Origin of the sequence: Mucilaginibacter rivuli (assembly GCF_019391655.1) — a bacterium.
In the GTDB taxonomy this organism is placed as follows: Bacteria; Bacteroidota; Bacteroidia; order Sphingobacteriales; family Sphingobacteriaceae; genus Mucilaginibacter; species Mucilaginibacter rivuli.
Genome location: NZ_JAHXPQ010000010.1, coordinates 1 through 57,671 on the forward strand (window position 1 = coordinate 1; position 57,671 = coordinate 57,671).

Annotated in this window: 56 protein-coding genes, 2 tRNA genes and 1 other RNA gene (1 of these 59 running past the window's edge); 44 read left to right on the forward strand and 15 right to left on the reverse strand. The window is 43.4% G+C overall.

Annotated features, from left to right (window positions below; genetic code table 11):
• Positions 1-150: 150 nt before the first annotated feature.
• From KXQ82_RS19005 to KXQ82_RS19030, 6 genes are all read right to left on the reverse strand, one after another.
• On the reverse strand, positions 151-1,251 hold the full coding sequence (locus KXQ82_RS19005; protein ID WP_219490249.1) for a bile acid:sodium symporter family protein: 1,101 nt from the start codon (positions 1,249-1,251) through the stop codon (positions 151-153).
• Positions 1,252-1,332: 81 nt separating this feature from the next.
• Positions 1,333-2,247 carry an AEC family transporter gene (locus KXQ82_RS19010; protein ID WP_369412491.1) on the reverse strand — a complete coding sequence of 305 codons (915 nt, stop codon included), beginning with the start codon at positions 2,245-2,247 and terminating at the stop codon, positions 1,333-1,335.
• A 164-nt stretch (positions 2,248-2,411) separates the two neighbouring features.
• Complete coding sequence (locus tag KXQ82_RS19015; protein ID WP_219490251.1) at positions 2,412-2,996, reverse strand: LOG family protein; 585 nt, start codon at positions 2,994-2,996, stop codon at positions 2,412-2,414.
• Between the two features lie 65 nt (positions 2,997-3,061).
• Positions 3,062-3,208, reverse strand: coding sequence for a lmo0937 family membrane protein (locus KXQ82_RS19020; protein WP_219490253.1), 147 nt, complete (start codon positions 3,206-3,208; stop codon positions 3,062-3,064).
• Positions 3,209-3,373: 165 nt separating this feature from the next.
• A complete protein-coding gene (locus tag KXQ82_RS19025; protein ID WP_002996718.1) occupies positions 3,374-3,595 on the reverse strand; it encodes a DUF2795 domain-containing protein in 222 nt (73 codons plus the stop codon).
• A gap of 87 nt (positions 3,596-3,682) precedes the next feature.
• Entirely contained in the window at positions 3,683-4,231 is a 549-nt protein-coding gene (locus tag KXQ82_RS19030) for a cob(I)yrinic acid a,c-diamide adenosyltransferase (RefSeq protein WP_219490255.1), read from the reverse strand.
• Between the two features lie 132 nt (positions 4,232-4,363).
• On the opposite strand from KXQ82_RS19030, the gene KXQ82_RS19035 reads away from it, so the two are divergent.
• The 15 genes from KXQ82_RS19035 (at position 4,364) to KXQ82_RS19105 (ending at position 20,556) form a co-directional block, all read left to right on the forward strand.
• Positions 4,364-5,353, forward strand: coding sequence for a chitinase (locus KXQ82_RS19035; RefSeq protein ID WP_219490258.1), 990 nt, complete (start codon positions 4,364-4,366; stop codon positions 5,351-5,353).
• A 61-nt stretch (positions 5,354-5,414) separates the two neighbouring features.
• A complete protein-coding gene (gene rnr, locus KXQ82_RS19040; protein ID WP_219490260.1) occupies positions 5,415-7,550 on the forward strand; it encodes a ribonuclease R in 2,136 nt (711 codons plus the stop codon).
• Positions 7,551-7,572: 22 nt separating this feature from the next.
• Positions 7,573-8,547, forward strand: a complete 975-nt coding sequence (locus tag KXQ82_RS19045; RefSeq protein ID WP_219490261.1) for a polyprenyl synthetase family protein — start codon at positions 7,573-7,575, stop codon at positions 8,545-8,547.
• Between the two features lie 598 nt (positions 8,548-9,145).
• Entirely contained in the window at positions 9,146-9,655 is a 510-nt protein-coding gene (locus KXQ82_RS19050) for a hypothetical protein (RefSeq protein WP_219490263.1), read from the forward strand.
• Positions 9,656-9,744: 89 nt separating this feature from the next.
• Positions 9,745-11,160 carry an FAD binding domain-containing protein gene (locus KXQ82_RS19055; RefSeq protein ID WP_219490264.1) on the forward strand — a complete coding sequence of 472 codons (1,416 nt, stop codon included), beginning with the start codon at positions 9,745-9,747 and terminating at the stop codon, positions 11,158-11,160.
• Positions 11,157-13,469 (forward strand): xanthine dehydrogenase molybdopterin binding subunit, encoded by a 2,313-nt coding sequence (locus KXQ82_RS19060; protein ID WP_219490266.1) that lies wholly within the window; start codon positions 11,157-11,159, stop codon positions 13,467-13,469. Before KXQ82_RS19055 ends, KXQ82_RS19060 begins: the two co-directional genes overlap by 4 nt.
• Positions 13,429-14,397: an XdhC family protein gene (locus tag KXQ82_RS19065; protein WP_219490268.1), complete on the forward strand. Its 969-nt coding sequence runs from the start codon at positions 13,429-13,431 to the stop codon at positions 14,395-14,397. The genes KXQ82_RS19060 and KXQ82_RS19065 overlap by 41 nt, the downstream gene beginning before the upstream one ends.
• 44 nt (positions 14,398-14,441) lie before the next feature.
• Positions 14,442-14,744, forward strand: coding sequence for an urease subunit gamma (gene ureA / locus KXQ82_RS19070; protein WP_219490270.1), 303 nt, complete (start codon positions 14,442-14,444; stop codon positions 14,742-14,744).
• A 178-nt stretch (positions 14,745-14,922) separates the two neighbouring features.
• The gene (locus tag KXQ82_RS19075; protein WP_255563741.1) at positions 14,923-15,303 is read left to right on the forward strand and encodes an urease subunit beta; all 381 of its coding nucleotides are present in this window, start codon (positions 14,923-14,925) and stop codon (positions 15,301-15,303) included.
• Complete coding sequence (ureC, locus tag KXQ82_RS19080) at positions 15,300-17,015, forward strand: urease subunit alpha (RefSeq protein WP_219490272.1); 1,716 nt, start codon at positions 15,300-15,302, stop codon at positions 17,013-17,015. Before KXQ82_RS19075 ends, ureC begins: the two co-directional genes overlap by 4 nt.
• Positions 17,016-17,054: 39 nt before the next feature.
• Entirely contained in the window at positions 17,055-17,567 is a 513-nt protein-coding gene (ureE, locus tag KXQ82_RS19085; RefSeq protein WP_219490274.1) for an urease accessory protein UreE, read from the forward strand.
• Complete coding sequence (locus KXQ82_RS19090) at positions 17,564-18,250, forward strand: urease accessory protein UreF (RefSeq protein WP_219490276.1); 687 nt, start codon at positions 17,564-17,566, stop codon at positions 18,248-18,250. Before ureE ends, KXQ82_RS19090 begins: the two co-directional genes overlap by 4 nt.
• A gap of 197 nt (positions 18,251-18,447) precedes the next feature.
• Entirely contained in the window at positions 18,448-19,086 is a 639-nt protein-coding gene (gene ureG, locus KXQ82_RS19095) for an urease accessory protein UreG (RefSeq protein WP_219490278.1), read from the forward strand.
• Positions 19,083-19,865: an urease accessory protein UreD gene (locus KXQ82_RS19100; protein ID WP_219490281.1), complete on the forward strand. Its 783-nt coding sequence runs from the start codon at positions 19,083-19,085 to the stop codon at positions 19,863-19,865. Before ureG ends, KXQ82_RS19100 begins: the two co-directional genes overlap by 4 nt.
• A 13-nt stretch (positions 19,866-19,878) precedes the next feature.
• On the forward strand, positions 19,879-20,556 hold the full coding sequence (locus tag KXQ82_RS19105) for a hypothetical protein (RefSeq protein ID WP_255563742.1): 678 nt from the start codon (positions 19,879-19,881) through the stop codon (positions 20,554-20,556).
• 192 nt (positions 20,557-20,748) lie between these two features.
• On the opposite strand, the gene pucL is transcribed toward KXQ82_RS19105, so the two are convergent.
• On the reverse strand, positions 20,749-21,594 hold the full coding sequence (gene pucL, locus KXQ82_RS19110; protein ID WP_219490287.1) for a factor-independent urate hydroxylase: 846 nt from the start codon (positions 21,592-21,594) through the stop codon (positions 20,749-20,751).
• A 97-nt stretch (positions 21,595-21,691) separates the two neighbouring features.
• On the opposite strand from pucL, the gene allB reads away from it, so the two are divergent.
• The 9 genes from allB (at position 21,692) to KXQ82_RS19155 (ending at position 30,406) form a co-directional block, all read left to right on the forward strand.
• Positions 21,692-23,026: an allantoinase AllB gene (gene allB / locus KXQ82_RS19115; RefSeq protein ID WP_219490289.1), complete on the forward strand. Its 1,335-nt coding sequence runs from the start codon at positions 21,692-21,694 to the stop codon at positions 23,024-23,026.
• The gene (locus KXQ82_RS19120) at positions 23,019-24,263 is read left to right on the forward strand and encodes a M20 family metallo-hydrolase (RefSeq protein WP_219490290.1); all 1,245 of its coding nucleotides are present in this window, start codon (positions 23,019-23,021) and stop codon (positions 24,261-24,263) included. The genes allB and KXQ82_RS19120 overlap by 8 nt, the downstream gene beginning before the upstream one ends.
• Positions 24,264-24,267: 4 nt before the next feature.
• Entirely contained in the window at positions 24,268-25,014 is a 747-nt protein-coding gene (gene allE, locus KXQ82_RS19125) for a (S)-ureidoglycine aminohydrolase (RefSeq protein ID WP_219490291.1), read from the forward strand.
• A 1-nt stretch (position 25,015) separates the two neighbouring features.
• Positions 25,016-25,519, forward strand: a complete 504-nt coding sequence (uraD, locus tag KXQ82_RS19130) for a 2-oxo-4-hydroxy-4-carboxy-5-ureidoimidazoline decarboxylase (RefSeq protein ID WP_219490294.1) — start codon at positions 25,016-25,018, stop codon at positions 25,517-25,519.
• Positions 25,516-25,857, forward strand: a complete 342-nt coding sequence (gene uraH / locus KXQ82_RS19135; RefSeq protein WP_219490296.1) for a hydroxyisourate hydrolase — start codon at positions 25,516-25,518, stop codon at positions 25,855-25,857. The genes uraD and uraH overlap by 4 nt, the downstream gene beginning before the upstream one ends.
• 26 nt (positions 25,858-25,883) lie before the next feature.
• Positions 25,884-27,314, forward strand: coding sequence for a DUF6986 family protein (locus tag KXQ82_RS19140; protein WP_219490298.1), 1,431 nt, complete (start codon positions 25,884-25,886; stop codon positions 27,312-27,314).
• A 77-nt stretch (positions 27,315-27,391) separates the two neighbouring features.
• Positions 27,392-29,023, forward strand: a complete 1,632-nt coding sequence (gene ade / locus KXQ82_RS19145; protein WP_219490300.1) for an adenine deaminase — start codon at positions 27,392-27,394, stop codon at positions 29,021-29,023.
• A 139-nt stretch (positions 29,024-29,162) separates the two neighbouring features.
• Positions 29,163-29,681, forward strand: a complete 519-nt coding sequence (locus KXQ82_RS19150; RefSeq protein ID WP_219490302.1) for a YceI family protein — start codon at positions 29,163-29,165, stop codon at positions 29,679-29,681.
• Between the two features lie 104 nt (positions 29,682-29,785).
• Entirely contained in the window at positions 29,786-30,406 is a 621-nt protein-coding gene (locus KXQ82_RS19155; RefSeq protein WP_219490304.1) for an L-threonylcarbamoyladenylate synthase, read from the forward strand.
• A 21-nt stretch (positions 30,407-30,427) separates the two neighbouring features.
• On the opposite strand, the gene KXQ82_RS19160 is transcribed toward KXQ82_RS19155, so the two are convergent.
• Genes KXQ82_RS19160 through recR form a run of 4 tightly spaced genes read right to left on the reverse strand, consistent with a single transcriptional unit; the run spans position 30,428 to position 33,418 of the window.
• Positions 30,428-31,159 carry a DUF4184 family protein gene (locus KXQ82_RS19160; protein ID WP_219490306.1) on the reverse strand — a complete coding sequence of 244 codons (732 nt, stop codon included), beginning with the start codon at positions 31,157-31,159 and terminating at the stop codon, positions 30,428-30,430.
• A gap of 1 nt (position 31,160) precedes the next feature.
• A complete protein-coding gene (locus tag KXQ82_RS19165; protein WP_219490308.1) occupies positions 31,161-31,976 on the reverse strand; it encodes an SDR family oxidoreductase in 816 nt (271 codons plus the stop codon).
• A complete protein-coding gene (locus tag KXQ82_RS19170; RefSeq protein WP_219490310.1) occupies positions 31,973-32,797 on the reverse strand; it encodes a glycosyltransferase family 2 protein in 825 nt (274 codons plus the stop codon). Before KXQ82_RS19170 ends, KXQ82_RS19165 begins: the two co-directional genes overlap by 4 nt.
• A gap of 3 nt (positions 32,798-32,800) precedes the next feature.
• Positions 32,801-33,418, reverse strand: coding sequence for a recombination mediator RecR (gene recR / locus KXQ82_RS19175; protein ID WP_219490312.1), 618 nt, complete (start codon positions 33,416-33,418; stop codon positions 32,801-32,803).
• 209 nt (positions 33,419-33,627) lie between these two features.
• Here recR and KXQ82_RS19180 point away from each other — a divergent pair, with 209 nt between their 5' ends.
• From KXQ82_RS19180 to KXQ82_RS19240, 13 genes are all read left to right on the forward strand, one after another.
• Positions 33,628-34,098 (forward strand): helix-hairpin-helix domain-containing protein, encoded by a 471-nt coding sequence (locus KXQ82_RS19180; RefSeq protein WP_219490314.1) that lies wholly within the window; start codon positions 33,628-33,630, stop codon positions 34,096-34,098.
• A gap of 60 nt (positions 34,099-34,158) precedes the next feature.
• Positions 34,159-34,608, forward strand: a complete 450-nt coding sequence (locus KXQ82_RS19185; protein ID WP_219490316.1) for a DinB family protein — start codon at positions 34,159-34,161, stop codon at positions 34,606-34,608.
• 50 nt (positions 34,609-34,658) lie between these two features.
• The gene (locus KXQ82_RS19190; protein WP_219490318.1) at positions 34,659-35,069 is read left to right on the forward strand and encodes a hypothetical protein; all 411 of its coding nucleotides are present in this window, start codon (positions 34,659-34,661) and stop codon (positions 35,067-35,069) included.
• The gene (locus KXQ82_RS19195) at positions 35,069-35,704 is read left to right on the forward strand and encodes an SCO family protein (RefSeq protein ID WP_219490320.1); all 636 of its coding nucleotides are present in this window, start codon (positions 35,069-35,071) and stop codon (positions 35,702-35,704) included. Before KXQ82_RS19190 ends, KXQ82_RS19195 begins: the two co-directional genes overlap by 1 nt.
• A gap of 1 nt (position 35,705) precedes the next feature.
• Positions 35,706-36,131: a c-type cytochrome gene (locus KXQ82_RS19200; RefSeq protein WP_219490322.1), complete on the forward strand. Its 426-nt coding sequence runs from the start codon at positions 35,706-35,708 to the stop codon at positions 36,129-36,131.
• A 58-nt stretch (positions 36,132-36,189) separates the two neighbouring features.
• Positions 36,190-36,576: RNase P RNA component class A (gene rnpB, locus KXQ82_RS19205), an RNA gene on the forward strand.
• Between the two features lie 141 nt (positions 36,577-36,717).
• Positions 36,718-38,091, forward strand: a complete 1,374-nt coding sequence (locus KXQ82_RS19210) for a sigma-54-dependent transcriptional regulator (RefSeq protein WP_219490323.1) — start codon at positions 36,718-36,720, stop codon at positions 38,089-38,091.
• Between the two features lie 194 nt (positions 38,092-38,285).
• On the forward strand, positions 38,286-39,053 hold the full coding sequence (locus KXQ82_RS19215; RefSeq protein ID WP_219490325.1) for a PASTA domain-containing protein: 768 nt from the start codon (positions 38,286-38,288) through the stop codon (positions 39,051-39,053).
• 8 nt (positions 39,054-39,061) lie between these two features.
• Positions 39,062-39,367, forward strand: coding sequence for a rhodanese-like domain-containing protein (locus KXQ82_RS19220; protein WP_219490328.1), 306 nt, complete (start codon positions 39,062-39,064; stop codon positions 39,365-39,367).
• 1 nt (position 39,368) lies between these two features.
• Complete coding sequence (gene mltG / locus KXQ82_RS19225; RefSeq protein WP_219490330.1) at positions 39,369-40,427, forward strand: endolytic transglycosylase MltG; 1,059 nt, start codon at positions 39,369-39,371, stop codon at positions 40,425-40,427.
• Complete coding sequence (locus KXQ82_RS19230) at positions 40,427-40,840, forward strand: acyl-CoA thioesterase (protein ID WP_219490332.1); 414 nt, start codon at positions 40,427-40,429, stop codon at positions 40,838-40,840. The genes mltG and KXQ82_RS19230 overlap by 1 nt, the downstream gene beginning before the upstream one ends.
• Before the next feature lie 54 nt (positions 40,841-40,894).
• Positions 40,895-41,890: a YihY/virulence factor BrkB family protein gene (locus KXQ82_RS19235; RefSeq protein ID WP_219490334.1), complete on the forward strand. Its 996-nt coding sequence runs from the start codon at positions 40,895-40,897 to the stop codon at positions 41,888-41,890.
• 89 nt (positions 41,891-41,979) lie between these two features.
• Positions 41,980-42,067 (forward strand) — tRNA-Ser (locus KXQ82_RS19240).
• A 51-nt stretch (positions 42,068-42,118) separates the two neighbouring features.
• On the opposite strand, the gene KXQ82_RS19245 is transcribed toward KXQ82_RS19240, so the two are convergent.
• Positions 42,119-42,571 (reverse strand): VOC family protein, encoded by a 453-nt coding sequence (locus KXQ82_RS19245; RefSeq protein ID WP_219490335.1) that lies wholly within the window; start codon positions 42,569-42,571, stop codon positions 42,119-42,121.
• A 255-nt stretch (positions 42,572-42,826) separates the two neighbouring features.
• On the opposite strand from KXQ82_RS19245, the gene KXQ82_RS19250 reads away from it, so the two are divergent.
• Entirely contained in the window at positions 42,827-45,805 is a 2,979-nt protein-coding gene (locus KXQ82_RS19250; protein ID WP_219490337.1) for a DUF8487 domain-containing protein, read from the forward strand.
• Positions 45,806-45,880: 75 nt separating this feature from the next.
• On the opposite strand, the gene KXQ82_RS19255 is transcribed toward KXQ82_RS19250, so the two are convergent.
• Positions 45,881-46,222: a YciI family protein gene (locus tag KXQ82_RS19255; RefSeq protein ID WP_219490340.1), complete on the reverse strand. Its 342-nt coding sequence runs from the start codon at positions 46,220-46,222 to the stop codon at positions 45,881-45,883.
• Between the two features lie 58 nt (positions 46,223-46,280).
• The gene (locus tag KXQ82_RS19260; protein WP_219490342.1) at positions 46,281-46,736 is read right to left on the reverse strand and encodes a carboxymuconolactone decarboxylase family protein; all 456 of its coding nucleotides are present in this window, start codon (positions 46,734-46,736) and stop codon (positions 46,281-46,283) included.
• Positions 46,737-46,968: 232 nt separating this feature from the next.
• Here KXQ82_RS19260 and KXQ82_RS19265 point away from each other — a divergent pair.
• From KXQ82_RS19265 to KXQ82_RS19280, 4 genes are all read left to right on the forward strand, one after another.
• Positions 46,969-47,055 (forward strand) — tRNA-Ser (locus KXQ82_RS19265).
• A 148-nt stretch (positions 47,056-47,203) separates the two neighbouring features.
• The gene (locus KXQ82_RS19270; RefSeq protein WP_219490343.1) at positions 47,204-47,527 is read left to right on the forward strand and encodes an ArsR/SmtB family transcription factor; all 324 of its coding nucleotides are present in this window, start codon (positions 47,204-47,206) and stop codon (positions 47,525-47,527) included.
• Positions 47,528-47,567: 40 nt separating this feature from the next.
• Complete coding sequence (locus KXQ82_RS19275; protein WP_219490345.1) at positions 47,568-48,059, forward strand: SRPBCC family protein; 492 nt, start codon at positions 47,568-47,570, stop codon at positions 48,057-48,059.
• A gap of 43 nt (positions 48,060-48,102) precedes the next feature.
• Positions 48,103-48,537 (forward strand): VOC family protein, encoded by a 435-nt coding sequence (locus KXQ82_RS19280; RefSeq protein ID WP_219490347.1) that lies wholly within the window; start codon positions 48,103-48,105, stop codon positions 48,535-48,537.
• Between the two features lie 238 nt (positions 48,538-48,775).
• Here the strand turns inward: KXQ82_RS19280 and KXQ82_RS19285 are convergent, their stop codons facing one another.
• Positions 48,776-53,215, reverse strand: coding sequence for a hybrid sensor histidine kinase/response regulator transcription factor (locus tag KXQ82_RS19285; protein WP_219490350.1), 4,440 nt, complete (start codon positions 53,213-53,215; stop codon positions 48,776-48,778).
• A 485-nt stretch (positions 53,216-53,700) separates the two neighbouring features.
• On the opposite strand from KXQ82_RS19285, the gene KXQ82_RS19290 reads away from it, so the two are divergent.
• On the forward strand, positions 53,701-56,865 hold the full coding sequence (locus KXQ82_RS19290; protein ID WP_219490352.1) for a SusC/RagA family TonB-linked outer membrane protein: 3,165 nt from the start codon (positions 53,701-53,703) through the stop codon (positions 56,863-56,865).
• Positions 56,866-56,883: 18 nt separating this feature from the next.
• On the forward strand, positions 56,884-57,671 hold the 5' portion of the coding sequence (locus KXQ82_RS19295) for a RagB/SusD family nutrient uptake outer membrane protein (RefSeq protein WP_219490354.1). The gene runs 1,078 nt beyond the window's last position; the window shows 788 of its 1,866 coding nt (coding positions 1-788); the start codon lies at positions 56,884-56,886; the stop codon falls past the right edge of the window.

Consider the following 57,671-nt stretch of genomic DNA (forward strand, 5'->3'; position numbering starts at 1 on the left):
ATTCCGCTTCAATGTTAGGTCATTCGTATTTATTCGCATAACTCTTAACTTTAATTATATAAAGCTAATTCTGTTACCGAATTATCTAACCTTTACAGCAATGACATATTGGATATATAGGGCTGGATTATCATTTACACACCTGCACATTTACTCATTTGCATATTCATCTACAGGCACCCGTCCGTGCCACCAGGTAGATAAGGTTGAACCTGTAATATTCATCAGCGGCCCAAATACAGCCGGTGCCAGGCCGATGGTAGCCATCCCTCCCATCAATAATGCAAGGCCCGATGCCAGTCCGCTGTTTTGCATTCCTACTTCTAATGATATGGTACGGCAATCCGCTTCGGGGAAGCGCATTAAACGGCTAAACCAGTAACCCAGCGTAAAGCCGAGGGTATTGTGAATGAATACAGCCAGTATGAGTAATAAGCCTACTTTAAGCAGGCTATCGCGCCCGGCGGCAGTAATAACAACAATAATGAGCGCTATGCCTATCATGGATATTGATGGCATGATCCTGTCTAACCATTTTACTTTACCGCGTAACAGCATGTGGAACAGCAATCCGGCTAAAATAGGGAATATCACTACGTTAGCGGTATCCCAGGCCATTTTACTAAAATCAACTGGTACCAGGCGCCCGGCGAGCAGGCGCATTAATAACGGCGTGAACACCGGCGCCAACAAGGTTGAAATAGTAGTGACAGCGATAGAAAGCGCGAGGTTAGCCCTCGCCAAAAATGACATTACATTTGATGCCAGTCCACTCGGGCAGCAACCTACAAGGATGATCCCGGCGGCAATTTCTTTCGGGAAATTAAATATACTGACCAGGGTAAAACCTATTAAGGGCATAACGGTATAATGGCAAACTACACCAACCAGTACCTTTTTAGGGCTTTTAAATATTGCTGATAATTCTTTTAGGCTCAACTCGCTACCCATACCAAACATAATAACCTGCAGCAACGGTATAATGAGTTTAGATAATTTAAAATTACCGACACTCACAAAATACTGCGGGTAATACATGGCAAAACTAACCGCGCCGAATATGATGAGCGGAAAAGCGAAACCTTTTAACTTTGGCTGTATACGAAATGCCAGCGCTAATGACATAAAGGTTAACATGAGCAACCAGCCCTGGGCTAAAGATATTTGCAGGCCCAGGCATGTCAGGTATGCAATGAGTAGTATAATTGCCGGGATATAATACAATAATTGGGGAGTAGTATTTTTAGTCATGCAAATTGGTTATTAGTTGGCTAAACAAAGCTAATAAATACCAAGATATTGGAAAGGCTCGCTTATGTCTTTACTCCCGGATTATCTCAATATCAACCACCAAAAAGACGTAGTGATAAGCGACAGGATGATGCCGATACCAATGATAAGATTGGATAGTTTGGGGTTAAGGCCATAATCATCTGCTACTACACCGGCGGTCAACAGCGTAGGCATGGCGGCCTCAAAAATACTGATCTTGGCGATGATGCCCTGGTACCCTAATAAGAAAAACACGGCCAATACCAGCGCCGGTGCCAATATGAGTTTGTATAATAAGGTAAGAGACACCAGTTTTAATTCATCGCGCCAGCCCTCGAAATGTAATTGCAGACCGATGGAGAACAAGGCCAAAGGCGCCACCGTTGCGGCAAGTTTATCAATTAGCGGATTGGCGGGTGTGATATCGATAAAGTGCGGAATGATGAGTGCGCCCATACATCCCAGAAATGGCGGGAACTTTAATACCCGTTTTAAAATAACGGCGGCAGTGAGTTCTTGCTTTTGTGATGAGTGAATGGCTACTGCCACCCCCATTGTGGATAGGATAAAGAAAGTAACCTGATCGCAAATAATGGCTATGCTGATGTATTTTTCGCCAAAGTAAGCGGCGATGAGCGGGAAGCCAACGAATGATGTATTGGCTAAGCCCGATGTAAGCCTTAAACCACCCTGCGTAGGTTTAGTTAGTTTTTGACGATTGGCAATTAGCTTTACCATTAACCAGCCGCCAAACCAAACTATAAATGGCGATAATATGGGTATGAACAACTCGTGCGTAAAATGGATGTACGGCAGGTATTTAAATGATACTGCCGGTAATGCGATATAAATGATCCAGGCATTAATGCCTTTATGCGCATCGGCAGGTAAGGTTTTAGCACGGCGAAAAAGCATCCCGGCGAGCATACAAACGGCTATGAGTACAAAGTTTACCATCAATAGCGCAAATATCACATCTTATTGTGATAATGCAATTTTGCTTCATCATAATTTCATAAAGGCCCGATACCTTAGCCTTAACTAAATTATAAAACCATGAAAAAGCTAAGCAGGGTGAATTACTTAATTGTTATTGTAGGATGTGCTTTATTGGGATTATCAAACCATAACGGCTGGCATTAAGTAAGGTTACGGTCTTTAAACCAAACATCGTCGGGTTTGGCATCAAAAGCAGCCATTAGGCTTACCAGTTCAACCGGGTCGGCAGAGGTGAGCACAAGGTCGCGATTGGTGGGTTTGAGGAAACGCTGCTCAACCATTACATCCATTTGTTTGAGCAGGAAATCGTAAAAGCCGTTTACGTTTAACACGCCTATAGGTTTGTTATGCAGGCCAAGTTGCAGCCAGGTGAGCACTTCAAAAAACTCTTCAAGCGTACCAAAGCCACCGGGCAGGGTAATAATCCCCTCGCAAAGGTCGTTCATCATTTGCTTGCGCTGGTGCATATTATCAACAATGTGCATTTCGGTTAAACTTGTATGGCCAACTTCTTTATCCATCAAAAAACCGGGGATAACGCCAATGGCTTTACCGCCGCGAGCCAAAACAGCATCGGCCATTAAGCCCATAACACCAACTTTACCGCCACCAAATACCAGGGCGATATCGCGGCTTACCATTACTTCGGCTAAAAGGTCAACAGCTTGTTTAAGGTTTGGGTCGCCATTAAAGTTGGCGCCGCAGAATACACAGATGGATTTCATATTTCAAATATATGAAAACAAAAAAGCCGCTTGTTAAGCGGCTTTTAATAATGTGTAATGTTTGATCAGGCCCTGCGTATAACGCCTAATAATAAAGCGATAATAGCGATAACCAATAATACGTGGATCAGGCTACCGGCCGAATAAACAAAGGCCCCCAATGCCCAGCCAATGATAAGAATAACAGCGATGATGTACAATAAGCCTCTCATAATAGTATGTTTTTAGTTTTAGTGATTTTTTGAGAAATCAATAACCAAAACCATTCCATGCAGTGCCAACAATACAAAAAAAGCCTCCCGGTTTATCATCGGAAGGCTTAAAAATAAGCTTTAGTGCCACATTAAAGGGCCAAAACAAGTTTTTTGTAAATTATCCTAATATTCGTCCTCGTTAAAAAAGAAGTCGTCTTTTGTAGGGTAATCAGGCCATATTTCTTCTATATTTTCATACGGTTCGCCGTCATCTTCCAGCGCCTGCAGGTTTTCTATAACCTCAACAGGTGCTCCCGAGCGGATAGCGTAATCAATTAATTCGTCTTTAGTTGCAGGCCATGGTGCATCTTCTAAGTGCGATGCTAGTTCGAGAGTCCAATACATATGTTTTTTTCTAAATTTCTGTTAATGTGTGTTTTTGCAAAAGTATAATATTTTTGATCTGATTATCAAATTATTTTTCAAGGTTTTTTAAACCCTCGGTATCCATTGATTTTCAGTTATTTGCTGCTCATTTCCAACCTTCCGCGCAAGCGTAAATAAATAATCGCTAAGCCGGTTCAGGTAAATAATAACCTTATCATCAACAAAACTGTCTTCACTTAAATGCACACTTAAGCGTTCGGCGCGGCGGCATATACAACGGGCAATATGGCAAAAAGATACCGCATTACTACCACCCGGCAATATAAAATGACGCAAAGCAGGTAATTCGCCATCCATCAGGTCTATCTGCTTTTCCAGTAATTCAATATCTGTATTGTGCAGGTCGGGTATTTTCATTCTGGATGTTTCCGGATCAGATGCCAGGCTTGCGCCGATGGTAAACAAGCGGTCCTGTATTTCTTTCAACACCTCCTTATGCCTTGCTGCAATGTCCTGGTCGCGAATGAGGCCGATGTACGAGTTCAACTCGTCAACCGTGCCGTAGCTTTCAATACGCAGGTGATGCTTGGGCACACGTGTACCACCTATAAGCGATGTTAAGCCCTTATCTCCTGTTTTAGTGTAAATTTTCATCCTTGTACAAATAAATACGATTTACCTGCATTTTTATCATGTGTTGATAATTTTTTTGCCGATGAGGGCCAAAACAAACATATTGCGCCTTTACAGGTTTAAAAATAACTAATTTTGCCTGGTAATTGAAAAATGAAAAATACCATTAACTATACACGCATACTTTGCATAGTTGCGCTAACGCTCACTTTGTTCAGTTTTAAATGCGGCTCAGCAACTAACACGCCTCCTGCAAAAGTTAATATTGCCTCCTTTTTTACGGAGAAGGATTTTAACGACTTTTTCCCTTTGCGGGATAAGTTTTACACCTACTCTGCCTTTATGAAAGCGATAAACGATTTAAGCCGCATCAAAATTAAGGTGGAGAAGCGCTCCGTATCCATCTACAAAATAACCCGAATTAATAAATTGAGCGGCAAAGCCATTGTTATACGCCAGGATGAAGATTGGAACGAGCTATGGGCCATTAAAATGCCTTATGCTGTAGCGAATATTGATTTTGGTGATTTTTGCACCGAAAAGGATAATGCTACCAATAAAAAAGAATTAGCAGCCTTTTTCGCGCACATTGCCCACGAAACCCGCCACGGCATGAATGGTAAGTATAACGATGGATTAATGTACACGCATGAGTTAAACACCACGTTACAATATATTTCGGATAGTGATGATTACCCGGCAGCAAAAGGCAAGTTGTACTATGGTCGCGGGCCGTTGCAATTGAGCTTTAATGGTAATTACGGCTATGCCTCGTCGTTCATTTTTGGTGATAAGAATATCCTGTTAAAAAATCCGGACCTGGTTACCAGTGATGCGGCAGTGGCTTTTAAGACCGCTATATACTTCTGGATGACGCCCATCACCACCAAACCATCGGCACATGATGTGATGGCAGGCAACTGGAAACCCAATGCCGATGATGCAGCCAAGGGCCGCACAGCCGGCTTTGGCATGACTACCGTTATTGTTAACGGTGCCGTAGAATGCAATAAGGGCGACACAGGCCCCGATGCGGGCAGTATGAACGATCGTATTGGCTATTATCAATACTTTTTGAAAAAGTTAGGCATTACCGATGATAACTGCGCGTGCAGTTGTGGTAAAATGACGCCTTATCCATAAATAACATTACAAAAAAATACAAGGTGCAGTAAATACCGTATCTTAGAAACAAATAATTAATATGTCTAAAAAAGATAAAGACCATGGCATTAAACAGGTGTTTACCCAACTGGTACTCAACGTGTTCGAATCCAATGGCAACCAACCACTAAATTACAAGCAGGTAGCTGCAAAACTCAACATACTCGATCCGCAATCAAAACAAGTAATACTCGAGATATTAAAAGACCAGGCCTTTAGCCAAACGCTGAAGGAGATAACGCCGGGTAAATTCCAGTTACACCAGCTTAAAACCTTTGTTGAAGGTAAAGTTGACCTTACTAATGATGGCTCGGCATTTATTGTGACCGATGATGAGGATGAGAACGATATTTTTGTTGCCCCCCGCAAGTTGCGCAATGCGCTTAACGGCGACCGTGTAAAGGTTTACGTTTATGGTAAAAGCAAGGGCAAACGCAAAGAGGGCGAAGTGATAGAGATATTGCAGCGCGCCAAAATGGAGTTTACGGGCATCCTTAAACTATCAGAACGCTTCGCGTTTTTTGTGCCTGATGACAGGAAGATGCTGCACGATATCTTCATCCCCTTAAATGAGCTAAACGGCGCTAAAAACGGCGAAAAAGCAGTTGCTATGATAACCGACTGGCCGCCCGAAGCGAAGAACCCCGTTGGCCGGATAAAAGCTGTATTAGGTAAGCAGGGTGAGAACGATACCGAAATGAACGCCATATTGGCTGAGTACGGTTTCCCGCTCTCCTTCCCTGCCGAAGTTGAACATGAGTCGGAAATGATACCGGATGTGATAAGTAACGAAGAAATTGCCAAACGCCGCGATTTCAGGGATGTGCTTACCTTCACCATCGACCCTTTTGATGCCAAAGATTTTGATGATGCCATATCCTTTAAATACATGGATAACGGCAATTACGAAGTAGGCGTACACATTGCCGATGTATCACACTATATCATTCCAGATTCGGCTTTAGATAAAGAGGCGTTTGAGCGTGGCACATCTGTTTATTTGGTAGACAGGGTTATCCCGATGCTTCCCGAAAGGTTATCAAACGGTTTATGCTCATTGCGCCCTAACGAGGATAAGCTATGCTTTTCGGCTGTGTTTGAGCTGGATGAAGATGCCAATGTTGTAGATTCGTGGTTTGGTAAAACCATCATCCATAGTAATAAGCGTTTTGCTTACGAGGACGTGCAAACCATTATTGAGAATGAAGCAGGCGAATATGTAAAAGAAATTTTGCTGCTTAATAAACTTGCTTACAAACTGCGCGGCCGTAAATTTAAGAACGGCGCCATCAGCTTTGAAACTACCGAGGTTAAATTTAAGCTGGACGAAACCGGTAAGCCTATCGGTGTTTATGTTAAAGAGCGTAAAGATGCTCACAAGCTGATTGAGGATTATATGTTGCTGGCCAACCGCAAGGTAGCCGAGTATGTAGCCAACCTGGGCAAAGGCAAAAACAAATACACTTTTGTATACCGCTCGCACGATTCACCAAAAACCGAGTCGTTGGCTAATTTCGCGCAGTTTGCTGCAAGGTTTGGTTATAAGATAAACACCAAATCGGATAAGGAAACCGCTAAATCGCTCAACCATTTGATGGAAGATGTGGAAGGAAAAAAGGAGCAGAATGTGTTAACCAGCCTGGCTATACGCTCTATGGCAAAGGCTATCTATACCACTAAAAAGACCAGTCACTACGGTTTAGCGTTCGATTTTTATACGCACTTTACCTCGCCTATCCGCAGGTACCCTGATGTGATGTCGCATCGCTTATTGCAGCATTATTTGCACCATGGGCAGTCGGCCAATGCCGAGCATTACGAGGTAATGTGCGTGCATAGTTCGCAAATGGAGAAGAAAGCAGCAGATGCAGAACGTGCCTCTATCAAATACAAGCAGGCCGAATACCTGAAAGAGCAGGTTGGTAATGTTTTCGCGGGTATCATTTCTGGTGTTACCGAATGGGGTATGTATGTAGAGATCATCGAGAACAAATGCGAGGGCATGATACGCCTGCGCGATATTTCGGATGACTTTTATACTTTGGATGAGAAGAACTACTGTATCATCGGCCAGCGTAAAAAGAAGATATATCAGTTGGGCGATGAAGTGAAAATAAAGGTGAAGACCGTAGATCTTACTAAAAAACAAATAGATTTTACTTTGGTGCAAGATTAATAACTTTGTGCCATTGAATACTATGCATACTATCCCCGAACTACAAGAACTAATTACCGGCGCCCTCGCTGTAAAAAAATACGGTGAAGCGCCGGTTGAACTTTATGAGCCGATAGAATACATCATGTCGTTAGGTGGTAAGCGCCTGCGGCCCTGTCTGCTCCTAATGGCTTGTGATTTGTTTGGTGGTGATGTGATACAGGCTATTCAGCCTGCATTAGCTATCGAGGTGTTCCATAATTTCACGCTGATGCATGATGATATTATGGATAAGGCCCCATTACGTCGCGGTAAGCAAACCGTTCACGAAAAGTGGAACCCGAATATAGCTATCCTTGCCGGGGATGTGATGATGGTGGAAGCCAATAAGCTCATTATGCAGGTGGATAACGCTATACTACGTCCTGTATTGGATGTCTTCAATGAAACAGCCGTAGGTGTTTGCGAAGGCCAGCAGATTGATATGAACTTTGAAACGCGGGATAAGGTAGCTGTTGATGAATACATCAATATGATACGCCTGAAAACTGCTGTTCTGTTAGGTGGTACACTTAAAATAGGCTCAATTATAGGCGGCGCCAATACCACCGATGCTTCCCTCCTATACAGTTTTGGCGAACAATTAGGTATTGCCTTCCAGTTACAGGATGATATTCTCGACGTTTACGGCGACCCGGAGAAATTTGGCAAGCAGGTTGGCGGCGATATTCTGTCGAACAAAAAAACCTACCTCCTGATTAAAGCGCTGGAAACTGCTACCGGCGATACATTAAAAGAATTAAACCATTGGCTCAGTGTTACTGAATACGACCCTATTGAAAAGGTAACCGCTGTAAAGGCCATCTACAATCAACTCTCCATCCGCGAACAAGCCGAAGCCGAAATGAATCGCTATGCCGAGATGGCGATGAGCAACTTTGAACAGATCAACCTGCCCGAAGAACGTAAAAGCATTTTGAAGGAGTTTGCTGATGCTTTGTTGGTGAGGGAGTATTAGTATCATCCCTGAAAAGTTTGGCAACTTTTTAAAAGTTTTCAAATCTAACTTGGTCTGTGAAGTCTGTCGCATACTCCTCATAGCCGGAGGAGCTTAGTTACTTTTCCTTGATGAAAAGTAACCAAAAATCAAGTCGCAACACTGCTACCCTGCGCTCCCTGCCGGTTCTTAACGCCGCACCGTTACGCTTTGCTCCACTCAGTACAGCTAAACCGTCATTCCCGCCATACGCCCGGCCCGCTCCGTTGCGACAGCCCCGCGCTCCTTTTTTAATAATCTTGATTCCTATGCTTGTCCCTTAATTCTTTTTTTCGACAGTAAATAAGTTTCGGCCAAAAGCGGGCAAAACAATGGTGGCCTGTGCGGTTGCAGGGCATAGCAATTTTTGCAGAAGTAAGGCCCCGAGCGAGCGAAGCAGGGCGAAAGGTTGCAGCCCAGATTTTGCCCGCTTGTGCGGCACGGCCTGTGCGAAAAGAAACCTCTTTACTGTCTTGACTTTTGGTTCTTTGGGTCAAGCCAAAGAACAAAGCCCTCGCGGGCATAGCGGGCATCCAACTAATAGTTATTACATTCAATCTTTAAATGAAAAATAATTACGATGAGTCCAATCAATATATTAGAGAATCAAAGAAAATTTAGAGAAGCTATCGGCCAATTTATCACCGCATTTGCAGAAGTTGAAGTGTATTTAACGATATATGACTCAATGATTGACAGCAAAAGAACTAATAATGTTTTCTTAGTTGAATCATTTTCTAATCCTCTAAAAATTAAGCTAAAACACATTAATAGATTTATTAAAGAGTATCTTGGTGATAACTTTTATCTTAGATGGCAAATCATTGAAGCTGAAATTGAAGATTTGAATTTGTTCAGACATCATATAATTCATGGGACAGGTTTTTCAAGTTACTGGTCTGAAACTATCAAGACAATGCTTAAAGAGGATTCAAAAAATCAAATCTTAAATCACAGAGAGTTTTCAATTAAAGATATAAAAGCGCTGTCGGAAAGAGTTTATCATGTTCTAACCGGAAATGACGGGATTCAAGGGATTTTCTTTGAAGACTTTATGAGAGATTTTAAAACTTATCTGCAATCTCAATAGCTTTAATACACAATAATCTTCACAAATTTTATTGCAAATCCTCATCATTTCTGCTAACTTTATCGTTTGTATATCAATAAAACGCAATTTTGACTAAATTTATTCTAAATAATAAAGAAATTACAACCGTACTACCACAGGGTATGCTCCTGCTTGATTTTATCAGGTATCAGCAAAACCTGAAAGGAACCAAGATTGGTTGCCGCGAGGGTGATTGTGGGGCATGCACCGTTTTGCTTGGCGAATTGAAAGACGGGCAGGTAAAATACCAATCCGCTACGTCCTGCTTAACCCCGCTGGGTAATATTCATAACAAACACGTGGTGACCGTTGAGGGCGTAAATATGGAAGCCCTCAACCCTATCCAGCAGGCCATGTGCGATACCGGCGGCACCCAATGCGGCTTCTGCACACCGGGTTTTATTGTATCGATGGCTGGTTATTGTTTAAGCGATGCGGAACCGACACAACAAAACGCCGTTGCCGCGGTGGATGGCAATATTTGCCGTTGTACGGGATATAAATCGATAGAGCGTGCTTTGGATAAACTGAATGTACTTTTGGCCGATAAACCCGGGCAGGATGCCACCACCTTCGTCACCGAAAAGGCTATCCTCCCATCTTATTTTATAAGCATTCCCGAAAGGTTAAAACTGTTACAAGCCAGTGCAAACGGAACGCAACCAAAACCCGCGGCCCGTTTTGTTGGCGGCGGTACCGATCTGTACGTGCAACAGCATGAAGCTATGGTTTATGCCGATATTGATTTCCTCGCACCAAAACAGGAATTAAAAGGCGTTAGCCTTAACAGCGATACTTGCACCATTGGCGGCGCGACTACGGTAACACAATTTGCCAGCTCGCCCATTATACAAAAGGCTTTTGCGAATGTACAGCAATATGTTGAGTTGGTATCATCAACGCCCATCCGTAACATAGCCACCTTCGCGGGCAACTTTGTAAACGCCTCGCCCATTGGCGATTTCTCCATTTTCTTTTTGGCCTTGGATGCGCAACTGGAAATGAGAGATGGTACAAGTACCCGCAATATCCCGTTAAGGCAATTTTATAAAGGCTATAAAACTTTGGATAAGCAACCCCAGGAATATATCAGCAAATTCAGCTTCCGTTTGCCGGATGCCAATACGCTTTTCAATTTTGAAAAGGTAAGCAAGCGTACCCACTTAGATATTGCCAGCGTAAATAGCGCCATCGAATTGGTGATGAACGGCGATACCATAACTGTAGCATCTATTTCCGCAGGCGGCGTTGGGCCAACGCCTTTGTATTTAACGAAGGCCTCGGCTTTCTTTACTGGAAAAACATTGACTGAAGATTTGGTATTAGAAGCCATAGAGATAGCCCAAACCGAAGTCAGCCCCATTAGTGATGCCCGCGGCACCGACGATTATAAACGTCTGTTGTTGGGCCAGTTGATAAAGGCGCACTTTATTAAACTGTTCCCCGCGCTGCAAATTGATAAACTGTTAACCCTCGCCGTATGAAGAATATAGATTCCAAAACCCATACGCGTGGCGAGTCGATTTACCTCGACGACATTCCTTTGATACAAGGCACCTTGTTTGGCTGCGTTTATGGTTCGCCTATTGCACATGGCAAACTTAAAGGCATCGATTTAGCCGAAGCTCTAAAAGTTGAGGGCGTTGTGCAAATTTACACCCACAAAGACATTACCGGCGAAAACCAGATAGGTGGCATTGTGCCAGATGAACCGCTTTTGGCCGAGCACCACGTAGATTTTTGCGGCATGCCCGTAGCCTTCGTAGTTGCCGAAACTGATGAAGCGGCACGCCACGCGGCTAAACTCATTAAAGCCGATATTGAGCCACTTCCTGTCATCACTGATCCGCGCGAGGCACAGGCATTAGGACAACTCATCGTTCCGCCGCGTACGCACCGTTTGGGCGATATTGATGCCGCATGGCAGCAGTGTGAGTATATTTTTGAGGGGCAGGCTGATACGAATGGTCAGGAGCATTTATACATCGAAACGCAGGGAGCTTACGCCATTCCGCAGGAGAATGATGCAATAAAACTGTATTCGAGTACGCAAAGTCCGCGCGCTACGCAGGCGGCATCATGCAAAGTAACCGGTTTGCCCATGCACCAGGTCGAGGTAGATGTGATACGCCTTGGCGGCGGTTTTGGAGGTAAAGAAGATCAGGCCAATGCCTGGGCAGCTTTATGCGCATTAGCCGCTCATACGCTAAAAAAACCGGTAAAATACTCGCTCGACCGCATGGAAGATATGCGTATGACGGGCAAGCGCCACCCCTATTCGTCCGACTTTAAAATTGGTTTGGATAAGAACTATAAGATACTGGCCTACGATGTTACCTTTTACCAAAACGCCGGTGCCGCCGCCGATCTTTCGCCGGCTGTATTAGAGCGTACACTGTTCCATTGCACCAACAGCTATTTTATTCCGAATGTTAAAGCCGTAGCCTACAGCTGCCGTACGCATTTACCACCTAACACCGCTTTCCGTGGCTTTGGCGGTCCGCAGGGCATGTTCGTTATTGAGGCAGCTATCAATAAAGCTGCGGAGAATTTGGGCGTAAATGCGACCGTTATTCAGAAAGCAAACCTCAACAAAACAGGCGATGAGTTTGCTTACGGCCAAAAGGCTGAAAGTGAATCACATGCCTGCTGGGAAAAGGCGGAAGATATTTACAATATTGAATCGGTAATAAAAGAGACGGATTGGTTCAACAAAACCAATGTACTTTACAAAAAGGGCATTTCGTTTATGCCGATATGCTTCGGTATCTCGTTCACCAACACCATGATGAACCAGGCACGTGCTTTGGTGCATGTGTACACTGATGGTAGCGTGAGCGTGAGCACCGGCGCGGTGGAAATGGGCCAGGGCGTGAATACCAAAATGATACAAGTAGCATCGCATGTGTTTGCCATTAGTCCCGACAAGGTAAAACTAAAAAGCACCAGCACCGACCGTGTGGCCAATACATCGCCATCCGCGGCAAGCGCCACCGCCGACTTGAATGGTAAAGCAACATATTTAGCCTGTACCGCCATCGCCGAAAGGCTTTTAGCCGTAGCTGCCGAAGAATTGCATGTAGATGTAAGCACGCTGAGTTTGAAAGATGAGTTTGTTTGCGCCAATGGCAAGAATACCGAAATTGATTGGAAACGATTGGTGATGATGGCTTTCTTTAAACGTGTTAACTTGTCAGAACATGCGCATTATGCCACGCCAATTATCCATTATGATAAGCTGAAAGAAAAAGGCCACCCCTTTGCCTATCACGTTTACGGCACGGCCATAACCGAAGTAACAATTGATTGCCTTCGCGGGACGTATACCATTGATGCGGTTAAAGTAGTACACGATTTTGGCCAAAGCATGAACCCGATGATAGACCGCGGACAAATTGAAGGCGGCATTGTGCAGGGCCTCGGTTGGATGACCATTGAGGAACTGATTTACGATAAGGACGGCAAACTACGCTCGAACGCGTTATCAACTTACAAAGTGCCTGATATTTATTCGGTACCCAAAGTATTGGATATCGACTTTTTAGATAACAGCAAGGATAACCTGGCCATCTTCCGCTCAAAAGCGGTTGGCGAGCCCCCGTTGATGTACGGGATAGGCGCCTTCTTCGCTTTGCGTAACGCGATAAAGACGTTTAATCCGAAAGCTCAGGTACCTTTCTCTGCACCGATGACACCCGAGAAAACTTTGATGGCCCTATATTCCAAACCACTGCAACCCGACCAGGAAAAGAATGAAGAAACAACAAGCAGTCTGGAAGTTAATAGCCAATAGTTTAAGGCAAAGTACGCCCATAATGCTGTTGTATGTGTTGGAAAGCAAAGGCAGCAGCCCTGGCCGCAAACGTTTTTTTATGGCTGTTACCCGCGATGGCGTAATGGAAGGCTCAATAGGCGGTGGCATTATGGAACACAAGTTTGTGGAAATGGCCAAAGAAAAGCTGCAACACAACGAGCCAACCATCAGCGTTAAGCAGCAAATACATGACAAACAAGCCGCTAAAAACCAAAGCGGCATGATATGCTCGGGTGAACAGACGATAATGCTCTACCGGGTTAAACAGGAAAATTTAAAAACAATAGATAATATTACAGCCAGCCTCGAACTAAATAATAACGGTTTGTTAATGCTCTCGCCAAATGGTTTAGCTTTTGATGATGAACTGAATGGTCGCGATGATGTGTTTCAGATAAAGTCAGAAACGGATTGGTTTTATCATGAAGTAACGGGCTACCGCAATCATATCCACATCATCGGCGGCGGACATTGTGCGTTGGAACTTTCGCGGATGATGAGTGTGCTGGGGTTTTATGTTCATGTGTATGAGGACAGGCCCGAACTAAATACCCTCCAGCAAAATGAATACGCCAACGAGAAAACTTTAGTTAATGACTATAGTGAGTTGAATGATATAATTAATTCAAATACAAGTAATTATGTTGTTTTAATGACATGGGGGTATCGTACCGATGATATCGCATTAAGGGCGATAATTAACAAAGAGTTTAAGTACCTCGGCGTATTGGGTAGCCGTAAAAAGATTAAAAAAATGTTTACCGATTACGCCGAAATAGGTATTGATGAAACAAAACTGAAACGCATCCACTCGCCCATCGGCATACAAATCAAAAGCCAAACACCTGAAGAGATAGCGGTGAGCATAGCGGCGCAAATTATCAAAGTAAAAAATGCCTCGCTGTAGGCTTAATTAAATGATTTTTAATATATTGAGCTTTATTTAAACAGATGCATTTAACACCCAGAGAATCAGAAAAGTTATTATTGTTCCTTGCGGGAGAACTGGCCGAAAAGCGTAAAGCACGGGGATTGAAATTAAACTATCCGGAAGCGATAGCATTGATTAGCAGTCACCTGCAGGAAGCTGCCCGTGATGGCCGTTCCGTTGCCGACCTGATGCAATACGGCGCCACCATCCTCACCCGCGATGACGTAATGGAAGGCATCCCCGAAATGATACACGAGATACAGATAGAAGCCACATTTCCGGATGGTACGAAATTGGTTACGGTGCATGATCCGATAAGGTGACCTCCTAACCCCCTGAAGGTGGAAGTGATGTCGGCCTAGACAAATTAATAAAAGCACCGGGCGGTGCGATTCCCCTCTTGAGAGGGGTGCAGGGTTGTATCACTCGCGAATAACACACCTCGCCATCACACAAGTCAACGCACGCCCCTCTCAAGAGGGGATTTAAAACAAAAAACAAATGCCCATGATACCAGGCGAATACATACTCAAATCCGAACCCATCCAATGTAATGTTGGCCGCCCAACCATCAACATAACCGTCGTAAACACCGGCGACCGCCCCGTGCAGGTTGGCTCACATTATCACTTCTTCGAAAGCAATAAACAACTGGAGTTTGATCGCGCCAAGGCATTTGGCATGCGGTTGAACATCGCGGCTAGCACGGCCGTACGCTTTGAACCGGGCGAAGAAAAGGAAGTAACACTCACCACCTTTGGCGGAAATCGTAAAATATACGGTTTTAACAATCTGGTTAACGGTGAAACTATTTCCGCCGCAGCGAAACAAAAAGCTATGGAAAAAGTATTGGCACAGGGCTTTAAAAATAAAACCACATGAGTTTAAGCATCAACCGCATAAAATACGCCAACATGTTTGGCCCAACCACGGGCGATAAAGTGCGCCTGGGCGACACCGATCTCATCATCGAAATTGAAAAAGACTTTACCGTTTACGGCGACGAGGGCAAGTTTGGCGGCGGCAAAACCATCCGCGATGGTATGGCGCAATCGGCAACAGCAACCCGCAGCGAAAACGTGCTCGATTTTGTCATTACCAGTGTGATGATAATCGATCATTGGGGTATTGTAAAAGGCGATATTGGCATAAAAGATGGTAAGATAGTCGCCATTGGCAAAGCAGGCAACTCTGATACCATGGATGGCGTAACGTCCAACATGATCATCGGCGCATCTACCGAGGTGCATGGCGGCGCGGGTTTGATAGCCACAGCAGGTGGCATAGATACGCATATCCACTTTATTTGTCCGCAGCAGATAGACCATGCTTTATTCAGCGGAATAACCACTATGATAGGCGGTGGCACAGGCCCTGCCGATGGTACCAACGCCACTACCGTTACCCCCGGCGCATGGAATATCGAAAAAATGCTGCAATCGGCGGATGCCTTCCCGATGAACCTTGGTTTTTTCGGCAAAGGCAATTGCGCCGAGCTGGCACCTTTGCAAGAACAGATCGAAGCCGGGGCGTTAGGCTTAAAAATACACGAGGATTGGGGCTCCACTCCTGCTGTTATTGATGCTTCACTTAAAATAGCGGATGAGTTTGATATACAGGTTGCTATACATACCGACACGTTGAACGAAGCCGGCTTTTTGGAAGATACCATCAAAGCTATCAATGGCCGCGTGATACACACTTTCCATACCGAAGGCGCGGGAGGTGGGCATGCGCCGGATATTATCAAGGCGGCTATGTACCCTAATATTTTGCCATCGTCAACAAATCCAACACGTCCATACACGGTTAACACGATTGATGAGCATTTGGATATGCTGATGGTTTGCCACCATTTAGATAAGTCGGTGCCCGAGGATGTGGCTTTCGCCGATTCGCGTATCCGCCCCGAAACCATCGCCGCTGAGGATATTCTGCATGATATGGGCGTTTTCAGCATGATGAGTTCCGACTCGCAGGCCATGGGCCGCGTGGCCGAGGTAATTACCCGCACCTGGCAAACGGCCGATAAGATGAAAAAACAGCGCGGCTTTTTACCGCAGGATAAGGAGAACGATAACTATCGCGTAAAGCGTTATTTGGCAAAATACACCATTAACCCGGCAATTAGTCATGGTATTTCGGAGTACGTAGGTTCGTTAGAGCCGGGTAAGCTTGCCGATCTGGTATTATGGAAACCATCCATGTTTGGCGCTAAGCCCGAAATGATCGTAAAAGGCGGCATGATCATCGCCGCTCGCATGGGCGATCCGAACGCCTCCATACCAACGCCGCAGCCTGTAATTTACCGCCACATGTTTGGCGCGCATGGCAAGGCCTTGTTTAAAACCTGTGCCACCTTTGTTTCGCAGCTTTCGGTAGATAAGGGTGTGGTACAAAGTTATGGTTTGGATAAAATGCTGCTCCCTGTAAAAAACTGTCGCAACATTGGTAAAAAGGACCTTATTCATAACAATGCCACGCCACAGATAGATGTAAACCCCGAAAATTACCATGTACAAGTTGATGGCGAGCACATCACCTGCGAACCGGTTTCTGTGGTGCCGTTAGCACAGCGGTACTTTTTGTTTTAGCCCCCGGCCTCCTAAAGGGAGAGTAATTAACACTATAAAATGCTTGTTCATCAGAAGATAGGAAATATAGATTCGACAGAGGTTGATAGTAATATGATCGACTGGCTTTCGCTGGAATGGTACGAAATGCAAAAGCGTATTATGCACAAGCGTACTCAATCGGGCGTTGAAGTTGCCATTAAGTTTTTAGGTGGCGGGCAAAACCTAACACAGGGCGATATTCTTTATCAGGATGATAAAACCGTAATTGCGGTCAACATAATGCCTTGCGAGGTGATCGTCATCAAACCAAAGAACATGTTCGAGATGGCTTCGGTGTGTTACGAGATAGGTAACAAGCATCTCCCTTTGTTTTATCATGAAGATGAGGTGTTGGTTGTGTTTGAAGCGCCGCTGTTTCGCTTATTATCCGCTTCGGGATACAATGTCGCACAAGCGGCAAGGAAGCTGTTAAACCCACTTAAAACAAGCGTGGCAGCACACGAACATAACGGTGGAAGTAGTGAAACACTCTTCTCTAAAATAATGAAATTAACCAATCCGCAACAATGAGCACCGCCCTGTTAAGCCTGCTGCAACTATCAGACCCTACCCTGCCTATAGGCGGTTTTTCGCATTCTGCAGGGTTGGAAACGTATGTGCAGATGGGCTTAGTGAGCAATGCAGCCACAGCTAAGGAATTTGTTACAGAAATGCTTTCGCAGAATTTACGTTATACCGATGCCGCTTTTGTTTCTTTAGCCTACGATGTCGCGGTTGCGAATGATATTGAAGCGTTACTTGCTTTGGATGCCGAATGCAATGCCGTAAAACTTCCTAAAGAAATGCGCCAGGCAAGTCAGAAACTCGGCACACGATTGCTTAAGATATTTGTAGACTATTGCGACAGTGATATCCTGAATCAATTTAAAAATGCCGTCGATACTAAAATAACCGATGGTCATTATTGCATCGCTTTTGGTATCATTGCCGCTATCCAACACATTGAAAAGCAGGAAGCCCTGACAGGCTTTTACTATAACGCGGCCATGGGCATGATAACCAACAGCGTAAAACTGATACCCCTCGGCCAGCAAGACGGACAAAAGCTGCTGTTCAGCATAAAGCCATTGATAGAAGAACTAACAGAAGCTTCGATGCATCCCGATAAGGATATGATAGGCCTTTGCTGCACGGGGTTTGATATCAGGTGTATGCAGCATGAAGATCTATATACGAGGTTGTATATGAGTTAAGAGAGTTTAAAGTTAAAAGGCGAAAGCTGAAAGCTTTTTTGAAGATTGTAAATGAATTAAAAGTCAGAAAGAAAATAACAAACATCGTCATTGCGAGGCACGAAGCAATCCTCGATAGGTAGGTAGCGAATATGCATTGGCGTTAATGCATAGTTTAGGATTGCTTCGTGCCTCGCAATGACGATCAGATTTAAAATATGTCAGAAAGAAACTACATAAAAATAGGCGTTGCCGGCCCTGTTGGCTCGGGTAAAACGGCATTAATTGAGCGTTTATCACGGCAGATGGCAGGCACTTACAGCATCGGTGTGATAACCAACGATATTTACACTAAAGAAGATGCCGACTTTTTAACCAAAAACAGCCTGCTCCCACCCGAGCGCATTATTGGTGTGGAAACAGGTGGCTGTCCGCATACCGCCATCCGTGAAGACGCGAGTATGAATTTGGAAGCGGTGGATGAAATGGCGGCGCGTTTCCCGGATGTACAGATTATTTTTATTGAGAGTGGCGGCGATAACTTGTCGGCTACGTTTAGCCCTGACTTGGCCGACCTGACCATTTTTGTGATAGACGTTGCCGAAGGTGATAAAATCCCCCGCAAAGGCGGCCCCGGTATAACCCGCAGCGATTTATTGGTGATCAACAAAATAGACCTTGCCCCCTATGTTAATGCAGATCTGAGTGTAATGGAACGAGATGCCAAACTGATGCGCAAAGGCGCGCCTTTTGTATTTACCGACCTGATGAAGTTGCAAGGCCTTGATTCTGTGATTGGCTGGATAGAAAAATATGGTTTAATGGTAACTGATGCCGAGCCTAAATTGTGGCGATGATAGCCGAACTGCACATAGTAACTAAATTGCGCGATGGCATTACCCATCTCGGCAAAACCTATTGCACACCACCCTTTAAATTAGCCGACGTGCGCGAAGATAAGCGCGACCCAACATTACAGTTAATGCTCATGAGCTCTTCACCAGGGATTTTAGATGGTGATGAGTACCATGTAAAAATTGAGGTGGACGAAAACTGCGCGCTTGATCTGCAAACGCAATCATATCAGCGAATTTTTAATATGAAGGGCAGCGCGGTTCAGCAGTTTGAAGTTGTGATGCAGCCCCACTCAGTGTTCAGCTACATACCACACCCATCGGTGCCACATGAGGCTTCATCTTTCACTACCCGCAATAAAATCCACCTTGCCGATGATTGTAAACTAATTTGGGGCGAAGTACTCACCTGCGGCCGCAAACTAAACGGCGAGGTGTTTTTGTTCAATAAATACCATAGCATAACCGAAGTATTTTTGAATGGTAAACTTATTATTAAAGAAAACCTGTTGATGCAGCCCGGGCAGAGCAACCTAAATGCCATGGGGCAAATGGAAGGTTATACGCACCAGGCAAGTTTGATATGCATAGGGTACCAAACCTTGAAGGAAATAATAAACAGTTACCTTACTAATGAACAACACATCGCATACGGCGTTACCGAAGGGCCTAAGTGCGCAATAATAGTGCGCATATTAGGGCAAAAGTCAGAGCAACTGCATCACTGCCTTAAATATATTGCCGCAATGGTTAATGTAAAAACGGAGCCTTATGCAGTCTGAGTTAACTTTGCTAATGCTTACGGCAATCACCATCAGTTGCGTGCATACCTTTAGCGGGCCCGATCATTACCTGCCCTTTGTGGCCCTGTCACGCTCACGCGGCTGGTCGCGGCCACGGACGGTGATGTGGACGATAGTTTGCGGTATAGGCCATGTAGGCAGTTCTGTTTTGCTGGGGCTGATAGGTATTGCGGTAGGTTTCTCGCTATCTAAATTGAGTTGGTTCGAAGGCATTCGCGGCGGTTTTGCCGCATGGGCCTTATTGCTATTTGGTTTAGTTTATACGATTTGGGGCTTATACCAGGCTAAACTAAACCGGCCACACAAGCATTTTGACATGGACGATGATGGCTCGATGTATGTTTTTGAACATAAACATGGCGACACCGTTGCACCCAAAGATCGTTATCCTGTTACGCCCTGGGTAATGTTCTTCATCTTTGCCATGGGGCCAAGCGAACCCATGATACCCTTGCTATCCTACCCTGCAGCACAGCATTCCTTATTTGGCATTACATCACTAATTATAGTTTACATTACCGCAACGGTAGCCACTATGGTATTAATGGTGATACTGGGTTTGTATGGCATAGAGTTTTTTAAAATAGGCAAAGCTGAGCGCTATGTTCACGCGCTGGGGGGCTTAACTATTCTTATTTGCGGCATCGGGATGGTGTTTTTGGGTTGGTAAAGCTCTAAATACTGAATTTTGTCGCTATTCTGCTCCAAGGATCACTCTGTTTATAGCAGATAGCTAAAATAAAACGGCTCCGTAGGTGCCTCCTATAGCCGACAGTTCCGCTGCTAAACATGTGGCACCTACGGAGCTAAACAATCCTTCTTTATTTAATATAAACAGGCGACTCCTAATGGAGTCAAATGTCTACCCTCTCACCACCGTCCCCGTGATATAGCCGAACGGCTCATCGGTAGCCATAAATATCTCGTTCTTGTTATCCATGCCAAACTGGTCCAGGTTAAACGGGATATGGTGTTTGTTTGGCATAATAAGGCTTATCTCTTTTACTTCATCATAAGCCTTTAAAACTTCTTCGCCCATAGCATATAAGGTTTGCTGTACCGATAAGCTTTTATGGAAAGCGAATGTTTTTAGCATGGTGGTACGTATGCTGTCGAATTGATCCTGATAATTTAACCCGCCTTTGCTATACTCCCATGTCGCTTCGCATTGGGTGGCGAGGATGCGGTCGGCAGTTGGTTTTAGTACGGTGTACTGATCAACAATATAATCCTCGAAACCCGAATCGGTGGTTTTTAATATCAATAAGTCTTTTATTCCTGATGTTACCGTTACACCGTTACTGTTTTGCACGATAAGCGCAGTATGCTTTTCGTTACCGCTGCTAATATAGGCATGCGGGTGCGTAGTGCCATCAAAAGCCATTCGGGCGTATAAATGCTCGGTTATCTCCACTTCGGCCTGCGATACCTGCGGGTTGTTTTTGGTGAAATGGTTGCAAAGGTAAATCCCAAAATCTTCAATACTGCCGTTAAAGTGTTCTTTGGCTAAAGCGTATACGGTATTCTTTTGTGTATCGGTTGGGAGTATCTTAGTATTGTCGCCAATAGTATGCGCGGTTTCAAAATCACCCTGTAAGGCCACATTAACCGATATTTGCCTGAACTCGTGGTGTTCGGCATGGCGGATTATTTTAGATAAGTTAACCGCATTTTTACCGTATGCATTCTTTCCCAGCTTTATATTCATTACTTTTAGTTTTGTTTGTGATCAAAGATTCCGAAATTAAAAAAATTTAAACCATTTTTGCGGTGCAATATACATATTTTAGCATTTTTTACATTTAATGAGCCAAATAGCAATAAAATCTACAAATACTATTACCATTTACGGAATGGTAAAAGCGCTCATTATAATAGATAACGGCCTGATACAAGAGGTATTAGACTACGATACCCAAGTTGATTGCCCCGTGTACGATGCCGGTGATAAAGTTGTTATGCCGGGTATAATTGACCCGCATGTACACATTAACGAACCTGGCCGTACCGATTGGGAAGGTTTTAATACCGCAACCAAAGCTGCAATAGCGGGTGGTTTAACCACTTTGGTAGATATGCCCCTCAACTCAGCACCGGTTACCACTACGGTTGGCGCCTATAATTTAAAACTGTCTGCCGCAAAACAACAATTGCATACTAATGTAGGCTTTTGGGGTGGTATTATCCCCGGAAATACAAAACAGATAAAGCCCCTGATAAAAAAGGGGGTATTGGGTTTCAAAGCGTTTTTAACCCATTCGGGAATCGATGATTTTCCGAACGCTACAGAAGATGACCTGCGCAAGGCCATGCCCATTATAGCGAAATATGATTTGCCGCTATTGGTGCATTGTGAAATGACGGATGATTTTAAGCTGCCCAACCCCGATCCGCAATCATATGCTGACTACTTAGCATCGCGACCAAAATATTGGGAAGATCGAGCAGTAAACCTGATGATACGCTTATGCGAAGAGTTTAAATGCCGTGTGCATATTGTTCACCTGTCATCAGCAAACAGTATCGATGCCATCAAAATAGCTAAGAAAAAGGGCTTGCCCTTAACGGTTGAAACCGGGCAGCATTATCTCTATTTTAATGCCGAAGATATCCGCAATGGTAAAACGCAGTTTAAATGCGCGCCACCCATCCGCCAAAAGGCAAATAATGATAAGTTGTGGGATGCACTTAAAGCAGGTATTATAGACTTTGTGGCAACCGACCACTCGCCTGCCCCGCCCGCTCTGAAAGAAATTGAGAGTGGCGATTTTACAAAAGCCTGGGGTGGCATAGCATCGCTGCAATTTGCCTTGCCGGTATTATGGACAGCCGCAAAACAGCGTGGCTTTACCCCTGCCGATGTGGCCAAATGGCTGAGCGAAGAGCCTGCAAAGTTTATAGGTAAGGGTGGCCGCAAGGGTAAAATAGCTAAAGGTTACGATGCCGACCTGGTGATATGGGATGCCGAAAAGAGCTTTAAGCTGCGCGAAGAAATGATTGAACATAAACATAAAATAACCCCTTACCTTGCCGAAACATTGTTTGGCGTGGTGGAGCAAACCTACATTGCCGGTGTAAAGGTTTTTGATAAGGGCGAGTTTACATTAAATAAAGGGAAGGCCATTTTAGCAAATGAGTAATTATATAAACAGGGCAGAAAAAGTATTTATAAGGATAAACCAGCTAGCTGCCATCAGCGAGGATGAGGGTGCTGTAACGCGTACATTCGGCACCAAACCGTTTTTAGAGGGCACTGCCAAGGTGGCCCAATGGATGAAAGAAGCAGGCCTGCAAACGCGGATAGACCAGATAGGCAATGTTCGCGGGAAGCTGTTGAGTAAAACGGCAGGTGCTAAAACCTTCGTTATCGCATCGCATATTGATACGGTGGTTAATGCCGGTAAGTTTGATGGGCCTTTGGGTGTAATTATGGGATTGGATCTGTTAGAGCAACTTGTCGCTATCAAAGCAGAATTACCTTTCAATATTGAATTGATCGCCTTTAGTGATGAAGAAGGTGTGCGTTACCATACCACATTTTTGGGTAGCAAAGTAGTTACCGGGGCTTTTGATAACGCTTTATTGAATAAACATGATAAGAACGGTATCACCTTAAAGGAAGCTATCCGTACTATGGGTGGCGATGATACCCTGCTTGCCGTTGATGCCATACTTCCTGAAAACTGGCTTGGTTATTTCGAGATACATATTGAGCAGGGCCCGGTTTTATGGGAGAATAAAATACCGGTGGCTTTGGTTACCGCTATCGCGGGACAAAAGCGTGTGGAGTTAACATATACCGGCTTCGCAGGCCATGCAGGCACTGTGCCGATGGATATGCGCAATGATGCTTTAACTTGTGCCTCAGAGTTTATTTTGGCGGCAGAGCAGTTCGCGCTGCAAAATAAAGATCATTTGGTGGCCACGGTTGGAAAGCTTGATGTGATAGGTTCGGCAAGCAATGTGATACCGGGCGAGGTGGTTTTTAGCTTAGACCTGCGCAGTCCGGACGAAGAAAAACTGAAGACGGCTTACCAGCACCTGCAACAACTCAGCGAAAACATAGCGGCGAAACGGGGCATCATGCCAAAATGGAATTTAGTACAAGAAACCTTACCCGTTGTCTGCGATGCAGGGTTAAATGAGATGCTTAAGCAAGCTATCGGCACATCAAACTATGATTTAGTGGAGCTGGTGAGCGGTGCGGGGCACGATGCTGTGCCGGTATCTGAAGTTGCGCCGGTGAGTATGCTTTTTGTAAGATGTTATAAAGGCATCAGCCATAATCCGCTTGAAAATGCCGAACTTGCAGATATTGCCGCGGCCATCCAGGTATCGGATAATTTTATGAACCAATTAATACAGAAACACCAATAATAAAATGGAAATATCAGCATTAACCCGTTCGGTGGTTAAAAGAAACCATGCGGTTATAGCCCCGGATGGTTATATCAACAGTAATGTACCCGGTTGGGTAAACTGTACCGTAAACGTTATCATAAACGAACAAATGGGTGCCAACCTTTGCCAAACACTAATTACAGCAGCTAAAGGCTGCGAATTAAAGGGCGTTACAAAAGCATCGCAAATATTCTTTTACGTTGTTGAAGGTAGTGCTACCGCCAAAGTTGATGGTGAAACAAAGGCATTGACTAAAGGACAATTTGTTTATATACCTATCGATAAAGAGTATTCATTTACGCAGGTTGCCGAAGGAACTCAACTCCTCACCTTCCATAAAGTTTACGAAAAGCTGGAAGGCTATGATGTACCCGGAACCCTATTTGGCGATCAGGCCGATATTGAAGGCCCGATTTATATGAACGATGATGCCCTACGCATACAGGTACTGCTTCCTGCTGATTTAGGTTTTGATATGGCTGTAAATATTTTCACCTACCAAACCGGCGGTAACCTGCCAATGGTGGAAACACATATTATGGAACACGGCTTGCTATACCTGCAAGGCCAGGGCATTTACATGCTCGACCATGAATGGTACCCCATCAAAAAAGGCGATTCCATCTGGATGGCACCTTATTGCCAGCAATGGTTTACCGCTATGGGTAAAGAACCCGCCATATACATTTATTATAAGAATGTAAACCGTTTTCCAACAGTTGTATAATATGACCATTGCCGAATTTGACCATTTGAGCGAACAGCAACGAAGGGAAGAACTTTTTAAGTGCTGCGGATCAACCCATTGGGTGGAAATGATGCTGCCCGTTTTCCCGGTGGAAGACCTGGTTGACCTGCTGCAATATGCCGACGAAAAATGGCTGCAATGCAGCGAGCAAGACTGGCTGGAAGCGTTTACGCATCACCCAAAAATTGGTGATAAAAGCTCGCTAAAAGAGAAATTTGCTACAACGGCATCATGGGCCTCAAATGAACAATCTGGCGTAAATAGCGCTTCTGATGATGTGATAGATGCGTTGGCAAAGGGTAATGATGACTATTATAAAAAATTTGGCTTTATTTTTATTGTTTGCGCTACGGGCAAATCGGCCGAAGAAATGCTGAGTTTGCTGATGGCGCGCCTGCCAAACGATCCCGAAAAGGAAATACGAATAGCCGCCGAAGAGCAAGGCAAAATTACCGCTATCCGATTAACTAAACTATTCGCATGAGCCAGATCACCACACATATTTTAGATACCACCCGCGGCAAACCTGCGCAGGGCGTTACCATTGCACTGTACCAGCAAAACGGTGCCGACTGGAGAGAACTTGGTTTAGGTACTACTAACGCTGATGGCCGCATTGCCGATCTGCTGCCTAAAGACAAGATACTACCCGCCGGTACCTATAAAATGTATTTTGAAACACAGGCTTATTTTGACAGGCTTGGCGTGGTTACATTCTATCCTTTTGTAGAAATCGTGTTTCAAATTACGGGGTCTGGCGAGCACTACCATGTGCCATTATTATTAAATCCTTTTGGTTATTCAACTTATCGTGGTTCTTGATATAAACCATGTAAAATACTGTAAATATGAATTTTAGCATTAACGAAACTGATAAAGAATCATTATTGAATGAGCTCAAAACCGCGAACGTTGAGTTCCAGAAAAAATACCCCGGCGATAAGCCCGACCGCCAGCCGGTACATACCGTTTACGGTGGCGCCAACTTGTTTAAGAGCGATACGACCGTTAAAATGGGCGAAGTTGCCCTGCGTAACCTGCAAACCTACGCGCCCGATTTTGTAACGCTTGCAAACGTTTTGAAACTGGACGGTTACCAGCATTTACCAACCCTGGAGAAAGACATTGCCAAGCTCACCAAAAAGCTTGACGCGATGACCGAGGCCGAACGAAAGGAAGAAAACGCATGGTTAGCCTATTCGGTTTACAACAAGATCGTTAAGAAACTAAAAACCGAAGGTGTTGAAGACTTTCGCATCGATTTTGAGGATGGCTTTGGCAACCGCCCTGATGATGAAGAGGATGCTACAGCGGTAAACGCCGCTAATGAGCTGGCTATCGGGATGAAAAACGGTACCATCTCCCCTTTTATCGGCATCCGTATCAAACCTTTCACCGAAGATTTGAAAGCCCGTGGTGTGCGTACGCTGGATATTTTCCTGACTGCATTATTCGAAAAAACAGGCGGCAAACTGCCCGATAACTTTGTAGTGATGCTGCCAAAAGTAACCATCCCCGAACAGGTAATTACCCTGGTACGTTTATTCGAGATCATTGAAAAGAAAAACAACCTCGCTCCCGGTTACCTCAAAATGGAAACCATGGTGGAGGCAACACAAATTGTGATGGACGATGAAGGCCGCAACCCGCTTTTCCGCATTATACAAGCAAGTGAGGGCCGTTGTATTGCAGCGCACTTTGGCACATACGATTACACCGCTTCGGCAGGTATTACCGCAAAATACCAAACCATGGCACACTCCGTATGCGATTTTGCCCACCACATGACCAAGGTTGCCCTTGGCGGGACGGGTATTTTCCTGTCGGATGGCGCAACGAATGTTATCCCTATCGGTCCGCACCGCGGCGATAACCTCACATTTGAACAATTAAAAGAGAACCGCGATTCGGTACACCATGCCTGGCAGGTGGGCTACGGCCATACCATGCACTCGCTTATCAACGGTATGTACCAAGGCTGGGATTTAAACCCTGCGCATTTGCCCATGCGATACGCGGCTACCTATAACTTCTTTTTAAGCAGCTACAGCGATGCAGTGTTCCGTTTGAAAACCTTTGTGGAGCGCGCGGCCATATCCACCCTTACGGGAGATATTTTTGACGATGCCGCAACCGGCCAGGGCTTGCTAAACTTCTTTTTAAAGGCCATGAATTGTGGCGCGATAACTGAAGAAGAAGCATTAGCCACAGGTTTAACGCTGGATGAGATACGCAGCCGTTCGTTCTTCAGGATATTGGAAGGCAGAAGAAAGAAATAAGATATCACGCTAAGTCGCGAAGACGCAAAGAAAAACTTAGCGGCTCTGCGTCTTTGCGAGAGACAAACAAAACACAAATGTCCCAACACATCACAGCCCGCTACGTCGATATCCCTAACCGGGACATATTTCCCGCCAAGGTAATTATTGCCGATGGGCGCATTGTCTCCATTGAAAAGCTGGATATTACCAGGGATGGCCTGTTATACATGCTCCCGGGCTTTGTGGATGCGCATGTGCATATAGAAAGCTCGATGCTGGTACCGGCGGAGTTCGCGCGCCTGGCAGTGGTGCACGGCACCGTAGGCACCGTGAGCGACCCGCACGAAATAGCCAACGTTTGCGGTTTGGAAGGCGTTGAGTACATGATAGCCAATGGCAATACCGTACCTTTCAAATTCAACTTTGGCGCTCCAAGCTGCGTGCCGGCTACCATTTTTGAAACCGCAGGCGCTAACCTTGATGCTGCCGATGTAAGCAAATTGCTTGAACGCGACGAGATCAAATACCTTACCGAAATGATGAACTTCCCCGGCGTGCTTAATAACGACGAGGACGTTTTAGCTAAGATAGCTGCGGCTCACAAGGCTGGTAAACCTGTTGATGGCCATGCGCCCGGTCTGCGTGGCGAAGCGGCGGGAAAATACATTGCGGCAGGCATTAGTACCGATCATGAGTGTTTTACTTATGATGAGGCTTTGGATAAACTGCAGCAAGGCATGAAGATCCAGATCCGCGAAGGCAGCGCCGCTAAGAATTTTGACGCGTTGATTCCGTTATTACACCAATATCCCGATAAGGTAATGTTTTGTAGTGATGATAAGCACCCCGATAGCCTTGTACAAGGCCACCTGAACGATATTTGTGCCCGGGCGGTTCATTGTGATGTGGATGTGTTTAAGGTTCTGCAGGCGGCCTGTATTAATCCCGTGGAGCATTATAAACTGGATATTGGTTTGTTAAAGGTTGGCGACCCTGCGGATCTTATCCTGGTTAAAGACCTGAGCAGGTTTGAAGTTATTCAAACATATATTGACGGGCAGTTAGTTGCCGAGAATGGAGTATCTAAAATTAAATCACAACAAAATACCGCGATAAACAATTTTACCTGCGCCGATAAAAATCCGGCAGATTTTGCTTTTCCGGTTCCGGCCATGACGGATCATATCGTTCCGGTGATAGAAGCAATTGACGGTCAGTTGATTACTAATAAGCTATTGGTTAAAATGAAACCCGTGGGCGATGCTTACCAAAGCGATCTTGAAAATGATATCCTAAAAATAGCCGTCGTAAACCGCTATCACGATGCCCCTGTTGCTAAAGGTTTTATAAAGAACTTTGGGTTGACGGAAGGTGCCATTGCTTCATCCGTAGCGCATGATAGCCACAACATTGTAGTTGTTGGTGTTGATGATGAGAGCATTTGCCGTGCTGTAAACCTGGTGATTCAAGCACAAGGTGGCGTAAGTTGTGTATCAGCTAAAAAGGAAAGTGTTTTGGCACTACCTGTGGCAGGCTTAATGAGCTGCGAAGATGGCTATCAGGTCGCGGAAGCATATACCGCTATTGACATCGCTGCGAAGAAACTGGGGGCAACACTCTCCTCTCCTTTTATGACGCTTTCTTTTATGGCGCTATTGGTAATCCCTCACTTAAAATTAAGCGATTTAGGCCTGTTTGACGGTGCTGAATTTAAGCTTATCAATTAATTAACCTCATAGTAAAAACAAGGCTTCATTTTTACTGTTAAATGTTGCAACAAATAATTACAATTAAATTACATGTTGCAACATCTATTATATCTACATTTGTATTGTAAAAAAGAAAACACTTAAAAAATTAAATATCATGGCAACAACAAAATGGGTTTTGGACCCAATGCACTCAGAAGTTCACTTTAAAGTAAAACACCTGGTTATCTCAACTGTAACAGGCTCATTCAAAACATTCGAAGGTACAGTTACTACCGAAGGCGACAGCTTTGAAAACGCACAAGTTGAGTTTTCATTAGATGTAGACAGTATAGATACTAACCAGGGAATGCGTGACGACCACTTAAAAGGCGCTGAATTTTTTGATGCCGCAACTTATCCGAAGATCAGCTTTAAATCTACTTCGTTCACAGGTGAGAAATTAACCGGCGACCTGACCATTAAAGATGTAACCAAACCAATTACCCTTGAGGCTGAATTTGGTGGCTCAGCTACTGATTTTTATGGCAATCTAAAGGCAGGTTTCGAAGTATCGGGTAAAATTAACCGCAAAGAGTTTGGTTTAACCTGGGATGGCGTAACCGAAGCCGGCGCGATAGTAGTTGGCGAAGATGTGAAATTGATCATCAACGTGCAGTTTGCTAAACAAGCATAATTTAAGCTTTAAATATATATTTAAAGCCATTCGGTAACGGATGGCTTTTTTTATTGCTTAATTTTGTGAAACACAAGCGGTACATGGCTTGTTGACTACCCATTATGTTAATAAGAATATATCCTGAGAACCCTAACGAAAAGACCATTGAACAGGTGGTTGATGTTTTACGTAAGGGCGGCATCATCATCTACCCCACCGATACGGTTTATGGTATGGGTTGCGATATCACCAATCAAAAAGCCATCGAGGCCATCTGTAAGATCCGGCGCATCAAACCCGAAAAAGCTAATTTCTCATTTGTGTGCTATGATCTGAGCCATATATCCGATTATATCAAACCTATTGATAACGAAACCTTTCGCGTGCTTAAAAAGGCATTGCCGGGACCATTCACATTCATCTTTAAGGCTAATGGTAATGTACCTAAGCTATTAAGCTCAAATAAAAAAACGGTGGGTATCCGTGTGCCGGATAATAACATAGCCCGCTGCATTGTAAAAATGCTGGGCAACCCTATCCTATCCACATCTATCCACGATGATGACGAGATCATGGAATATTCAACCGACCCGGAACTGATCCACGAAAAGTATGAGGACCTGGTTAGCCTGGTAATAGATGGTGGCTACGGCGATACTACACCATCAACCGTAGTGGATTGCACTAACGGTGACTTTGAAATTATCCGTGAAGGTAAGGGTGAGTTGGAGATGTATTTGTAAGCGAGAGTCAAGATGCGAGAATCAGGAATCAAGACTTTTTAACGTAAATACTGCGGAAGTTAAAACGAACGCGACGATCATACCCGAAATTGCAGTTACCAGTATATTCCAGTATTGGTGAATGTTTAGTCCGAATGCTATTCTTAACACGATAACAAGTAACGTAATACCTAATACACTTAACCAATAAAGCCCGATCTTTTTAGTGTTTGCTATATTTTGAACAGGCATCCTGTAAAGGCTCATTAAAATTACTACTCCTCCTATCAATGTACTTGTATGTTGAATTACTTTATACAGTGGAATTTGTATACCAAATAAATTAACAGGAACAGTCATATTCCATTTAATTACAAAATATCCAGTGATATGTGTAAAGCTATCCCAAAACAAATGGGATGTTGTGCCGATAACTATCGATATGATAATTACAGGAAAACTCTGAATGAAATGCTTATTCCAATTAAAGTTGTTGTACAGATCAAAGCGGCTTTTGAGTATTCGAGGTAAATTATTGATGAATGGTCGACGCACAATATCGTGATAAACGAAAGTGAGGATAAGCGCGATTGGTAGATCAAACCAAAATATACCTGGCCATGTATGGCTGTAAATACTTGACACCTTCATTCTGCCAAAGTATTCAAAATCTGGCGCAACGCTACCGATGATCAAACCTGTTAGTGATATCCAGCGTTTAGGCAGATAGTTTAGGGGTAATACAATTGCAGGGTGCGAGAAGGTTAAGGGCATGTTATTTCAACAAAGCATCTTTCTCCTTTGCAAACGTGTTATATACCAACTCGTCCAGTTTTGCCGGTATAAACTTACTCAGTAACACGGCCAGTTTACCTTGTGTGGTCATTATTAAGGTACGTTTACGAGCTGCTACACCATCAACAATTATGCGCGCCACTTCCTCGCTGCTCATTAATTTACCCTCGTCCATATGTGTTTCTCCCTGCTGGCTGCCATCTTTGGCTAAAGCAGTATTACGGATATTAGAGTTGGTAAAGCCCGGGCAGGCTGTCATTACATGTACACCTGTCTTGAGGTTCTCTACACGTAACGAATCTAAAAAACCGTTCATCGCAAATTTGGATGCGGAATAGCCTGTGCGGCCCGGCAAGCCTTTGTAACCTGCTACAGATGATACACCCACTACACTGCCTTTAGTTTTTAGTAACTCGGGCATAGCGTATTTGGTGCAATAAACCGTACCCCAAAAGTTAATATCCATTATTTGCTTTAATACCTTCAGGTCAACATCTTTAAATAAGGCACGCATGGATATACCGGCGTTGTTCACAAGTACGTCTATCTTTTTAAAGCTTTGTATGGCCTGAGCTATCATCAACTTGCAATCATCCTCGTCAGATACATCGCACTGTACAGCTACTGCACGTATATTATATTGTTTTTCAAGTGATTGTGCTATATCACATAAAGTAACATATTGCCTTGCGGCTAATACTAAATTGGCTCCTTTGGCAGCAAATTCTTCGGCAAGGGCTTTGCCTATACCCGATGATGCACCGGTTATTACTACAACTTTATCTTTAAAAATCATGCTTGTGGCGTGTTTAATTTTCGCATCCCGGCTAACTTCGGCATCGAAGTTTTGATGAAATACTTGGCGGCAAATATAAACATGGCACCATAAAAATTAGAAATATAGTTCCACGTGAATTTTTGCAGGCTAAGTCCCCGTAAATGGATGATGTATGTTTTAGGGAAATAGTAATTTTTATATCCCGCTAAGCGGATCCGGTATGACAGGTCGATATCCTCACCATAAATAAAGAAGCGCTCATCCAGCAGACCGGTTTTAGCAAGTACGCTGCGGCGGATAAGCATAAACGCGGCGCTCAGTATATCTACTTCGGCGGTTTCAAACTCCTCTATCCAATCGGCATGGTAGCGGTTTATCAATCTTGATTTCGGGAAGAGTTTATAAAAATTGGTCATCCTGAAAAAGAATGCCCAGGGCGTAGGCAACCCACGTTTTGATTCGGGTAAAAACTGCCCCTGCCCGTTGATCATCCTCACCCCTAAACCACCTGCCTTAGGATGTATATCCATAAAGGCCAGGGTTTTGGTCAGTGTATCATCATTGGTAATAGTATCCGGGTGAATAAGCAATACGTATTCGCCGGTAGCCTGGCGCAATGCCTGGTTACTTGCTTTTGATAAGCCTACGTTCTTTTGGTTTTCTATCAGTTTTACATGCGGGTAACGGCCTTGTATCATTGGCTGCGACAGATCGAGCGAAGCATTATCAACCACAAATATTTCGTGCTCAATATTTTCAGCGGCTTTGATCAATGAACTCAAAGCCTGGCTGATCAGATCGCGCCTGTTGTAATTAACAATAATGATAGAAAGCTTCATTCCCTATTTTGCCATTGCATTATCGTATGGCACCCGTGTGGTAATTGAACGGCCTAAAGTAATTTCGTCCACGTACTCCAATTCTCCCCCAAAAGCTATGCCACGAGCTATGGTTGAGATATTTATGTTGAAATCTTTTAATCGTTTGTGTAAATAGAAAATTGTGGTATCACCCTCCATAGTGGTGCTTAGCGCGAAGATAACCTCTTTAACTTCGTCGGTACGCAATCTTTCTATCAAACTATCCACTTCAAGGTCGGCCGGGCCTATGCCATCCATGGGCGATATTAATGCGCCCAACACATGGTACAGGCCGTTGTACTGGCTGGTGTTTTCAATAGCCATCACATCCCGTGTATCTTCTACCACACATATCAATGAACGGTCGCGCTTAGGTGCCGAGCATATCTCGCATACGGGCATATCCGAAATATTATGGCAAATACCGCAAAACTGGATTTCGTTACGTAACTTGCTGATGGCGGCGCTAAAGCGCTCTACCTCATCCTTATCCTGGTTTAACAAATGCAGTACCAGGCGCAAGGCGGTCTTCTGGCCCACACCCGGCAATTTAGAAAATTCGGAAACAGCTGCCTCCAGTAACTTCGACGAAAAGTTCATGGAGCGAATTTAAGGATTTTGCAGGATTTTATCAGGGCGTAATATCGGCGCATTGCCATCTTGTAATTTTCACGGATTTTGCTTATCTTGTATAGGCTGTTCTGCTGCATCCTGCAATTGTAAAATTTGCAATTTGTGGTGGGATGTGTAGCTGCTGATACCCATATTTACCCAAGTATTCCCGATTGTTGTTATCAAATTTGTAACAGATGAAAACACCAAAGCTCAACCTCAACGAAATAGAAAAGATGCTGCTTAAAAATGCGGGCATCAGGATGAACGAGATAGCCAATTACGCCGCCGACGAATTGGCAACAGTATTGAGTGTGCCCATGCAGCGGGCTAAAAGTATACTGGCATTGATCGAGTTTCAGCAGGTGCCATCCGTTGGGCCAAAATTCGCGCAGGATCTGATAGATATGGGATATTATCACTTAGCCCAATTAAAAGATAAAGATGGCGCGCAGTTATTGGATGAGCATGAGCGGTTTATAGGCGCCTGGACAGACCCTTGCGTTGAAGACCAGTTCCGTTTGGTGGTGCATTACGCCAACAACCCCGGCAGCAAAAAACAATGGTGGAACTTTACCTGCGAACGTAAAACATACCGCGCTACGGTTGGTTATCCCGATAGCCGCCCCGGTAAGGCATGGCATACTTTAACAATTTTGAGTGATTGATGGATAGAATTATTGAATAAAAACTTGAATCAATCAATCACTAAATCAATCATTCAATAAATGAAAGACTACTTTATAAACCTGTTTGAGTACGATAAATGGGCCAGCAACCAATTGCTGGAAAAGTTTGAATTGCAGTTCCCGCTCAACCCGCGCATTTATCAATTGTTAGCGCATATGTTGGCCGCGCAAAGGATCTGGTTAGACCGCACCATTGGCATACCACAAACCTTACACGTTTGGAACGAACTGTTGCCCGAAGAAATGAGGGAACATGTTGAGAACAATAACACTGCCTGGATCGGTTTCCTGAGCCAGCTTGAGCCAGCCAACTTTGAGGCCAAGGTACATTATACCAACTCGCAGGGTGTTTTTGATAGCAGGCTTATTGACATTATTACGCAGGTGATCAATCATAATACACACCATCGCGGTAATATCATTACCATGATGAAAGAAGAAGGCTATGTTTTGCCATCGCTTGATTTTATCACATTTGCAAGGCTGTAGTTTATTGTAGCGGTTTACATTACCTTTGCGCTGTAATTCTATTATACCGAATGAAAAAAATAACCACCATAGCAGTTCTGGCCTTATTGTTTGCCGCTTGTTCCGATACCAAAAAGGAAGAAAAAACGCTTAAAGAATCAGTGCTCAATTTTCACGAGCAGGTAATGGCCGATGATGAAAAAGCCATGATCAATAAAATGAAACTGGATACCCTGATCATGCAGGCCAAAGCGGCCAAAGCCGATACCGCTACCCTTAAGCAATTAAGCACCGCGCTGGTAACTGCCGATGATGCCATGGGTAACTGGATGAGCAAACTGGATGTAGAGTACGCTAATGCCGATCATAACCAGGTAATGAAGTACTGGCAGGATCAGCAAAAGCAGGTGAAAAATATTGACAGCATGCTGGTTACGGCAACATCAGCCGCATCTGCATATCTTGGTAAAATAAAAAAATAATGAACAAGCTAATTTATATTGTTGCGGGCTTTGCGTTGTTAACGGCTTGTAACCAGGGCGATAAGAAAAAACTGTTACCCATTTATGGCAATCGCCAACCCGTTACTAAAACAGTTGACGGAAAAAGCGTAGTTGATACCATTTACGCTACCATTCCCGATTTTGAATTTGTTAACCAATACGGTAAAACCATCAGTCAGAAAGATGTTGCCGGTAAAATATACGTTGCCGATTTCTTTTTTACTACCTGCCCCAGCATATGCCCTATTATGCAGCGCAATATGCTTGCTGTTTATAACGAATTTAAGGCCGATGCAGGTGTTAAGATACTTTCGCATACCATCGACCCGAAACATGATACCATCCCGGTTTTAAAGGCTTATGCAGATAAACTGGGTATCGCAGGCGATTCATGGTGGTTGCTACATGGAAAAAAGGAAGAGATATATCAGCTGGCCGAAAAACATTACCTGGTTGCCGTTAATGATAAAGGCGCAGGTGGCTACGTACACCAGGGCTGGTTTGTATTGCTGGATAAGCAAAGGCGCATCCGCGGTGCATATGATGGTACCGATAAAAAAGCTGTTGACCAGTTAATTGCCGATATGCATATTTTGCAGGAGGAATATAAATAAGATGAAAGCCCCGCTCCTGTTTTTGCTTGCTTGCGCGATAACGATTATTACAGTGATATCATCCTGCCAAAGTGAGGGCGATCAGTTGTTTGATCGTTATTATACTTCAGGCTCGTTGTTGTATAAGCAACATTGCGAAAACTGCCACGGTGTTAATGGCGATGGTTTGGCTTCGCTTATCCCCTCTTTTAAAGATTCGGTCTACCTCAAAAACAATATCAATAAACTGGCCTGCATTGTCAGGAATGGCCTTGGCGATACCATTACCGTTGCCGGGAAAACCTACACCGCCAAAATGCCCGCGCAGGATAACCTGAGCGCCATTGAGGTTGCAGAAATACTCACGTACGTTACTAACTCCTTCGGTAATAAAATGGGCGTAATTGATGCACCGAAAGTGGACAAGGATTGGGCGGGGTGTGACTGATGAGTCCATCTCTTCCATTTACATCTCACATCTTCCATAATATCCTTACCTTTGCATCACAGCAGGCCGTCCTATCGCTTCCTTACGGAAGAGGAAAGTCCGGGCAACATAGAGCATCCTGCTTCCTAACGGGAAGGCGCCCCCAGTGGGCGACGGCAAGTGCCACAGAAAATAAACCGCTCCCGACGTAAGTTGGGAGTAAGGGTGAAAACGCGAGGTAAGAGCTCACGGCCTTGTATGGCAACATGCATTGCGGTAAACCCCAGGAGTTGAAAAACCAAATAGGTCCCGAAAGTGAGGCTGCTCGCTTCCGTGTAATGTTCTTTAGGGAAAATTAACGTTGGGATGGGTAGGTTGTTAGATCCTGGTAGCGATGCCAGGGGTAGATTAATGATAGGAACCCTGCAAAGGGATACAGAACCCGGCTTACAGGCCTGCTACTGGTACTAAAAACCTTTTCTTCGCAAGCGGAAAAGGTTTTTTTTATTTTTCAAAACACTACGGCTCTTTTTGTGTTTACTTTACTATACAATTTATAAATTAGCAAAACTTAATTACACAATTTAGCGCAAACTATACTACCCTTATGGCAAAAATCCTGATCATTGACGATGAACGCGCGATACGAAATACGCTACGCGAAATCTTAGAATACGAAGATTATGTTGTTGAAGATATAGATAATGGTATTGATGGCCTTGCATTGATACAAAAGAACGATTATGATCTGGTACTGTGCGATATAAAGATGAACCGCATGGATGGTATGGAAGTACTATCCGAAGGCTTGCTCATCAAACCTGATCTGCCTTTTATTATGATATCGGGCCACGGCACGGTTGAAACGGCTGTTGAGGCCAGCAAAAAAGGGGCGTTCGATTTTATATCAAAACCACCCGACCTGAACCGCTTACTCATCACCGTAAGGAACGCTTTAGACCGTGGATCATTGGTAACAGAAACCAAGGTTTTAAAACGCAAGGTTTCAAAAACACGGGAGATATTAGGCGAGTCGCAAGCCATTGGTAAGATCAAAGAAACCATTGAGCGCGTTGCCCCTACCGATGCCCGCGTACTGATAACCGGTGCCAACGGTAGCGGTAAAGAATTAGTGGCCCGCTGGCTGCACGAAAAATCGCACCGTAACAATGCGCCATTAATTGAGGTAAATTGTGCGGCTATCCCATCCGAACTGATTGAAAGCGAATTGTTCGGCCATGAGAAAGGATCGTTTACTTCGGCTATTAAACAACGCATAGGTAAGTTTGAATCGGCAAGTGGGGGTACTTTATTTTTGGATGAGATTGGCGATATGAGCCCATCGGCGCAAGCCAAAGTATTGCGTGCCCTGCAGGAAAGCAAAATTACACGTGTTGGCGGCGAAAAGGAAATTGACGTTGATGTACGCGTTGTTGCGGCAACCAATAAAGACCTGCTGAAAGAAATTGAAGCAGGTAATTTCCGTATGGATTTGTACCACCGCCTCAGCGTAATATTGATACATGTACCGCCACTAACCGAGCGTAAAGATGATATTGGTCTGTTGGCTCAAAGCTTCCTCGAGGAGATCTGTAATGATTATGGGATGCCGGTCAAACGTATTTCTGAACCTGCACTGGAAGCATTGCGTTCATTACCATGGACAGGTAATATCCGTGAGCTGCGCAACATGATAGAGCGTTTGATCATCCTGAGTGATAAAACCATTACTGATGGTGATGTAAAAGCATTTGCAAATCCATCGGCCCCTGTTGCGGCAGCTTCCGGCGGCTCATCACAACCTGATTTTGATCAATTTACCAACTTTCAGGAATATAAAGATTACGCCGAGCGTGAATACATTAAATTCAAACTCGAAAAAAATAATTGGAACGTATCAAAAACTGCGGATGATATTGATATACAACGCAGCCACCTGTACAGCAAGATAGAAAAATACGGCTTGAAGCGTGGCGAATAAGCTGCCCAGCTTTTATACTTTATTGATATTTTAGTCGGGAGATCTTTACCAAACAATTATTTAAGCGGTAAAGATCTTTCGCATTTGTAAAATGTACTGTATCATCAAAAAACTAAATTCAAGCCCGAAAAATTGGAAATTTTACCCTATGTTTGATACTGATTTGAATACAATAAACAGCCTGTTTATACACAATGCGTAAATTTTTCGATTACTTAAAAACCAAGCAGTTCCTTATTAACCTGGGCATTGCCATAGGTACCGTTATTGTGGTGGTACTTATCGCTTTTTTCAGTTTGGATTACTATACCCGTCATGGTTCGGGCATACCCGTACCGGCTGTAGAAGGTATGCAGGTTGAAAAAGCTACGGCCCTGTTAGATCAGCAAGGCTTCCATTATCAGGTCGATTCGGTTTATATTGGCGATAAAGCCCCCGGCACAATCGTTCAGCAAGACCCTGATGCAGGCACAAACGTAAAAGAAGACCGTACCATATACTTAACCGTAGTAACCCGCCAGGCACCATTTGTTTCTCTCCCCGATCTGCAGGAAAGCAATTACCACGAAGCCGTGGCAACCATATCAAACTACGGCCTTAAAATGGGCGATACTACCTACAAACCTGATATAGCGCGAGACAGGATACTGGAAGTACGTTTTGCGGGCCAGGTATTAAAACCGGGCAGCAAGATACCCAAAGGCTCAAAAATTGATTTGGTACTTGGCGATGGTAAAGGTGCCGCCGAAGTAACTATTCCGGCGGTTGTAAACCTTGAACTGGATGAAGCTAAATTTGCTATCAAAAATTCGGGATTGGCTATCGGCACCATAACCTACGAAGGTACGATAACCGATTCTACCAAGGTGATCATCAAAGCGCAGTATCCCATGAGTACCGATTCGTTAAACAAAGTAAGTATTGGTACGCGTATTAACCTCACGGTTACTCAAAAAAATTAAGTATAGCTATGGATATTACCGCTGCCGAATTAAACCAAAGGCTGTTTGCAGGTGAGGCTTTGCCCATACTTGATGTTCGCGGCGAACTGGAGTATCATACCTATAACATCGGCGGTATAAATATTCCCCTGCCCAAACTACCAGGTAGCATTGAAGATATGGAATGGGATTTGGCCGACGAGATCATTGTAGTTTGCACTATGGGGCTGCGCAGCAAAACCGGAAAAACTATTTTAGACCAAAGCGGCTACACAAACGTTAGAAACTTAAAAGGCGGTTTAGTTGAACTGCAAAAACTGAATAAAGACCAATAAAATGGCTACTAAAAAACAAGCATCCAAAAGCGGCTTTGGTCGTAAATTTATAATTGCCCTTGTACTTATTGTTATTTTGGCGCTTGGTGCCACAGGGTTATTTTATTACTCGCGTTACTATGGCGCCAATGTTACTGATAAGCAAGAATACCTATACATACATACCGGTGCTACGTTTGATGATGTGTACAAAACTATTCGTGATGAAGAAATAGTGCGCGACTCTGCCACATTTAAGTGGGCAGCTCGCAATAAAAACTATATCAACCGCGTAAAACCCGGCCGCTATCGTTTAAAAGAAGGCATGAGTAATCGCGATCTCATTAATATGCTCATCACCGGCAGGCAGGAAGCTGTTAAGCTATCCATTAAAAACTTTCGCTTAAAAGAAAACTTCGCGGCATTTGTGGGTAAAAAAATGGAGGCTGACTCTGCCTCGATAATGGCCCTGCTTGATTCTGCCGAGTATGTGAAAAAACTTGGTTTTACTACAGAAGATGTATATACGATGATATTGCCCGATACCTATAATATCTATTGGAACTCATCGCCAAAGAAAATATTGGGTAAGCTGTTCGGTGAATATCAAAAATTCTGGACTCCCGAGCGCAGGCAAAAGGCAACAGATATGGGCCTTAACCCGGTTAAAGTTACCATCCTGGCTTCGGTGGTTGATGCCGAAGCATTATATGACAGCGAAATGCCAACCATTGCCGGTTTGTATTTAAACCGTATGAAAAAAGGTATGAAGCTTGAAGCCGATCCTACCGTGATCTTCGCTTTACATGATTTTACCATTCACAGGGTACTTAATAAGCAGTTGGCTACCAACTCGCCTTATAATACCTACATGCATACCGGTTTGCCCCCCGGCCCTATTATGATGCCATCTATTAATGCCATAAAAGCTGTGCTGGATTATAAACACAGCGATTACATATACATGTGTGCTAAAGACGATCTTTCGGGCTATACTAATTTTGCCAGCACCGTGGCGCAGCATTTAATAAACGCGCGCAAGTTTCAACAGGCATTAAACCAACGCAATATTAAGCACTAATGTTTGTAAACAGCACCAAAATACGTGTCCGCTATGGCGAAACTGACCAGATGGGCTATATGTATTACGGCAACTACGCCCAATTTTATGAAGTTGGCCGTGTAGAGATGTTGCGTAGCTTAGGTTTAAGCTACCGTGGTATGGAAGAGTTTGGTGTGATGATGCCTGTGCTGGAAATGACCACGCGGTACATTAAACCCGCCCGTTATGATGAAGAGATCACCGTTAAGGTAACTGTAGAAAAAATGCCGGGGATACGCATTGTATTTAACTATGAACTGTTTAATGAAGCCGGCGTATTGATAAATACCGCCGAAACACTGCTGATATTTGTGAACATGAAAACCAACCGCCCCTGTATGGCACCCGAGTATTTTTTGGAAAAGATGAAGCCGTTTTTCGAGAAAGCCTGATTTACTGCTGGTGCCCTATCCTGATTGGCGCAATTTTTTATGTAAGTTTATATCATGTTTTGGGTTCACCGCATTTTATTAAAATTCAGATTTTACCGTTACCTGCTCGATTGGACGAAGGTGATCATATTGCCCGGCTTTCGCCCCTTGCCTGTTTATACCGTTGCTGCTTTTTTTTTCGAAGAGATAAAGCAGGACTCGCTGGCAAATAAGGCGGCATCCCTGGCTTACAGCTTTTTGCTGGCCGCATTCCCCGGTATCATCTTTTTGTTTACGCTTATCCCCTATATACACATCGGTAACTTCCAGCAGCAACTGCTCGACCTGCTTTCGCTTGTGTTGCCACATAATGTTTCCATGGCGTTTGAGTCAACCATTGTTGATATTGTGAAGCATCAAAATGTTAGTTTATTATCGTTTGGTTTCCTGTCAACCATCTGGTTTGCCACCAACGGGGTAAATAAGCTGATGCAGGCCTTCAATAAGTCATCACTGCTGGTAGAAGATCGCAGTTACCTGAAACGCCGTTGGGTGGCCTTAAAATTAACGATGCTTATAGCCCTTTCGCTATTTGCCGGGATATTCATTTTAGTGGTGAGCCAAACCATTATCAACTTTATACAAGATCAGTTTTTTACCACATCCAAATTCTGGATATATCCCATCATCTTATCCCGGTGGCTTATTGTTGTGATGCTCTTTTTTGTGATGGTATCCATATTATACCGTTACGGCCCTGCACACAAACGCAAATGGAAGTTTTTAAGCCCCGGTTCCATTCTCGCTACATTTTTGGCAGTGCTTACATCACTGGTATTTACTTACTACATCAACAACTACGCGGCGGCAGCTTATAACAAGTTGTACGGTTCTATTGGTACACTCATTATTGTTATGCTGTGGCTATACTTAAACTCGCTCATTATCCTCATCGGATTCGAATTAAATGCCAGTATCGACCTCGGAAAACGCACCATCAAGATCGTAAAACCCAAGTACAATACCTTTAAAACTAAAAAGGTTGATGAGTTTAACGATAAAAACAGTTGATACATAATATGTTACAACTGTTAATTTCTTATTTAAATTATTTTAACATCAAATTTGCCAATTCGGCCAGCTTTTGTACTTTTGTCCCCGGAGAGTTGGCAGAGTGGTCGATTGCGGCAGTCTTGAAAACTGTTGACTGTAACAGGTCCTGGGGTTCGAATCCCTAACTCTCCGCCAAACAAAAATTATCCTGCAATAGCAGGATTTTTTTGTTTTATATAAGTCCAGTTACAAAAAAAGTTGCTGGGCCAGTCCTACAAGCAGCCCGTCGGCTGCGCGGAGGTAACAAAGCCGGTAAGCGTTTTGATATTGGACGATTTCACCCACCAACCGGGCACCATGTTTTTCCTGAAGCCTTATTACCAACTCATCAACGTCTTCAACGGTAAACATTGCGCGCAGGTAGCCAAGTGCATTTACCTCGGCCGTGCGATGATCTGAAACAATTGCCGGCCTGATAAATTGGGATAGCTCCAAGCGGCTGTGCCCATCAGGAGTAACCATCATGGCAATTTCTACGCTTTGATCGCCAAGGCCGGTAACACGGCCTGCCCATTCGCCTTCTATCATAGCCCTGCCTTCAAGCTTCAGGCCTATCTCCTGGAAAAATGAAATGGCCTTATCGAGAGATTCAACAACTATCCCCACATTGTCCATCCTTAATAATTTGTTTTGCGCCATAGTCTTTGTTTTATTAGATGTAACAATATCCTTAAAATTTCTGTTTTATTAAACTGGGCTGCGCTCTAAATAATTCTATTGTACATGTAGTTCCTTCCCTCGCTGTTAAGTTAAAATCACTAACTGTCAAACCCGCTTAATGTAACAATTGAGTGAGTTCCTGTTTTTTGTGAGATTAATTCATGTATTCCATCAGGTTTATTGTCTAAATTGATTTAATTTGGGATACCAATAAATACACCTTACCAACTTAAAATGACTAATAATAAAAAGCACCCGATCACGCGAAGGTCTTTTCTTACCACAGCCGGTATAGCAACAGCGGCGGTAGCTCTCTATCCTAAAACAGCACTTTTCGCTAAATCGACAGCCGTACAGCCATCAGCACCCGGAGCCCTGTCTTTAGCAGGCGACTGGCGTTTTGCATTAGATCGTACCAATGCAGGTGTTGGCGCCGGGTGGTTCAGCAAACCATTAGCGGCAACTACCAATATCTCTTTACCAGGTATATTGCAAACTCAGGGCTTTGGCGATGAAATAAAGGCAGATACCAAATTTGTAGCGGCCTTGCCACGCGATATGCGCTGGTATCTGCTGCCACAATATAAACCTTACACCGTACCGGGGAATATTCAGGTACCTTATCTATCGCAACCCGTGCGCCATTACTTAGGCGTGGCCTGGTATCAGCGTGATCTTGATATCCCTGCCGCCTGGGATGGTAAACGCATTGAATTATTACTTGAGCGCACACGCTGGCAAACCGATGTTTATCTCGGCGATAAGCTGATCGGCAGCAACAGATCATTGGTGGCACCACATGATTTTGATCTGGGTGTTTTGAAACCGGGACGACACCTTCTCACTATCCGTATTGATAACAGCATGTTAACACCTGCTTATCGCCCCGATGGGCATGGGGTATCTGATGGTGAAGGTTCAACCTGGAATGGTATTGTGGGCCGCATCGAGCTATCAGCTACATCCCCTGTTTGGATAGCTGATGCACAGGTATTCCCTAACCTTTCTGCTAAGTCGGCGCAGGTTCGTGTTTCTATTGGCAATGTAACAGGCAAGGCCGGCAAAGGTATACTTTCGGCAGGTGGCGTTTCTGTCCCGGTTAGCTGGGATGCCACCGGTGGCAAAGCCATTATTAATGTGCCAATGCCTAATGCAAAGCAATGGTCGGAGTTTACACCCGAATTACAGCAACTATCCCTGAGCCTTAAAGGTGACCAGGCCGGGCACCAGCAACAGGTTACTTTTGGCATGCGCGAGATAAAAACCGATGGCAACCGAGTTTTGCTGAATGGCGAACAATTGCAATTACGCTCCACACATGATGGCGGCGGTTTCCCCTTAACAGGATATCCTGCTACAGACGTAGCCACATGGAAAAAGATATTAGGTATTTGTAAAACATGGGGACTGAACGGTATGCGTTTCCACTCCTGGTGTCCGCCCGAAGCCGCGTTTACCGCAGCTGATGAACTGGGTTTTTATCTTCAGCCTGAATGCGGGATGTGGAACTCGTTTGATACCGAGGGGAAAATGCTCGCTGTTTTGAATGATGAAACGGCACGCATGTTAAAGGCATACGGAAATCATCCCTCGTTTTTAATGCTCAACGCCACTAATGAACCCGCAGGACATTATGCCGAACAATTACCTGTTTGGGATAAAGCCTGGAGAGTAGCCGACCCGCGCCGCCTGTACAGTGATGGCACGGGCCGTTGGTCGCCACCACCGGCCGGGCCGGGTACACCTTTTGCTGCAGACTATTTAGTTACCGGTAGCCCCGCACGTGGCCCAAGGGGCTGGTTTGGTGGTGACTACGAGGAAAACCTGGCAACCATCAGGAAAGGCACTACGGTACCCTGCTTCGGACACGAAATTGGTCAATATTGCGCTTATCCGGATTTTAGTGTTATTGAAAAGTTTAACGGTAAGGGTAAGTATGCTGCATTTCCTGAAGGCATAGGCTACGGAAAAGTACCTTACATGCACCCCGGCAATTATATCATTATGCAGGATAGTGCCCGTAACCACGGCCTGCTTGCACGTAACAAGGCACTTGCACATGCGTCGGGTAAATTCCAGGTGGCTTGTTATAAAGAAGAGATAGAAGCGCTGCTACGTACAAAATCATATTCGGGCTATCAATTGCTCGACCTGCATGATTACCTTGGCCAGGGTGGCGCGCTCATTGGCCTGCTCGATGCCTTTTGGGAAGAAAAAGGATATGTTACTGCCGATGAGTTTAAACGCTTTAATAATACCACCGTCCCGCTCATCAGGCTAAAGGAGCGGATATTTACTACGGATAAAAGCCTGACGGCAAGTGCTGAAGTAGCACACTATGGCCCGGCAGCACTTAAGGGAGTAACACCAACATGGCGCGTTTTAAACAGCGCCGGCAAACCGGTAATGAGTGGCAGCCTGCCCACTTGCGACATTGTACGCGGCAGCGGACAGGTATTGGGTAATATCACTGCTGATCTGTCTAAACTATCAGCACCTGCCTCCTATTCGTTGGTTTTAGAGCTTGGCGCAACAGGCTTTAGTAATCATTGGTCGTTTTGGCTTTATCCTGCAGTTGCCAAAACAGAAGTTCCTTCGGATGTTTTGATCTCAGCATCATGGGATGAGGTAAAGGCGCGTTTGGATAAAGGCGGTAAAGCGTTGTTCTTATCAGGTTCACCCGATAAACCCTCGCCTGACCTGGCATTAACCACATCTCCCATTTTTTGGAACCGTTTGATGAACCCGAGCCGTACATGGATGATCGGGTTGCTGAACGATGCGAAACATGGCGCGCTTGCAGGATTCCCTACTGAAGACTGTTGTGACTGGCAATGGGTAAACTTGCTCCCAAAAACCGTGGCTATGAACATGGAAAGCCTTTCGCCTGCATTGGATATGGTGGTGCAACCTATTGACGATTGGAACCGTAACCTAAGGCTTTCTCTGCTGTTTGAGTGCCAGGTTGGGAATGGTACATTGATGGTCACCTCGTTCGATCTGTCTAACGATGGAGTGGATAAACGGCCAACGGCTGCTTCGCTGCGCAGGTCGGTTGTGGATTATATGGCTTCTGCTAAATTTAAACCACATAACAAGGTTTCGGTAGCCGAACTTGAAGCATGGCTACCTGCAAGGTATGTGGCGCCTGTTATTTTAAACTCGCCCCCGGCAACAAGTGATGTAGCTGACCCCGGGCAAGTGAAACAGTAATACAACCCTAATAAAGCGAAAAGGTGCTACCATATAGCACCTTTTCGCTTTTATATTACTCACTTTATCTGTAAGTTAATATGCTGTTCTAATTTCCACACTACCGCCTTCATCCAAGGCCGGGCAACCGTGGGCCAGTGTAATCGCATCATCTATACTATCAGCCTTAACTACTATAAAGCCGCCAAGTATCTCCTTTATTTCTACAAAAGGGCCATCAGTAACTACTGCACCTGCCTTTAAAACGGTTCCTTGAGGTTTTAAATGCAGGCCATTAGCTGCTATTTTACCTTGGGTGGCTATACCGCCAATCCAATCCATCCATTTTTTATCTATTTCTTGCTGCTTTTCCGGGGTATAGTTTAAAGCAGGCTGGCGAAATAAAAAAACGAACTCATTATTTGCTCCCTCGTTCATTGTATTGTTGTTTAATTGTTGTGTGAATTTAAATTATTCTTATAAATAAAGCTCTTTATTACGATTTAAATTGTCCGGGCTGATAACTGCCTGCCGGGGTTTGAAAAGTAATATTGATACGGTTATAGCTGTTAATGGTTATAATAGCCATGGTTAAGTCTATCAGTTCCTGTTCAGTAAATTCGGCAGCCGCGGCAGTATAAACCTCGTCGGATACATGGGTTTTGGTAACACCTTCGGCAAACGCGAGAGCAACGCGTTCGCGATTTGTGTATACTGTTCCCTCGCGCCATGCATCCAGCATATAAAGACGTTGCTCGGTTTCACCGGCTACCCGCAGATCTTTTGAGTGCATATCAAGGCAATAAGCACAACCATTAATTTGAGATACACGGAAATAAAGCAGGTGTAATAACTTTTGTTCAACCGGCGATTTAGCTAAGTACGCACCCAAGCCATACATTGCTTTCATTGCGTCTGCTCCCTTTGCGAAAAAATTGATCCTTGATTCCATTTTTGTTAATATTTAAATACTGTTTTTTACTTTATACTTCGATAATGATTGAAGAATAATGAATTGGACACAGCTACAAAAAATATTAGTTTTATTTACCGGTCAAATCTGTTTCAGGTAATTTAAAGATGCATGCCCTGGCGCAAATCATTTGTACTATATACTGTAATACAGGTCTTGACAGCATAACGAAAAAAACTATCTTTGCACTCCTCAAAAACACCGTACTTACGGAGAGGTGTCAGAGTGATCGAATGTGCCTGATTCGAAATCAGGTGTACTGTTACAGGTACCGGGGGTTTGAATCCCTCCCTCTCCGCAAAACAAATTATTGCCTGACATAGCCGGGCATTTTTTGTTCATAGCCTTGTTAAATATCGCAAACAAAAATAATTGCAAATATATTTGCGCAACTTGAAAGTTGCATATATATTTGCAACCTGAAGGTTGCTTAATTTATGATGAAAATGAAACAAGATATATTCCAGGCCATAGCAGACCCAACACGCAGAGCTATTTTAACGTTGATAGCTATTCAGGCATTAACACCAAATGCAATGGCCGAAAAGTTTGATATGACCCGCCAGGCTGTATCAAAGCATATTAAAGTATTACATGAATGCGAATTGATTAAACCTGAGCATAGCGGCCGGGAGATTTATTATCACTTTAACGCCAAAAAGATGCAGGAGTTTGACCATTGGTTAGCCCAATTCAGGCAAAACTGGGAAACTCAATTTAACCAGCTTGACCATTTATTAACAACAATTAAAGAACAGGGAACCAAGTAACATTGATATCAATAAATATTTAACTAATCATCAATAACTAATGAACAACGATTTGCTATTTGATTTTAACGTTGACAAGGCAGTGAAAACGGTTTACATAACCAGAGAATTTAATGCAGGACAATCTTTAGTATGGGACGCTTTTACCAAAGCCGAACTGCTGGACCAATGGGGAGCGCCTGCACCTATGCGCGCCAAAACCAAGTATATGAATTTTGAAGTTGGCGGGCGGCGATTTTACGCGATGATAAGCCCCGATGGGCAAGAACGTTGGTCTGTGCAGGAATTTACATCCATCACCCCGAAAACAAATTTTAAAATGTACAACGCCTTTGCAGATAAAAACGAAAACCGGGAACTGCCAGGTTCTGAATGGGATTACAATTTCAGCGAGCAAAATGGCATAACCAAAGTGGATATTACCATTTTTAATGAATCGTTTGAGCGATTGGAGAAATTATTAGAGGGCTTCAAAATAGGTTTCACCATCACCTTAAAAAACCTGGAAGAGTTGTTGGCCACCTTATCGTAGAAAGCATAAAAAAAATTAAAAATCAATTTAAAAATTAAAAATTATGAGAACAATTAACCCCTGGATCAACTTCAACGGAAATGCTGAAGAAGCATTTACTTTTTACAAATCAGTTTTTGGCGGAGAGTTCACAAAGATCATTCGTTTTAAAGACCTGGCAAACGCCGAATTTCAGGTACCGGAAAATGAGGCAAATAAAATAATGCATATTGCTTTGCCCATAGGGAAACACAATGTGTTAATAGCCAATGACGTTCCTGAATTTATTGGACGCGTAAACGAAAATGAAAACAGGTCGAAAATATCAGTTAGTGCAGAAAGCCGCGAAGAAGCAGACAAAGTATTTAACGGACTATCGGCAGGTGGAGATGTTGAAGGCCCAATCGGTGATAGCCCCTGGGGTACTTACGCCGGAATGTTTAGGGACAAATATGGTATTGAATGGATAGTGGAATTTGATCCAAATTACAAGGGGTAAATTTAACCGTATAAAAAGCGGCCGTATAATGCTTAGTTAAATCTGATTTGAGTTTTAATCCACGGAAAGATCAAAATGGTATAAGGTGTTCCATTATAGCCCCTCCCCGCTCCGCTTTAGAGGAATGATAGTGTTATTATTCCTCTTTTTCATTATCAACATATCATCATCAATTGTTTTTGAATGTGGTATTGTGAAAATTATACTTGATAATTATAGCCACAAAGGAGCACAGCAATTATATTGCCTGAAGTTTTATCGATCTGTTGCGTAAGTATTCACTTGGCGATAACGCGTATTGCTTTTTAAAACAGGTTCCAAAATACTTAGGATCAGTAAAGCCTACAGCATAAGCCACCTGCGAAATGTTTTCTTCTCCGGTGTCTAACAACTCTTTTCCTTTTTTCAAACGCATGTCGCGTAAAAACTCAACAGGTGTCTGGCCGGTAAGGCTCTTGAACTTTCTGTAAAATGCTGAGCGGCTCATGCCTGCTGCTTCGGTAAGAATATCTATGTTAAAATCAGAATCCGACATTTTATCCTCAACAACCCTAATCACATTTTTTAAAAACAGTTCATCCTTTACAGTGATGGTTATTTCATTATTGTGGGTTGCCGGTTTATCCGATCCTTTTAAAATATGCTCAAATATTTGCTTACGCTGTTTTATCAAATTAGCAATTGATGATAATACCAGATTGTTGTTAAAAGGCTTAGTGATATAATAATCTGCCCCGTAATTAAGGCCCTCTATCTGACTTTCAACAGATGTTTTAGCTGATAGTATAATAACAGGTATGTGGCTTGTTTCTGTATTGTTTTTTAGCTTGTCAAGCAGTTGTATCCCATTCATTTTGGGCATCATAACATCGGTTAATACCAGGTCGGGCAAATGGGTAATGGCTTTTTCCCAGGCTTCTTCGCCATTTTCAGCTTCAACAATATGATAGTTATTACTTAGTTGAATGGCTAAAAAACTACGAAGGTCGTTATTATCTTCAACCAAAAGTACTAATGGTAAACTTGTATCATAATGGTTTGAAATAATGGTTTGCTCATCCTCCGGCTGGGGATGTAGACGCTGATATTGAAGATCAGGATCGTCAATAAACACTACATTTTGGTTTTCAAAATGAGCTTTGCCTGTTTTAAGTTCAATAGCCACAGTAAGCCCTTTTTCCTGATTGTTAAATGCAACTATCTTTCCATGGTGGAGGTCAATCAGTTCTTTTGATAAAGCCAACCCTATCCCTGTACCTTTCAGGTACTGATCCGGTTTTTGTTCGCCCTCGTAATATAATTCAAAAATATCGTTCAGCTTATTTTTAGGCACACCAATACCCTGGTCAATAATTTTAATAGTAAAATGTTTTAGCTCAACCTGTTCATCAACCTGTATAATTATCGTTGTACCGTTATCCGAAAATTTGAACGCGTTAGCCAGTAAATTATAAATAACAATATCCAGTTTCTCTGCATCAATCCAGGCAAAAAGCTGTTTTACATTTGATTGGATATTTATTGTGATTCCCTTTTCGTTGCCAAGCTCGTTAAAGTACTCCGTTATATTGGTGATGAAAGCTATAATGTTAACCTCACTTAAATGTAATATTACTTTGCCACTTTGAACTTTTCGCAAATCAAGCAATTGGTTAATGAAACGTACCATGCGATTTGCATTTTTAGTTATTGTGCGCGCATATTGCAAGCCTTGCGGCGAAAGATTTTCCTGATCAACAATTGCATCAATTGGGTTTAATATGAGTGATAAAGGAGTTCGTAGCTCGTGCGAGATATTGGTGAAAAAACTTAATTTTAAGTCGGTCAGTTTTTGCTCAACAGCTATACGTTGCCTTAGGCGTAACATGGTTAAAGTTACACGCCTTATCAACTCCAAAATTGCGAAACCGAGAATAAAGTAAATAAGATATGCCCACCATGTTAACCAGGGCGGCGGTAAAATTGTTATAGGCAGGCTTTTTATGGTGGAGTTAGTGTATAGGTAATCATCACTGCTTTTTACCTGGAATACGTATTTTCCCGGCGCCAGGTTGGAGTAAGTTACTTTACGATGGTTCACTACATTTTTGCTCCAGGCTGTATCAACACCTATTAATCGGTAAGAGTAAGATTGCTTGTTTGCAGAACGAAAATCTAACATGCTGTAATCTATACTGATGGTATTTTGATTATGGAGTAAGGTTACTTCGGGAGTATAATGAATATCCGTTTTTAAAATACGGAACTGGTTGTGATAGGGTCCTGCATCATGTCCGCTCACCTGAAAGTTTGTAAGAGCCATATTGGCGTTTATTTTACGATCGGTTATCGTGGCAGGGTTTAATGATAAAAAGCCCTGTAACGTACCAAACACGAGCGTACCGTTGGGCTGTTTTAAACACGTACCCTCAGAGAAGCCGCTTTGCGGCAAGCCATCATAAGAGTCATAATTTTTAAAAGTATTACCTGCTATATTAAACTTAGAAAGCCCCTTTTGTGTAGCTATCCACAAGTTTTGTTTATTATCTTCTACGGTGCTTAATATAAAATCATTCGGCAAGCCATCGTCAATAGTGAAAGATCTGAACCTTAATGATCTGATAGGGTCATTCCCAATGGCCAGGTTTAAGCCCCCGCCCGATGTAGAAAGCCACATTCTGTTTTTAGTATCGCGGTAAATAAACTGTATATCGTTATTACCAAGGCTTTGCTTGTCATCCGGTATTTTATTGTAGCGGGCATAACGTATTTTTGTATCATTAGCTATCGCCGTGTTTGCTATAAGCAGGCCATCTGTTGTGCCTATCCATAAGTTACCTGCGGCATCCTGCTCCAGGTGCCGTATTTTTTGATACAGTATTTTTGGATAGTTTTTAAACAGATTTTTTGCACTGTTAAAACGGGTTTCATGGTTAGTTGTCACAGCCTGGTTTAAACCAGATCCGTAAGTACCTATCCATAGCCTGTTTTGCTTATCTTCCAAAATTGTGTAAATGATATGGCTGCTTAAACTGTTCGCATCGCTGTTGTCAACGTAATGGCTAAGCTGGTATTTAGTGCAACTGTTATCAACAGGTTCGGCTTTATATAGCCCATTACCTTTTGTGCCTATCCACATTGTACCTGTATGGTCTTCAAGTATGCAATAGATCTGGCCTATTACATTATAGGGTTCATTTTTAAACAAACCGGTAATTTCATGGCCGTTTTCAAAAACATAAAGCTTTCGTTTACTACCCACCCAAAGCCTGTTTTTACGGTCGGTATACACCGCCCTTACATCATTATCCGATTTTATCAGTGAGTTTTTAACCAAGGGCTGCAAGTTAAAATCGTTTTCCAGGAAAACGATTTTGTCAATCCCTCTGTCTTCGGTGCAAAGCCATAAAATTCCGGCCTTATCATAATATTGATAAATAACCTTGTTAGAAAACTGGTAATCGGGTAACGACGGGTTATTAAAAAACGGATCGATAGCATCAGTTTGGGTATTGTAATATCCAAAGCCACCGCCCTTTATATTCGCCCACAGGTGCCCCGCATTATCTTCAAAAATGTTATAATACTGCGATCCGTTAGGATAATCAGAGTATATATGTTGGGTAAAGCGTTTTAGTTTATTAGTTGCAGGGGCGTACTTGATAATGCCATGGTATTTGGGTTCTATCCAAACCAAACCGCCCTTATCTTCATAAATTGAGTAAATGCCCGAAGTATCAATTTTTATTGTTGATAAGATATTAAAATCAACATTATCAAGCACCAACAACTTACCGCCCGATGTTGAACAATAAACAACATTTTTTTTTGCAGATATGCATGCGGCGTTTATTCCTTCATTAGCAGTGATATTTTTTAAAGCAAAGCGCTTTTGCCGTTTGTGATAAGCGATAAGGTTACCGTTAGGTGTGGTAAATACAATTTGTGTATTACTTTCGGCCATAGCGTTAACAGAATAACCGGAACTGTAGGGGTTATTAGTGCTATGGTATATCCTGTCTGTACCGGGCGAAAGCTGGCATAATCCATCCGGCGTGCCAATCCATATATTGTGTTGCTGGTCTTCCTTAAAAAAACTTATTTTGTTTGATGGCAAATGCCTGTCGCCACTCAATTCTTTGGCATAACGGTAAGCGCTATGCTGCGAGCCTGATTCAGAGAGGGCTACCACGCCTTGTTTTTCGCTCAGCAACCATACTATGCCCCCGCTGGTAACGGTCATTTTTTCGAAAACGTATTTGGTAAATGGCCTTTCCTTAAACAAGCTGGCTATGCCAATAAATTCGCCGGTTTTTTTATCAAACCGGTATACCTGCCTGTCGTCAGCACGCACCCATAAATAATTGCCCTGGCCTTCAATAATTTCGTTTACCCTGTTATTCTTTAAACCGGTATTATCACCCGCGTATGATTTAAATGTGATAAAGGTATGCCCGTCAAAGCGATCCATACCATCCCAGGTGCCAAACCACATAAAGCCGTCCCTGTCCTTTAGCATGCAGGTCACCTTTTCGTGCGATAGCCCGTCTTCGGTAGAGTAATGTTTTAACTGGCACTTTAACACCTGTGCATTGGTGCCTGTGGTGCAGTAAAGCAGTATAAAAAAGATTAAAGTAAATTGTTTATACATGCGCCTGGTACCTGTTTCTTTCAATGTCCGCCGGGCAATAAAGCCCATTCCAAAAAGTAAAAAATCAAATTTTAACAAATCAATCCGAAGATAATATTAAAGAATCGGTTAGGATGAGAATTGGTTTGCAGCAATCAAAATTGACCTGTATATCAAAGTTCGACCATCGGTTTTACAGGTTATTGAAGGTTGTTAGCTAATTATTGTACTATTTTATCATTGATTGCTTTTTGAATTAATGGAGGCTGTTTTTTAACGGACAGTATTAAGAAACGGATACGATTTTCAACCTATTATACCAAATTTTCTACCTTTTCAGGTCAGTGATAGCCTCATTTTTGTATCAGGCTTTTTTTAAGCACCAATTATAACCGGGCACCAGTTGCACAAAAATTTAGGGCGCTAAGCTTAATGAATAAAGCAAGGCGAAAATTGTTGGCGTATTGCAGTAACCTGCATAATGCTCTCCCAATTTTTCTACCCTATGTGATTTGGGCTAAATGAGTATAAACACCAATTATTAAACATAAACTATGAGCAAAAAATTACTCTCACGAAAAGTTTCACTGAAAAAAGGAGTGGCTCTGCTTATTGCCCCTGTTTCTTTATTACTTGCGCTATCAGCACAAGTGTATGCTGTCAGTACAAACAACTTGCGTAGCACGGCAATGATCAACAATGTTGCTGATGTGCAGTTAACAGGAACGGTAGTTGACCAAAAGGGCGAAACTATGCCAGGCGTTACCATCAGGGTTAAAGGTTCATCTAAAGTAACCTCTACTGATGTTAACGGCGTTTTTAAAATAAGCCTTAGCAATGGCGAGAATGTATTGGTTGTTACTTTTATCGGCTATAAAACCCAGGAGGTTTTGGTAAGCGGTAAAACGTCGGTTAAAATAATTTTGGAACCGGGTACCTCCTCACTGGATGAAGTGGTGGTAATAGGTTATGGCACTATAAAGAAAAGAGACCTTACAGGCGCCGTTTCTTCTGTTAGTGGCACTGATATATCCATGAACCCCGTAAGCAATCCTCTGGAAGCCTTACAAGGCCGCGTAGCAGGCTTAGATGTACAACGATCAAGCGGGCAAGCCGGGGCTGCCCCGGTTATGCTGATACGTGGTAATAGATCTGTTTATAAAAACGATCCTACCAAACCTAATCAAAGCGGAACGCCATTATACATTGTTGATGGTATACAGGGTGATCCAACCTCCATTAACCCCGATGATATAGATCGTATAGACGTTTTAAAGGATGCATCATCAACCGCTATTTATGGCTCGCAGGGTGCTAATGGCGTTATTATTATCACTACAAAAAAAGCCAAAGCTGGTCAGGCTACAATCGATGTGGATAGTTACTACGGCATTAATGGTTTTGCATCATACCCAAAACCTTTACAGGGTGATAAATGGATACAATACTTACAAGACAGATATTTTGCGGCAAATGGTAAATACTCTACAGACATTATTAGCGATGTAAATTTACCCGGCTATGCCAGGGCGCCTGTTCAAAACGGGGATTATGTAGATTGGGTGCATGAAACCCTGAAACGCGGCGCTCAACAAAATCATCATATTGCCATACGCGGCGGATCTGAAAAGGTACAGGGGTATTTTTCACTGGGTTTAATAGATGAAAAAGGTATATACAAAGGTGATGAGGTGAAAAGCTACAACGCAAGAGCCGGCGCCGATGTTGAGTTTAATAAATTTATTAAAGCCGGTATCCAAAATACCTTTAACCTGCGTGATGGTTCTACCAGCAGCAGTGTTGTAAATAAAGCTTACGGTATGCTGCCTATTGGTACGCCTTACAATGCCGATGGCAGCGTTAACCGCTACCCTATAGGCGATGGCGTTACCCCCAGCCCAATAGCTAATTATGAGCCGGGTGTGTATCGTAATGAAAGTAAATTTTTCTATATGGCCATCAATCCTTACCTGGAGATTCATCCCATTTCAAATTTGTCAATACGCTCCAACCTGACACTTAACCTGGGATATACCCGTAAAGGAACTTTTGAAAACGAGAACTCTTATCAAAGCCTTTCCCAGGCGCTTAATTACAAGCAGGCCAGTTACAGCACCCAGTTGAATTACGGCTATATCTGGGAAAATATTATCAACTATAATTTAACCCTTCTTAAAGATCATACTATAACCTTAACGGGCATTACCTCACTCAGCGATTCAAAAACTGAAAAATCTGCCATAGCGGGCCAGGGTTTGGATTATGATGATTTTGCTTTTTATAATATGGGTGCTATATCACTTGTAACAAATAAAAGCAGTGAATTTAGCGGGCAAGATAGGTTATCGTTTGCCGGCAGGCTTAACTACAGCTATAAAGGCAAATATTTGCTTACCGTTACGGAGCGTTTTGACGGAGCTTCGCAATTGGTTAAGCAATGGGCCCAATTTCCATCTTTTGCACTCGGATGGCGCATTAGCGAGGAAGGTTTTATGAGAAATACCAAAAATTGGTTGAGTAATATGAAACTGCGGGGAAGTTATGGTATAGTAGGTAACTCAAATATTGATCCATACTCCAGCCAGTTAAAAGTAGTTTCTAACTCGGCGTCAACGCCATTAACGTTAGGTGGCTCTGCTACGTTGCCTATCTACGTTTTATCACAAACAGTTAACAGCCCGGATCTTACCTGGGAAAGATCATACAATACCAATGTGGGCCTGGATATGTCGTTCTTTAACGACCGTTTTGAATTTGTTGCTGAAGCCTATTATACCGATACCCGTGGCTTATTATATGATTTGCCGCTGCCTTCAAGTTCCGGCGGATTTGATGCCAAAAATGTTTACAAAAAAACCGCGAATGTTGGTAGTTCAACAACCCGGGGATTTGAGTTGACTGCATCAGGGCAACCTATCCGCACCAAAGATTTTAAATGGAACTCTACCTTGACTTACACCCGTGCAGAAGAGCGCCTTACCAGCCTTGATCTGGGTAACTCGGTTACCGCTTCGCAATTGATATCGCTAAATTTATTTATCGGAAGTCCGCTCTATACGCTTTATGGCTATAAGAAAATTGGTATATGGCAAACGGACGAAAAAGACGAAGCTGCTAAATATGGTGCCAAACCTGGCGATATGAAAATAAGAACAGTTCCTATCATCAACAGCAGTGGTGTATCGGATGAAGGCGTGCATACTTATAATGTTAACAATGATAAGCAGGTAGTTGGTCATCAAAATCCCGATTGGTCGCTTGGCTGGCAAAATACGTTCACTTACAAAAATTTCGACCTGAATGTTTTTATAAACATGCGTTACGGCCAAACCATCAATGCGCAAATTTTGGGTTATTACAACAGTACCGCCCAGCCTGAAACTTACAATTATTGGACACCAAGCAACCCAAGTACTGATTTTCCGCAGCCATCTACAGGCAGTACCATCAATTCAACCTCAGCAACAGGTTTTGGTGCAGGTTTATCCCTGGTTGACGGCTCGTACATCAAGATCAAGAATTTAACCTTAGGTTATACATTGCCAAAGAAAATTGGTTCGAAGGTTGGCTTATCAAGGTTGAGGGTTTATGGCACAACCTATAACCCGTTCATTTTTACCAAAAGCAATATGTTAAAAGGGGTTGACCCCGAATCGGGCGGAACGGATTCTTTTCCGCTGTACAAACAAATTGTGTTTGGCCTTAACCTAACCTTTTAATTAATTAAAAATATAACAATGAAAAAATTATATAAAAGAGTGCTAATTGCCTTCGCGGTTATTTGCAGCCTCAACTTATTTTCATGTAAAAAAGTGTTGGACGAGTATAACCCCAGCGGTGTTACGCTCGATTTGGCTTATAACAATAAAACCGGGTATGAGGGTTTAATTAATGCCTGCTACACCGATATGTATTTCTTTTACGGAAAGGTTGATTGGATTGGCCCCTCTGAAATGGGGACGGATCTTTGGCAGGGATTTAGCTCAACAGATAATGGGTTAACAATATACGACAATACCCTTAATACAGGCTATGGCACTATAAAAACGTGTTGGGGTGGCTGGTATTCTTGTATTAACCTTTGCAATACCGCAATATCATATTCAAAAACTGTTAAAGGATACGCTACCCCTGCCGATGTAAATGCCAAAGTTGCCGAAGCCTATTTTATGCGTGCCTGGTGTAATTTTAATTTGGTAGAGCAATTTGGCGGTGTTGTTTTACGTACAGAATCATCTGCTGTTACCGGTGTAGAACTCGCGCCTGTGCGCAGCAGCGAAACCGCGTTTTATGATCTTATTATTTCCGATCTTCAATTTGCCTGCGCAAATTTGCCCCTTAGCCAAACATTACGTGGCAGGGTAGCAAAAAAAGCGGCTTACGCCATGCTGGCAAAAGCATGCCTGCAACGTACCCGTTTGGGCGATGTTCAAAAATACGCTAAAATGGCGCTTGATGCGTCGGAAGAACTGATCAATAACCAGGCAAAATACGGTTGTGCACTTTATCTGAGCGATGCTGCCAA

Bases quoted from the DNA above. Each gene is read 5' to 3' on its own strand.
- KXQ82_RS19120 (WP_219490290.1), top strand. From the start codon at position 23,019: ATGAGTAATTATATAAACAGGGCAGAAAAAGTATTTATAAGGATAAAC.
- allB (WP_219490289.1), top strand. From the start codon at position 21,692: ATGAGCCAAATAGCAATAAAATCTACAAATACTATTACCATTTACGGA.
- KXQ82_RS19245 (WP_219490335.1), bottom strand. From the start codon at position 42,571: ATGGCGCAAAACAAATTATTAAGGATGGACAATGTGGGGATAGTTGTT.
- rnr (WP_219490260.1), top strand. From the start codon at position 5,415: ATGTCTAAAAAAGATAAAGACCATGGCATTAAACAGGTGTTTACCCAA.
- KXQ82_RS19045 (WP_219490261.1), top strand. From the start codon at position 7,573: ATGCATACTATCCCCGAACTACAAGAACTAATTACCGGCGCCCTCGCT.
- KXQ82_RS19280 (WP_219490347.1), top strand. From the start codon at position 48,103: ATGAGAACAATTAACCCCTGGATCAACTTCAACGGAAATGCTGAAGAA.
- KXQ82_RS19230 (WP_219490332.1), top strand. From the start codon at position 40,427: ATGTTTGTAAACAGCACCAAAATACGTGTCCGCTATGGCGAAACTGAC.
- pucL (WP_219490287.1), bottom strand. From the start codon at position 21,594: ATGAATATAAAGCTGGGAAAGAATGCATACGGTAAAAATGCGGTTAAC.
- KXQ82_RS19065 (WP_219490268.1), top strand. From the start codon at position 13,429: ATGAAGAAACAACAAGCAGTCTGGAAGTTAATAGCCAATAGTTTAAGG.
- KXQ82_RS19190 (WP_219490318.1), top strand. From the start codon at position 34,659: ATGAAAAAAATAACCACCATAGCAGTTCTGGCCTTATTGTTTGCCGCT.
- KXQ82_RS19165 (WP_219490308.1), bottom strand. From the start codon at position 31,976: ATGATTTTTAAAGATAAAGTTGTAGTAATAACCGGTGCATCATCGGGT.
- KXQ82_RS19155 (WP_219490304.1), top strand. From the start codon at position 29,786: ATGTTAATAAGAATATATCCTGAGAACCCTAACGAAAAGACCATTGAA.
- KXQ82_RS19020 (WP_219490253.1), bottom strand. From the start codon at position 3,208: ATGAGAGGCTTATTGTACATCATCGCTGTTATTCTTATCATTGGCTGG.
- KXQ82_RS19185 (WP_219490316.1), top strand. From the start codon at position 34,159: ATGAAAGACTACTTTATAAACCTGTTTGAGTACGATAAATGGGCCAGC.
- ureE (WP_219490274.1), top strand. From the start codon at position 17,055: ATGCTTGTTCATCAGAAGATAGGAAATATAGATTCGACAGAGGTTGAT.
- KXQ82_RS19075 (WP_255563741.1), top strand. From the start codon at position 14,923: ATGCCCATGATACCAGGCGAATACATACTCAAATCCGAACCCATCCAA.
- KXQ82_RS19140 (WP_219490298.1), top strand. From the start codon at position 25,884: ATGAATTTTAGCATTAACGAAACTGATAAAGAATCATTATTGAATGAG.
- recR (WP_219490312.1), bottom strand. From the start codon at position 33,418: ATGAACTTTTCGTCGAAGTTACTGGAGGCAGCTGTTTCCGAATTTTCT.
- KXQ82_RS19250 (WP_219490337.1), top strand. From the start codon at position 42,827: ATGACTAATAATAAAAAGCACCCGATCACGCGAAGGTCTTTTCTTACC.
- KXQ82_RS19275 (WP_219490345.1), top strand. From the start codon at position 47,568: ATGAACAACGATTTGCTATTTGATTTTAACGTTGACAAGGCAGTGAAA.
- KXQ82_RS19150 (WP_219490302.1), top strand. From the start codon at position 29,163: ATGGCAACAACAAAATGGGTTTTGGACCCAATGCACTCAGAAGTTCAC.
- KXQ82_RS19105 (WP_255563742.1), top strand. From the start codon at position 19,879: ATGCTTACGGCAATCACCATCAGTTGCGTGCATACCTTTAGCGGGCCC.
- ureG (WP_219490278.1), top strand. From the start codon at position 18,448: ATGTCAGAAAGAAACTACATAAAAATAGGCGTTGCCGGCCCTGTTGGC.
- allE (WP_219490291.1), top strand. From the start codon at position 24,268: ATGGAAATATCAGCATTAACCCGTTCGGTGGTTAAAAGAAACCATGCG.
- ade (WP_219490300.1), top strand. From the start codon at position 27,392: ATGTCCCAACACATCACAGCCCGCTACGTCGATATCCCTAACCGGGAC.
- uraH (WP_219490296.1), top strand. From the start codon at position 25,516: ATGAGCCAGATCACCACACATATTTTAGATACCACCCGCGGCAAACCT.
- KXQ82_RS19270 (WP_219490343.1), top strand. From the start codon at position 47,204: ATGAAACAAGATATATTCCAGGCCATAGCAGACCCAACACGCAGAGCT.
- ureA (WP_219490270.1), top strand. From the start codon at position 14,442: ATGCATTTAACACCCAGAGAATCAGAAAAGTTATTATTGTTCCTTGCG.
- uraD (WP_219490294.1), top strand. From the start codon at position 25,016: ATGACCATTGCCGAATTTGACCATTTGAGCGAACAGCAACGAAGGGAA.
- KXQ82_RS19235 (WP_219490334.1), top strand. From the start codon at position 40,895: ATGTTTTGGGTTCACCGCATTTTATTAAAATTCAGATTTTACCGTTAC.
- KXQ82_RS19290 (WP_219490352.1), top strand. From the start codon at position 53,701: ATGAGCAAAAAATTACTCTCACGAAAAGTTTCACTGAAAAAAGGAGTG.
- KXQ82_RS19200 (WP_219490322.1), top strand. From the start codon at position 35,706: ATGAAAGCCCCGCTCCTGTTTTTGCTTGCTTGCGCGATAACGATTATT.
- KXQ82_RS19090 (WP_219490276.1), top strand. From the start codon at position 17,564: ATGAGCACCGCCCTGTTAAGCCTGCTGCAACTATCAGACCCTACCCTG.
- KXQ82_RS19210 (WP_219490323.1), top strand. From the start codon at position 36,718: ATGGCAAAAATCCTGATCATTGACGATGAACGCGCGATACGAAATACG.
- KXQ82_RS19260 (WP_219490342.1), bottom strand. From the start codon at position 46,736: ATGGAATCAAGGATCAATTTTTTCGCAAAGGGAGCAGACGCAATGAAA.
- KXQ82_RS19170 (WP_219490310.1), bottom strand. From the start codon at position 32,797: ATGAAGCTTTCTATCATTATTGTTAATTACAACAGGCGCGATCTGATC.
- KXQ82_RS19030 (WP_219490255.1), bottom strand. From the start codon at position 4,231: ATGAAAATTTACACTAAAACAGGAGATAAGGGCTTAACATCGCTTATA.
- KXQ82_RS19160 (WP_219490306.1), bottom strand. From the start codon at position 31,159: ATGCCCTTAACCTTCTCGCACCCTGCAATTGTATTACCCCTAAACTAT.
- KXQ82_RS19180 (WP_219490314.1), top strand. From the start codon at position 33,628: ATGAAAACACCAAAGCTCAACCTCAACGAAATAGAAAAGATGCTGCTT.
- ureC (WP_219490272.1), top strand. From the start codon at position 15,300: ATGAGTTTAAGCATCAACCGCATAAAATACGCCAACATGTTTGGCCCA.
- KXQ82_RS19100 (WP_219490281.1), top strand. From the start codon at position 19,083: ATGATAGCCGAACTGCACATAGTAACTAAATTGCGCGATGGCATTACC.
- KXQ82_RS19015 (WP_219490251.1), bottom strand. From the start codon at position 2,996: ATGAAATCCATCTGTGTATTCTGCGGCGCCAACTTTAATGGCGACCCA.
- KXQ82_RS19005 (WP_219490249.1), bottom strand. From the start codon at position 1,251: ATGACTAAAAATACTACTCCCCAATTATTGTATTATATCCCGGCAATT.
- KXQ82_RS19060 (WP_219490266.1), top strand. From the start codon at position 11,157: ATGAAGAATATAGATTCCAAAACCCATACGCGTGGCGAGTCGATTTAC.
- KXQ82_RS19035 (WP_219490258.1), top strand. From the start codon at position 4,364: ATGAAAAATACCATTAACTATACACGCATACTTTGCATAGTTGCGCTA.
- KXQ82_RS19285 (WP_219490350.1), bottom strand. From the start codon at position 53,215: ATGGGCTTTATTGCCCGGCGGACATTGAAAGAAACAGGTACCAGGCGC.
- KXQ82_RS19025 (WP_002996718.1), bottom strand. From the start codon at position 3,595: ATGTATTGGACTCTCGAACTAGCATCGCACTTAGAAGATGCACCATGG.
- KXQ82_RS19215 (WP_219490325.1), top strand. From the start codon at position 38,286: ATGCGTAAATTTTTCGATTACTTAAAAACCAAGCAGTTCCTTATTAAC.
- KXQ82_RS19255 (WP_219490340.1), bottom strand. From the start codon at position 46,222: ATGAACGAGGGAGCAAATAATGAGTTCGTTTTTTTATTTCGCCAGCCT.
- KXQ82_RS19220 (WP_219490328.1), top strand. From the start codon at position 39,062: ATGGATATTACCGCTGCCGAATTAAACCAAAGGCTGTTTGCAGGTGAG.
- mltG (WP_219490330.1), top strand. From the start codon at position 39,369: ATGGCTACTAAAAAACAAGCATCCAAAAGCGGCTTTGGTCGTAAATTT.
- KXQ82_RS19050 (WP_219490263.1), top strand. From the start codon at position 9,146: ATGAGTCCAATCAATATATTAGAGAATCAAAGAAAATTTAGAGAAGCT.
- KXQ82_RS19195 (WP_219490320.1), top strand. From the start codon at position 35,069: ATGAACAAGCTAATTTATATTGTTGCGGGCTTTGCGTTGTTAACGGCT.